Source organism: Mediterraneibacter sp. NSJ-151 (genome assembly GCF_022487435.1).
In the GTDB taxonomy this organism is placed as follows: domain Bacteria; phylum Bacillota; class Clostridia; order Lachnospirales; family Lachnospiraceae; genus Schaedlerella; species Schaedlerella hominis.
Genome location: NZ_JAKVPP010000005.1, coordinates 173,015 through 230,685, shown reverse-complemented (window position 1 = coordinate 230,685; position 57,671 = coordinate 173,015). Strand labels below are relative to the sequence as shown.

The window sequence follows — 57,671 nt, the reverse complement described above, 5'->3', positions numbered from 1 at the left end:
TCCGAGTTCCGGGACAAGAAAATTATACCCGATGCGATACGCTCAAAGGCGATTATACAGAACAAGCCATCAAAGAACGGATTGCCGGTACACGGACAGTAAAACCCCGCCATGCCTTTTCTAAAAAAACGGTTTCCAAAGTTGGATTGCTGGTTGATATTGAAGTTGCAATCCGTTCCGGCAAGGGCCCTGGTTATGAGCGCTGGGCAAAAGTGTTCAACCTAAAGCAGCTTTCTCAGGCAGTGCTCTACTTAAAAGAACATGGCGATATGGGTTATGAGGATCTTCTGGAAAAAGCCAACGCCACTACCACTAATTTCAATACCTTATCCGTTCAGATCAAAGATCTGGAGTCAAAAATGAACGCCAATGCCGAGCTGCAAAAACAGATCGTAAACTATGCGAAAACGCGGGCTGTCTATGTAGAATATCGCAAAGCCGGGTACAGCAAAAAATTCCGAACAGAACATGAAGCTGAAATTCTGCTGCACCAGGCGGCAAAGAATCATTTTGACGAGCTGGGAATCAAAAAGCTCCCCTCTGTCAAATCTCTCCGGGAGGAATACACCGATCTTCTGGAACAAAAACGGAAAGCCTATTCTGCCTATAAGCAGGCCAAAAATGATATGAAAGAACTTCATAATGTTCGGGCCAATGTGGAATACCTATTAGAGATTTCTTCCCCACCACAACCGCAGCGCAGCACAGAAAAATCCCGTCAATAAGGTTTGCTAACTTGAATTCTATAGACCTTGACTTTCCGGGACTTCTTAACTATAATAATACTCAAGCAGGGGGACTACCTTGTAGTTGAGAAGGTTAAAACCTGACCCTTTGAACCTGTTGGCTAATACCAACGCAGGGAGCTAAAGAATACAGATTCGTATTTTTTGGACATTCTCTGTTTTGGGAATGTCCTTTTTAATTGAATAAGATATGATATGTGTTTGCGAGGGAACTGAACAAGTTGAAAAAGGTAAGACCTGACCTCTGGACCTGTCGGCTAATACCGGCGTAGGGAAGCAATTTCTTACGCTCGTATTGCGTCTGAAAGAGCTTCTAATTGTTTTAGAGGCTCTATTTTTTTATTTTAGGAGGAACAAACATGGCATTTATGAAAGACATTTTAACCCGCAACATCCCCATTTGGGAAGAATGTGCAGCTACCCCATTTGTGCAGGAAGTGCAAACTGGAAAGCTACCTCTTGAAAAGTTCAAGAGATATATGATTCAGGATAGTATCTATCTGAAAAACTATGCCCGTATATACGGCAAGGCAATTTTTCATGCTGATACATTAAGAGAAATTCAGCTTTACTATTCCATGCTGAATTTTGTAAATGATACGGAATCAGAAGTGCGTCTGGATTATCTAAAGCAATTTTGCATGACGGATAATGATATTGAACTGATCGCTCCTCTGCCTGAAAATCAAAATTACATTGATTTCATGTTTGAGATTGCGTCACATGGAAAGAATGAAGAAATTTTAATGGCGGTTCTTCCCTGTATGCTAAGTTACAGCTATATATTCCGCAAATTGGCGGCTGTTCCTACAAGCAGACAGTCAAGATATTGGGACTTTATCAAAGATTATGCGGATGAACAATATGCAGAAAGCTGCAAAGAATGGTCTGCTTTTGCAGAGCATAAATGTGCCGGGTTATCAGTAGCAAATAAAAAGTATCTGGCTGATATTTTTGAAAAAGCAAGTTTGTTAGAGCTTGCTTTTTGGAAGATGGCCTATCGGAACGAGAGAATGGAGGAAAATGCAAAATGAAAAAAGTATTGTCCATTGCCGGATCAGATTGCAGCGGAGGTGCAGGTATTCAGGCTGATTTGAAAACTTTTTCTGCTCACGGTGTATTTGGAATGAGTGTTATTGTTTCTGTTGTTGCAGAGAACACCAGCCGTGTTATCGACATCCAAGATATTACCCCGGATATGATTGAAAAACAGATTGACGCCGTATTTGAAGATATTGAAGTGGACGCAGTAAAAATCGGTATGCTTTCTACACCAGAATGTATGAAAGCGGTGGCAAAGAAACTATTACAATATAAGCCCCAAAATGTCGTAATCGACCCGGTTATGTATGCCAAAAATGGCTGCCCATTGATGAATCCTACGGCGGTTTCCACCTTGATAGACACAGTAATTCCACTGGCCGATGTACTTACTCCGAATATTCCAGAGGCAGAGAAAATAGCAGATATGCAGATTTCCACAGTTTCAGATATGGAGGCTGCCGCAAGAAAAATATATGCCATGGGTTGTAAGGCGATTGTTGTCAAGGGTGGACATCATATAGGAAATGCTGTTGATGTCCTATTTAATGGAGAAAATTTCTACCATTTTGAAACATCCCGCATTGATACGAAAAATACTCATGGGACAGGCTGTACCTTTTCTTCTGCAATCGCTTCCCAGCTTGCAAAGGGAAAAAGTGTTCCGCTTGCAGTCGAATCTGCAAAGGCTTATGTCACAATGGCAATCGAACACTCTCTTGCGATTGGAAAAGGCTGTGGCCCAACGCACCATTTCTACGAATTGTATCAGCATGGTTTATCTAAAGAATAGGCAGGTGCAAAATGAACTTTGATTATACACTTTATCTTGTTACTGATCGTCAACTAATGAGCTGCGATAGCCTGACAGAAGCGGTAGAACAGGCAATTTTAGGAGGCTGCACAATGATACAACTCCGAGAAAAAGAATTGTCCTCATTAGAATTTTACAATCAGGCTGTTGCCGTGAAACAGGTTACGGATAAATACCATATTCCCCTTATCATAAACGACCGGATAGATATTGCAATGGCTGTGCAGGCTACGGGGGTACATATTGGACAGCATGATTTACCTGCGGCTGCCGTCCGCAAAGTAATTGGGGAAAATATGCTGTTGGGAGTATCTGCATCTTCCATTGCAGAAGCAATACAGGCACAACAGGATGGTGCAGATTATTTGGGAGTTGGCGCAATGTTCCCTACTGGAACTAAAACCGACGCTGATTCTGTATCAATGGAGGAATTACAGAAAATCCGCACAGCCGTTTCTTTGCCGATCGTTGTTATTGGCGGTATCAATAAAGGAAATACAGGGCGTTTCAAGCCCATGGGAATTGACGGGCTGGCTGTTGTATCTGCCATCATAGCGCAGTCCGATATAAAAGCTGCTGCTGCGGAACTGAAAGATTTATTTTGCGGAAAGGAAAAGAAACATGGATTTTAATGCGGCAATCTTTGATTTAGATGGAACAATTCTGGATTCAATGGATGTATGGGAGCATATAGATATTCAGTTTTTGAAAAAGAGAAATCTTCCTGTCCCGGAAAATTATGTAACTGAAATATGTGCAAGGAGTTTTGAGGAAGCCGCACAATATACCATTGATCTTTTTGGATTGCAGGAAACGGTAGAGGGAATTATTGAGGAATGGAATAATATGGCGGTCGAGGAATACAGTAACCATGTCGGTCTGCTGCCCCATGCCCTTGATTATCTTCTGCGCTTAAAAGAACATGGAATAAAACTTGCAGTTGCTACGGGGTTGCCGGAAAAGCTCTATATTCCATGCTTAAAGAACAATTCTATTTTAGAATTATTTGACGCTCTATGTTCAACAGATGAGGTTCAGCGGGGAAAAGAATATTCGGATGTCTTTGAATTGGCCGCAAGAAAATTAGGGGTTGCACCTGAACACTGTATTGTGTTTGATGATGTGCTTCCAGCAATTAAAAGCGCAAAGGCAGCCCGTATGTTAGCAGGCGGGATTTATGATAAGTATTCCGCAGATCAGCGTACAGAAATAGAAAGGATTGCGGATATTTACTTACTTGATTTTCGGCAAGCACCGATCCCACACAAAGAGGTATGAAAATGGAAAAATGGGATTTATATAATGCAAAACGGGAAAAGTCTGGAATAACAGTGTGCCGTGGAGAAATCATACCCAAAGGGCTGTATCATTTATCTGTGAGTGTATGGATCGTCAACCAGCAGGGGCAGTATCTTTTATCACAGCGGCATCCGAAAAAGCAATACCCTCTTTATTGGGAATGTACGGGTGGTTCTGTACTTTCCGGGGAAACCAGTTTACAAGGAGCAATCCGAGAGGTAAAAGAAGAATTAGGAATACTGCTTACTCCCGGAAGTGAAAAATTGATTTATCAGAGCAGACGGGAAAATGTGCAGGATTTTTACGATGTTTGGCTATTTCATAAGGATATAAAGATTGAAGAAATGCGTTTACAGGAAACAGAAGTTGTGGATGTTCAATGGGTAAATCCAGATAAGTTATTTGAGATGTTTCGCCTGAAACATCTGCACCCTCTAATTACCTATGTAGATCAGCTAATAGGCTGAAAAAGCGCCGGGCGCAGAGGTATCAAAGCCTCTGCATCTGGCGCTTCTTTTTTGTCCTTTTTCCCGCATTTAGAACCCCGTTTTGCGGGGAACAGGATAACTTTATCCACCTGCCTGCCGGCCATGCGGAAAAACCCTTGATTTCCGTGGACTTTTAACGCCCTAAATGCGTAGACAGGAGGTATCTTTTCCGCTGGCGCTCAGCCTTTTAATTCCATGTTGCACATGAGGCGGAAATCTTACTGCACCAGACAGCGAAGAATCATTTTGACGAACTGGGAATCAAAAAGCTCCCCTCTGTCAAATCTCTCCGAGAGGAATACACCGATCTTCTGGAACAAAAACGGAAAGCCTATTCTGCCTATAAGCAGGCCAAAAATGATATGAAAGAACTTCATAATGTTCGGGCCAATGTGGAATATCTATTAGAGATTTCTTCCCCACCACATGGAGGTTGTAGATAACGCAAGTGATGAAAACAACGAAAATACAAGGAGAAAGGCAACTGTTGTACCTATTAAAATAGAATATGTGTGAGAGGACAAGCCTTTCAATAATGTAGACGTTCAGAAATGAGCGTCTATTTTTATACCCAAAATGAAAGGAGCATTAGATTTTATGAAAAAGATGTTAAAACGATTGTGTACGTGCTTCTTAGCTCTTGCAACTGTCGTTACTGCTTTACCGACTACACCCGTCCATGCAGAAAGTAAGCAATACTGGACGGAAAGTGCAGAGCGTGTCGGTATCATTGAAAAAGTAATGAATGACGGTTCTATCGGTTCGACATTCAATGAGGGCTATATGAAAGTCGAGGGCGAAACTGCCTATTGTATCGACATCAATACAGATTTTAAGAATGGTTACAAGACCAGAGCTGACGCAAGCTCACGTATGAGTGCCGACCAGATTTCAGATGTGGCGTTATCCTTAGAGTATGTCAAACAGTATGGCGAAACTCACAAGGAATTGAACTACAAGCAAGTCTATCTGTTGGAACAATGTGTGGTCTGGCAGAGATTGAGCGTACATCTTGGCTGGCAGTGCGACAACGTGCGAGCTTCTTATGATGAAATTCCAAAAGCTACGCAGGACGAAGTTTTCTCTGGTGCAAGAGCCTTTGTCAAAGAGAATAAAGGACGCTATGAATGTGGCGGTTATATCTACTCTGGCGAGGGGCAGGAATTGGGACAATTCTGGGCGAAACTCAATGTTGGAAATGCGAAACTTCAAAAGACTTCCAGTAATACCAGCATTACAGACGGTAACGGGAATTACTCTATCGCTGGTGCGACATACGGTGTCTTTGCTGATAAGGACTGCACGAAACAGCTTGCCACCCTTACGACTGATGAAAACGGAAATACAGATGTCGTAGAGGTAAAGGCTGACACAGTCTATATCAAGGAATTATCCGCACCAGCAGGATATAAGGTTGATACAAATATATATTCCTTAAAGGTTGAAGCTGGAAAGACAGCGACCTTGAACGTATCAGATACACCAAAGGTAACAGACACTTTGATTGAACTCTTCAAGATTGATATGGAAACACAGAAAGACAATCCGCAGGGGAACGCTTCTTTAGCAGGTGCGGAATTTACATGGAAGTATTATACTGGCTTCTACAATAAAGACAATCTCCCTGCCGAAGCTACAAGAACATGGGTTACAAAGACAATCGCCGAAACAGACAGCGACGGTACAATCCATTATGTTACAAAATTAGCGGACACATACAAAGTATCTGGCGACAGTTTCTATATGCAGGACGGCAAGGCAGTTCTTCCACTTGGAACACTAACCGTAGAAGAAACAAAAGCTCCAAACGGTTACTTGCTGGACGGTGCATATATGCAGGCTGGCGATAAGTCCGAACAGATTAAGGGCTTATACCTTACACAAATTACAGAGGACGGCGACCTTGCCGTACTTACTGGAAGTAACCAGTTTTCCGTATCAGACAAGGTTATCCGTGGCGGTGTCAAAATTCAGAAACGAGATTTAGAAACGGGCGATACAAAGCCACAAGGAAGTGCTACTTTGAAAGATACTGCCTTTGACATCATTTCCTTAAATGATAATGCGGTATTGGTTGAGGGCAAGTTATACAAGAAAAATGAAGTGGTAAAGATAATTCGTACCGATATTGAGGGTATCGCTTCTACTTCTGCTGACCTCTTACCTTATGGAAAATTCCGTATGAACAATGAAAAAAGCAGAAACGCAGGAACAGGAATTTTTAGAAGTTTGTTCTTCTTACGACCATGACCTTTTAACTGGAAAAAAAGAAATGACATTGAAAGACTATGAACGAATTACTTATTTAGTTAGTTCTCTTGGGTATAGTCAATATCTTCAATTCCTTATTGGAAAATATATGGACTTAGCACAAGCTGACGAAGAACGAGAAGAAAGAGAACATGAAATATATTTGGAATATCCAGAGTATTATGAGGACGAGGGAATTTTAGAAGAAGAAGAAGAAAAATGGCTGGAAGAATTTTTAAATCAACTTCCAGAGAAGAAAAGAGAATATTTTGAAAAACTTATAAAAGAGAGTTAAAGCTACTAAAAAAGTTACTGTATTCAGATGTTCTGATCACAGTAACTTTTTATCATTATACAAGGGAAAACAAATGCTAATAGACAAAATATTTTTTTCGTAACTTACATTTTCAATTTTACCGTCAATCTTTTTCAGCAATTCCTTTACAATATACAAGCCCAGACCAGAACTTCCTTTGGTGCGTGATTTATCAACAGTATAAAACTTGTTAAATAATAAGTTTACATCAATATCATCAAGGGATTTTGTTGAATTTTTAATTGTGAACACTCCTTTTTGATTGATAGAAACTTCAATGTAATTATCTGAATAACGAAGTGCATTTACAATTAAATTTTCAATAATTCGTTTACAGATAAGGTTATTTCCGTATATCCATACAGGAGTATTTTCTGTTTGAATGGTTGGTTGGATTTCTCCAAATTCATAATACTTTTCAATTAAGCAATCTGTAACAATTCTATTTATGTCAACACGCTCACATTCAACATCAACTTGCTCATTTTCTATCACAGATAAATCATAAAACTCTTGTACTAAATCCGTGAGATAATCTGTTTTTGCCTTAATGATTTTAATGCATTGTCCTTGTTCCTGTTTATCTTCACATTCTTGCAGAAGTGTTAAATAGCCTTGTATAGATGTCAAAGGTGTTCTTAAATCGTGGCTTATATTAGATATAGACTGTTTTAACTGTTCTTCTTCCTGCTTAATTTGAACCTGTAATTTTTTATGTAGATTATCTTTTTGATTGATTGCATAAGCTAATTCTTCAATGTCCCTATTTGATAAAGATACTCGTATTTTCCGTTGTTGCTTTATTTGCTTATTTATGTTGCGAATTGTTCTGATAATAGAGAATAAGGAAAATGCTAATATGAAAATAAAGCAAATCAATAAGAAATATAACATATTCGCATTTCCCCTTTCTGTTATGATTAGCGTATTTCTTGCTTTCTTAGTATCAATGCTGAAACAAGAAATGTAATAATTACAGTTCCCACGAAATAAATCAAAATATTGATTTCTAAATTATTTATCATATTATAAGAACAGGTATTCATCCAGTAATACATAGGATTTATTTTTAAATAGGTTAGAACTCTCCATGATTGAGTTGACATATTATCCCATGTCATCATATAGATAAGCGGTCCGCTAAATGTAAACAATGACATAGCACCTACAACGATTGCCGTATGTTTGAATATTACACATAACATAAGTGTAATTCCGATAAATGCTCCCATAATCATACAATTTAGTCCTGCAATTTTCAGCATTGGAAACAGTTGTATTGGAATATTAAATTTCGCACATTCTATTATAAATGCAATCATAATAAATGAAAAGTATAGAAATATACTGGTAATCGAAATCACAATATATTTCGCAACAAAAAACTTAATTCGGCTTTGTCCGCTTGCGATTGCAATTTTAATTGTTGAATCCGTATATTCTCTTGAAAAGAAAATGACAGAAAATATAAGAACAATCAGCCAGAAAAATACAGTATAAGATGTGGCTGTCCTTATTATTTCTTCAATCAATGGGTGTGCTGTATCGCTATAAGCACGAGCAAGAAATCCAACAGTTTCTCCTATTTTCCATGTTTTGTCTAAACTTGAACTTGATGCCACAAATTGTTGCTGACCGCCTATGGAGAAAATTCCAAAGACTGCTAAAATCAAAGCAAAGGTTAAGTACAATGCCTTTGTATGAAATAACTTATAAAATTCTGCTCTTATTTGATTAAACATTTTTTCGTCCCCCTATTAGATTTTCAAAGTATGTTTCCAAATTTTCTCCTTGCACAGAAATTTCATCAATAATAACTCCATTACTGGATAGTAATTTAGAAATCATTCTTACATTATCTAAGCACTCGTATATCCGAATAGAATTATCGGGGTAAACGGAGTAATTGTTAATATTTCCCTTTTGCTCTAATAAAAGAGTGGTTTTTTGGATATTATCTGTCCTTAAACAAATATGGCGTTTACATTCTTCGTTTAATTCTTCGGTAGAAATTTGTTTCAAAAGTTCTCCTTTATGAAGAAATCCGTAACAGGTAGCAAGCTGATGTAATTCACTTAATATATGGCTGGATATTAAAATCGTTACCTCTCGTTCTTTTACTAATTTTTTAAGAAGTTCTCTTAATTCAATAATTCCTGTTGGGTCAAGTCCGTTGACGGGTTCGTCCAAAATCAAAAATTCTGGCTCGCCTAATAATGCAACGCCTAAAGCAAGCCTTTGTTTCATTCCTAAAGAAAAGTTTGCTACTCTTTTTTTACCAGCATTGGATAAGCCTATCAACTCTAGAGTATCGGTAATACATTTTTTATTTGGAATACCTCGTTGTATTCTTTGTACTTCCAAATTTTGAGAAGCTGTCATATCCTTATATAACGCAGGCATTTCAATCGTGCAACCGATTTTTGACCTTTCATGTTGCAGATTATCCTTATGTCCAAATAGGATAATTTCTCCCTCGCTCTTAAAATTAAGACCTGTTAATAACCTGATTAAAGTCGTTTTTCCTGCCCCATTTTCGCCTACAAGACCGTAGATTTCTCCTTTTGGAATAGTTAAGTTCACATTCTTTAAAGCATAGAAATCTTTATATTTTTTGCTTAGATTTTTTGTTTCGCATATAAATTTTGTCATTCTAAACACTCCTTTCTATGCCACTATATCTAATAAGTCTAAAGAAAATCTAAAGTTATTTAATTTTATAACCGATTCCCCAAATGGTTTGTATATAATCTTCATTTGTAATCGCCTTAATTTTTTTACGAATATGACTGATATGGGTATTTATCGTATCATCATCATAAGCATAAGTTTTATTCCAAATGGATTCATATAAATTTTGCTTTGAAAAAATTTTTTGCGGATATTGCAATAATAGTCTTAAAATCTTTAACTCGGTTGATGTAAAAGATACTAATACCTCTTTGATATAAACTAGAGAGTTATTGATTTCAATATCTCTATATGTCAAAGTATCATTTTGACAGGACGTATTTGAAGTCCTTTTCAAATTTGCTTCAATACGAGCAAGAAGCTCATGCAGGTCAAACGGCTTAGTCATATAATCATCAGCACCTAATTTTAATAAATCTATTTTTGTCTGTACCATTGTTTTGGCGGAAACAACAATGACAGGAGCGTTTGTAAATTTACGCAATCTCTGTAATACATCATTTCCATTTAACTTCGGTAACATAATATCAAGTATTATTAAATCTGGAACAAGCGATTTACATAATTCTATTCCCTCTGCACCATTCAAGGCATAATGAACGATATATTTATTATTTTCTAAGAATTTTGCAATCATATTGCAAATGTCTATATCATCTTCAATAATAGCAATTTTATTCATGTGATTTCATCTCCTTTAATTAGATATTGTATCATAAGGTTTTTATGCTATCCACATCAAACAAAGAAGTCTATGGTACATTTAGAAATTATTTAGAAATATACTTTATGATTTTGGAAAATAATTTTGATGTGTAAATCAAGGAGTATGTTTCATGGAATGTTTTAAAGAAATCTATCGGCTATAAATGGAAAAAGCAATCAATAAAATCGTTAATTAGATATATAAATTCATTCGCTCGTGCAAACAGTCTGTTTTGTGCGGGCTTTTTTCATTCTGGAAAAATTTTGGATTTTTTGAGTTCTCAACTTAACAAATCACACCTGCCGTTCCCTATATGGTGCGGAAAGAGGGAGAACCACTTTTCACGTCATAGCGGAAAGGGGGTGAGATTGATGAAACCGTCTGACTTCCAGAAAACAGTTCAATGCCGTTTTGAAAGTTGTTTGAAGAAAGTTGTCCGTCATGTTGTTAAGGACTACCAGCAGAAATTAAAACGACGACAAGAGAAAGAAACGCTCTTTTGCGAACTCCCAGAAATCGTTGTAGAAAATCTGGCTGTCTGGGACGATTATGAAACGGACTATACGATTTTCAATGTATGCGGTTACGATATTCGTGTTTATGATGATGAATTGGCAGAAGCCTTGCGTAAACTACAATCAGCACAACCGCAGCGCAGCACAGAAAAATCCCGTCAATAAGATTTGTCTGCTTTTGGTTTTCAGCGTTCCAATGGAACGCGCAGCCATTGCCACCGGCAATGATCTCAGGGGTTTGGGGATATGTCACCAACAAGCATTAGCAGGAATTCCGGAAACGGGATTTCTGCTAAATACGCAATCTTACGTAAGATTGCATTGCTTGCCAGTAGTTTTAAGAGTCTTTGGCAGAGAGTCTGTTTACAGTTGCTGCATTGATAATACTTCGATAATTTTTTATAATAAATTTGTTATTCTTCTAAAGTGCATGAAGAAGCGCAAAAAGAAAACAAAAAATAATCTTCTCGTGAGGTTTCTGTGACATTTGGATGATACACTAAGAATGAAGGAGTGTGATACAATGCGAATTTTAGTAGTCGAGGATGACCGACTTTTGAATAATACCTTGTGCTATAACCTGGATGCTGCTGGCTATGTCGTGGACTCTGCATTGACAAAATCAGCAGCCAGCAACTTTTTGACCAAGCAGGACTATGACCTGATTGTGCTGGATGTAAACCTGCCGGATGGGAACGGCTTTGATTTCTGCCGTGAGGTAAAGGAGCGCCGGCCGGATACAGCGGTGATCTTCCTGACCGCAAATGATATGGAAAGTGATATGCTCAAAGGATATGAGCTGGGTGCGGAGGACTATGTGACCAAACCTTTCCCCATGAGCGTCTTTCAAAAAAAGCTGTCCGTGGTGCTGGGGCGGCTGGCAAAACAATCTGGCGGCGATTGCTATGAGGATGGCGCACTATCCATCAATTTCTCGGAAATGACTGCTTCCCTGTCCGGCAAGCCGTTGGTGTTCACTCCGTTGGAATACCGGCTGTTGAAAATACTGACCAAAAATCCGCAGAATGTTTTGACCAGACAGGTGTTGCTTGAAAAGCTGTGGGATGCCGATGGGAACTTTGTGGATGAACACGCCCTGACCTCGGCCATCAGCCGGGTGCGGAATAAAATTGAAACGGATGGACGCCAGTACATCAAGACAGTGTACGGCATGGGCTATATGTGGATCGGAGGGGCATCGAAATGAATATGCGAAAACTCTCCATCAACAAAGCCTGTATCCTTTTGGGGACGCTTTTGCTGCTGGCCGTTGGTACGGTTTCTGCCGCTGTTTATCTGTTGACCCAGAATATAACTGCTGTCCGCTGTGTGTTCCTGTTCAGTCTTTTTGTACTGCTCTGCGTTATCTTCTTTGTGGCTCTGATCCGCCGGAAGCTGGTCCGGTTCTCCGATGCCTTTTGTGGTCAGATGGATGATATGCTCTCCGGGGATATGCAGCCCAAGCAGACGGTTGAGGAAGAAAGCCTGTTCTATAAAATCAACTACCGGCTGGGGCGGCTGTACGAAGTTATGCAGGAAAATAAAAACAGCATCGCAAAGGAACGGGCTGACCTGCAGGAGCTGATCTCTGACATTTCCCATCAGGTCAAGACCCCGATTGCCAACTTGAAGATGATTAACAACACGCTGCTTGAAAACGAGGTTCCTCCGCAGAAGCAAAAGGAATTTCTGACAGCTCAGGCCAGCCAGCTTGATAAGCTGGACTTCCTAATGCAAGCCATGATTAAAACCTCCCGCTTGGAAACCGGAGTCATTTCGCTGGAGCAAAAACAGCAGCCGGTTTATGATACCCTTGCCGCTGCCCTGGGCGGGATTTTGCTCAATGCCGAAAAGAAACAAATAGATGTGCAGGTGGAATGCCCGGAGCATTTGGATGCGTGTCACGATAGAAAATGGACAAGCGAAGCCCTGTTCAACATTCTGGACAACGCAGTGAAGTACACCCCGGCAGGCGGACAGATCCGTGTGTCCGTGGAAGGCTGGGAAATGTATGTGAAGATCGACATTGCCGACACCGGCATCGGCATTTCGGAGCAGCACCAGGGGACGATTTTCAAACGGTTTTACCGGGAAGATGCGGTGCATGATGTGGACGGCATTGGGATTGGCCTGTATCTGGCCCGTGAGATTGTGACCTTGCAGGGCGGCTATATCCGGGTGGCGTCTGAGGTTGGGAAAGGCTCGACCTTTTCTGTTTTCCTGCTCCGAAAGTAGCGCAAGCGCGCCCCAAAAACTGAAATGTCACAGCTTCGTGACATTTGGGGCCGAATTTAGCGGAAATTTTTTGTGGCTCGTGACATTTCTGTGAGGTTTGGTCGTTACAATAGGTTTATCAAAAAGAAAGGATGGTGTTCTTTATGAGCATTTTGCAAACGACTGAACTGAAAAAATATTATGGCGCAGAGCCGAACATTACCAGAGCCTTGGATGGCGTAACCCTCTCCATAGAAAAGGGCGAATTTGTAGCCATCGTGGGAACCTCCGGCAGCGGTAAATCCACGCTGCTGAACATGATTGGCGGATTGGATGTGCCCACCTCCGGCCAGGTGGTCGTGGATGGCAAGGAGTTGTCCAAACTCAAAGACGAGGAACTGACCGTTTTCCGCAGAAGAAAGATCGGCTTTATCTTCCAGAACTACAATCTGGTGCCGGTGCTGAATGTCTTTGAAAACATTGTGCTGCCTGTGGAGCTGGACGGAAACAAGGTAGACAAGAAGTTTATGAACGAAGTAGTGCAGATGCTGGGGCTTGAGGATAAGCTGAACAATATGCCCAATAACCTCTCCGGCGGCCAGCAGCAGCGCGTAGCCATTGCCCGCGCCTTGGTGTCAAAGCCCGCTATTGTTTTGGCTGATGAACCCACCGGCAACCTGGACAGCAAGACCAGCGCCGATGTGCTGGGGCTTCTGAAAACCACAAGCCAGAAATTCCACCAGACCCTTGTGATGATTACCCATAACAGTGAGATTGCCCAGCTTGCTGACCGTATCATTCGGATCGAGGATGGTAAGATTGTTCAGTAAAGGGGGACGCGACTATGAATGACATTCTATTTGGCAATAACAACAAGGCTGTCATCAAAAAGCTGGCAAATCGCAGTTTTCGCAGTAACAAAATGCGGAATGTGATTGCGGTCATTGCGATTGCCCTGACAACCTTTCTCTTTACGGCAGTCCTGACCATTGGCATGGGAGCCAGTGGGACGCTGGAATACAGCATGGCAAAACTGATGGGGTCATCTGCTGATGCTCTGGTACAGGGACTTTCCGAGGAGCAGTTTCAGCAGTTAAAACAAAATGCCATGTTTGAAAAGGTGGGCTGCTGGATACCTATTGATATTATGACCAACACCAACCGGCGTGTTGCAGAGGTCGATTACGCCGATCAGGCCCAGTTGGAGATTCGGATGCTGACGCCGCGTACAGGCTCTGCCCCTCAAAAAGCAAATGAGGTTTTGGTTTCTGCCAATATACTGAAGGATCTGAACATCGAAGAAAAAATCGGGGCGGAAATTCCCATTGAATTAAAGGCTCGCCAAAGCGGTCAGATTTATCATTTTGATATGGTCGTATCCGGTATTTATGACACGCCAAACGAAAAATCCGAATCGGTCATTGTTTCCAAAGCCTTTCTGGAAGAAAACGCAGAAATGATGAGCGATATTGCTCAGGGACGTGTTGGCTGTGGTATTTATACATCCGATGTAGTAATGCGGGATAACTACATGGTGAAGGACCGCATTTCAGAGCTTGTCCGCAATATCGGCGGTAATCCAGACGATGTCAATGCAGCCAACGCGGTTCGCGTTGCCCCTAACCCCATCGTCTCTAATGACAGCGGTCTTATGATGTGGCTGGTAGCCGGTGTTTTCGGTATCCTGTTCATGTTCTGTGGGTATCTGCTGATTTACAATGTATTTGAGATTGCAGTTACCAATGATATTCGGCAGTATGGCTTACTGCGGACCGTGGGAACTACTTCCCAGCAGATCAAGCGTTTGGTCAACCGGCAGGCGCTGTATCTATTCTTAATGGGTACGCCACTCGGTCTGCTTTTTGGCACATTGCTTGGACGCAGTATTCTGCCTGCTGCACTGCGAATATTTGCTGTTGATTACAGCGGCGGAAATATTGAGGTCGGCACACTCCCATATTTGGGGATTATCGCAGGTGCGATTCTGTTCTCAGGGCTTACGGTTTATATCAGCACCAGAAAGTCGGTAAAGAAAGCTTCCCGTGTGTCACCTATCGAGGCTATCCGCTATGTAGAGAAGGATACCGTTTCCATAAAACGAAAAAAGACAGATGCCGGAGCAGTTATTCCCCGTATGGCGAAGGCCAATCTTCAGCGCAATAAGCGCCGGACGGTCTTTATTGTGATTTCTCTGACTTTGAGCATTGTCCTTCTGAATTCGGTGTTCATAGTGAGTGGCAGTTTTGACGAAGATGCCTATATCGAAAACCAGACCCGAAGTGATTTTATAGTATATAGTCCAGGCATTCAAGCGGCGTTTGGAAATGACTTTGGGCATAACAGCACTGTTCCAGAAAAGGCGACAGAAGAAATCAAAGAACAGCCTGGAGTCACAAACAAAGTCTACCTGTACCGGAACACTTTTGAAGATGACCATATCTCCTGTGACTGGGGAACTCCCTATGTGGTTGATAACACATATAAGGAGCAGCGAATGATGCCGGAACATCTCAATTTAGGTGTTTACCAAACAGGAACAGAAAGGGACTATGCCGCTCTAACTGCGGATAACCACCCTCTCGGGAATGTATTTGGCTTTTCGGAAAACTTCTTCAATCGGCTGGACATTATTGAAGGTGAAACTGATTTATCTGTCTTAAAAGACAAACTTTGGAATGGCAACAATGTAATTTTAATGGGCGAATATAACGATCATGGTAACTTTGGTGGGGCGGATGCCGCCGCTTATCGTGGATTATCAGTTGGAGATACCATTCAATTTTATGAAAATGGAACTCCAACCGAGGAGTTTACCATTATCGCTAAAGCCGTAGCTACTCATAGCGATGTGACTGTGACTGGCGGCGGTGCAAATATCTCACAAATAATAGACGGTCCAAAAATCTTTATGGCTGAAAATAAATTCAAGGAGATTTATGAAACCCCAACCTTGTACGGCTTCCTCTTTGATGTAGAGGAACAGTACCAGCAGGAGATGGAAAACCATCTGATGCAGGATACAGATGTTTCCTATACCTCCATTCTGACGATGAAAGGGACTGTTTCCAGTGTAAAAAATGTTGTCTTGCTGATTGGCGGAGTGATCGGCGCTGTGTTTGCCCTGGTGGGCCTGATCAACTTCATCAATCTGGTTATGACCAACATCATTACCCGCCGCCATGAGTTTGCCACCATGCAGAGCATCGGCATGACGAACCGGCAGCTCCGAAAGATGATGATTTCTGAAAGCTTCTCTTATGTGCTACTGGCTGGGATTGTCGGTACACTGGCTGCGGGGGCACTTGGCATGACATTGGTAAGGGCTTTTGTAGAAAACGGTCCAACCAGTATCATGATGACATTCCAGATGACCTTGCTACCTGCACTGATTATGCTGGTTCTCTTTCTGGCACTGGCGTTTATCGTTCCCGTTGTCGCACTCCGACTCCTTAACAATCGGAGTGTCGTAGAGCGGCTTCGGGTAAATGAATAACAGGCGCAGCCATATCAAGTGAATACTTCCTGCGCCGTCGTATGCGGCTGTGGGACACGAAAAACCGGGGGATTTTTCTCCCGGTTTTTCAAATGTCACGAACTTGTGACATTTGGGGCCGAATTTAGTGGAAATTTTTTGTGGCTCGTGACATTTCTGTGAGGTTTGTTCGTTACAATGGGTGTGTGAACCTCTCTGTTGAGCAGGGGGAATTTGTAGCGATTGTTGGAACCTCCGGCAGCGGCAAATCCACGCTGCTAAACATGATCGGCGGACTGGATGTGCCTACCTCCGGCAAGGTTATTGTGGATGGGCGCGACCTCTCTACATTGAAAGATGAGCAGCTTACCATTTTCCGCAGGAGAAAAATCGGCTTCATCTTCCAGAACTACAATCTGGTGCCAGTGCTGAATGTCTTTGAAAACATTGTTCTGCCTGTGGAACTGGACGGAAACAAGGTAGACAAGAAGTTTATGAAAGAAGTGGTGCGGATGCTGGGGCTGGAGGATAAGCTGAACAATATGCCCAGCAATCTCTCCGGCGGTCAGCAGCAGCGTGTAGCCATCGCCCGCGCTCTGGTATCGAAGCCTGCTATCGTTCTGGCGGATGAGCCAACGGGCAATCTGGACAGTATGACCAGCAGCGATGTGTTAAGCCTGCTGAAAGTTACCAGCGTGAAATTCCACCAGACCCTCGTAATGATTACCCATAATAATGAGATTGCCCAGCTTGCCGACCGCATTATTCGGATTGAAGATGGCAAGATTGTACAGTAAGGGGGTGGGACTATGAATGATATTTTATTTGGCAACAATAATTCCAAAGTGATAACCAAGTTATCCAAACGCTATTTCAAGAAGAATAAGGTTCGCAATCTGGCTGCGCTGCTGGCAATCATCCTGACCGCTTTCCTGTTTACCTCTATCACTTCCCTGGCGTTCAATATGGCGTCCTCCATCCAACTCTCTCTGCAAATGCAGAAAGGCAGCAAGGCGGATGGCACTTTGGGGTATATGACGGAGGAACAGTACGAGCAGCTTGTAAACAGCGATTTTGTGGAGCAGGCAGGCCACCGGCGTATCATTGGCTATGCAAGCAATACTTCCAGCCATTCCATTGAGATCAATTACGCGGACAGTGTGCAGCAGGAGCTGACCTTCTGTGTGCCTACCCACGGAACTGCACCGGAGAAAGCGAATGAGATCGCCACCACGGATTTGGCGCTGAAGGCGCTGGGTGTAGAATCTGAGATCGGCGCAGAGGTTCCGTTGGAATTTGAACTGCGGGGGAAAACTTATCATTATGATATGGTGCTTTCCGGCTGGTGGGAAGCAAGCAATGACTCTGTGAGCGTTGCGACTGTTTCAGAGCAGTTTATAAAGGAAAACCCCGATGTGGTCCAGAACACTTATGCGGTAGACCATGAAATATCCGGCGTTACTTTTTCCGATGTTGTGCTGAAGAATAAAGCAAATATTCAGCAGCAGTTGAATGAGTTCGTTTACTCCATTGGCGGCAATCCAGAGAATATGGGCGCAGACAATTTCATTCTCGCCTCTGAAAATCAAATGTCCCAGGGATTGACTTCATCAGAGTCCATCGTGCTTGCTGTTGTATTTATCCTGATGTTTGTCGTGTGCGGATACCTGCTGATTTACAATATCTTTGATATTTCTGTGATGCAGGATGTTCGTCAATACGGCTTGCTGCGGACGATTGGAACTTCCACACGGCAGATCAAGGGCATTGTGAACCGTCAGGCGGTCTGGCTCACGCTGATTGCGCTGCCTATTGGTCTGATCGCCGGTTTCTTTGCCGGTTGGGTGCTGCTTCCTATCGTGACAGAGATTATTAACCTTGAATACTCTATGGTGGGTACATCCGTATCGACCTCGCCTCTGATCTTTGTTATCGCCGCTCTCTTTACAATCTTGACCGTGTTTATCAGCACCCGGAAGCCTGCAAAAAAGGCGGCAAAGATTTCTCCCTTGGAGGCGATCCGCTACACTGAGCAGAACGCCTATAAAAAGAGAAGTGCCAAGCGAACCAATGGGGTAAAGCTGTCCCGTATGGCCTTTTCCAACTTAGGGCGCAACCGCAGGCGTTCAGCGTTTATTATTATTTCCCTGCTTCTGTGCATCGTCCTGTTTAACTCTATCATCATTGTGACGCAAAGCCTTGATGAAGAAAAGTGGGTAAACCGTGTCACCAGAACAGATTTTAATGTCTATAACTCCGCCGCATTTAATGTAATGAAAAGCGTTCAGCACCATGAAGATACGCTCTCACAGCAGGCGGTGGATCTGATTGCCGGACAGCCCGGAGTTGAGGATGAACGCTATCTTTACCGAAATACAAAAGACGATAGAAATGTGCTGGTTGACTATGGGTTTGAAGATTTAAGCGGCATAGAGCTATTCCATGAGGAAGAAGGCGTCGTAAATCAAAGCTATCAGGGATATAGCCTGTACACAAGTTCTGATACCGAAAGGCGCTATTTTGGTAATGTGATGGGAGCCTCCGAAAATTTCTGGGCGGATATGCGTATTTTTGAAGGCGAAAAGGATGCCGAAACCTTAACGCAGAAAATGGCTACCGGAGAATATGTCATTATTGGCTGCCCCATCGACAAACTGACAGAGGAACCAAGGAACACTCCGCTGACCGATCAGTTACAGGTTGGAGAGAGCATTTCCTTCTACAAGGATGGGGAACTGGTCAAAACCAGCACCATCCTTGCAAAAGCAATTCTTGTGGGAACGGAAACCGAAACGCCGACAGGCACCACCGCTCAGGCACACATCGCCGCTGATGCTCCTTTTGTGTATCTGCCGGATACTGTATTTAAGGAAATCTATGACGCTCCCACGCTGCTGACTTATGGATTCAATGTAGAGGAAGCCTTGCAGCCGCAGATGGAAGAATTTTTGAGCAGCTATGTGAGTGAAAATTCTTCGGTTGCCAGTAGTTTTAAGAGTTTTTGGCAGAGGATCTGTTTACAGTTGCCGCATTGATAAACCTTTGATAACTGCCTATAATAGAGTTGTTATTTTGAACTGCTATAACAGAGAAATGCAAAAAATTAAAATTTTTTGTCCGCTGTAACATTTCGCGGACATTTGCCTGTTATACTATCTGCAAAAAGCAAAGGAAGTGAGAATATGAAGCAGATTTTAATTGTCGAGGACGACAGTTTTTTGAATAAGATGTTGGCCTATAACCTGACCGCAGACGGCTACGGCGTGACTTCTGCCCTAAATGCCAGAACCGCAGCCAACGCCATCCGCCAGCGGGAATTTGATTTAGTGCTGCTGGACATCAACCTGCCGGACGGAAACGGCTTTGAGCTATGTAAGCTGATAAAGCCTCAGCACCCGGACACCATTGTGATTTTCCTGACCGCCAACGATCAGGAGAGCGACCAGATACGGGGCTATGAGGTGGGCGCGGTGGACTACATCACAAAGCCCTTTGTGATCGGGGCCTTGCAGCGGAAAATCAAAGCCATGTTCGCCATGCTGGAACACCACAAGCCTGCTAAGGACATTTACGACGACGGGCGGCTGTTTCTGGACTTCTCGGAGCAGACGGCCTCCCTAAATGGTAAGCCCCTGACCCTATCCCCGATGGAGTATAAAATGCTGAACCTGTTCCGCAAAAATCCCCGGCAAGTGCTGACCCGTGGGCAGCTTTTGGAAAAGCTGTGGGATATAGACGAGAAGTATGTGGACGAACACACCCTGACAACCTCCATCAGCCGGATTCGGAGTAAGATCGAATCCGACGGCGGCGCGCCCTACATCAAAACTGTTTACGGCATGGGCTATCAATGGACGGGAGGCGAGGCAAAATGAAGTTTCAAAACCTCTCGGTAAAGCGGCTGTTTGGCCGGGTAGCAATGGGGCTTGTCCTCTTCATGTCCGGGATCACCATAGTCCTGTTTTTTGTGACAAAACAGATTGCGGTGCTGCTGACGGGCGGGGCGCTGCTGCTGTGCGCTCTTGTGGGGATTTTTGTACTGACGCAGGCGTTTGGAAAGCGGCTGTCGCAGTTTACCGCTGACCTGTGCCAGACCTTAGACCACATGATCGCCGGGAATGAAGCGCCTCAGCGCCCGGAGGACAGCGAAACCCAGCTTGCCAGAATTGGACACCGGCTGGCAAGGCTTTATCAGATCATGCAGGAGAACCGCCGCCGGGTGGACGAGGAACGACAGGAGTTACAGACCCTTGTATCAGATATTTCCCATCAGGTAAAAACGCCGGTAAGCAATCTGAAAATGGCGACGGACACCCTGCTGGAAAAGCCTATGACCGAGGCGGAGCGCACCGACTTTATCCGGGGAATCCGCAGCCAGACGGATAAGCTGGACTTTCTCTTTCAGGCTCTTGTGAAAACCTCCCGGCTGGAAACGGGCGTAATCCAGTTGGATAAGAAACCGGGCCGCCTTTTTGATACCGTGGCACAGGCCATGAGTGGAATCGTGTATGCAGCGGAGAAAAAGGAAATCGCCGTGTCCGTGGACTGCCCGGAGGATTTGACTGTTTCCCATGACAGCAAGTGGACATCCGAAGCCCTCTTTAACCTGCTGGACAATGCGGTGAAGTACACCCCGGCGGGCGGGAAAATCGCTGTGTCGGTGGTGCTGTGGGAAATGTATGTGGAGATCAAAGTGACCGACACTGGCAAGGGCATTTCCGAAAGCAATCAGGCCGCCATCTTCCGGCGCTTCTATCGTGAGGAAGAAGTACACGAACAGCAAGGTGTGGGTATTGGACTGTATCTGGCCCGCGAGATCGTAACGCGGCAGGGCGGCTATATCAAAGTGGTTTCGGAGCCGGGCAAGGGTTCGGAATTTTCCATTATGCTGCCTACAAAATAGAACGCGGCGGACGGCCATTTCCGGCTGCCCGCCGTAAATTTTTTTGAAATGTCCGAGCATTGTAACATTTTACCCCGATTTTCAATGAAATTTTTTGGCCGCTGTAACATTTCGCGGACATTTGGGTTTTACAATACCCTTATCAAATATGGAGGTGATACAACTATGACATGGCCTTTTGAGAACGATACAAGTGCCATTACAAAAAAGTTGGCAAAACGAAACTTAAAAGCAGATAAAAGTAGAAACATCCTCATTATCATTACGATTGCCTTAGCTACCTGCTTGATAATGACAACGACCTTGTATTTTTTTGCTTCGCAGCGAAAATCATTAAATGATGCGGCTGGGCGTTATCAAGCAATTATCAATGAAGTCGATAATGATACCATTACGAAATTAGTAAATGACGATAGGGTTCAAGTAGGTGTAAGTCATTTATTGGGTTTAGTATCTTATGGGGACTACAAATTAACCGTTCGTTCAATGGATGAAACACTAATGAAATTAGCAAAATATCCTGATTTAGAGGGAGAATTGCCCAAATCTACAAATGAAATTGCTATCACAAAGGCGTTTCTTGATAGAGCTGGATTGTCCAAATCCATAGGCGATACTATATCGTTAAATCTGGGAGATGGAGAAAAAGATTATACCTTATGTGGTATTTTGCCTGTCGAAAATTCAAATTATTCCGTATTCGTGTCGCAGTCTTATATTGAAAACAAGATCAGCGAACCGGCATCCTCCGCTTATATCCGTTTGAATGAATCTGATGGTTGGTCTAAGGCTGCTATACAAGCTGAATTATCAACATTGTGCAGAGAATTGGAAATACAGCCGGAGCAAATGCAGTTTTCAACATATTATTTTTCTCTCATTGAACAGAGAAGCAGTCAATATATCACTGTAATAGCATTTATCAGTCTTATTATCGCTTTGGCTTGTACTCTTGTTATTTACAGCCTGTTTTATGTGTCCATAGCCAGAAAAACAAAAGAATATGGAAAACTGCGGACAATAGGGGCAACTGGAAAACAAATGAAAAGAATCGTTTTTAGAGAGGGATTTCATCTTTCCAGAATTGGTATTCCGATTGGAATATTAGCCGGTGCAATAGCGGGATATGTCCTTGTCCCGCAAGGCTGGAACACTTTAATGGTATTTGTAATTGCCGCTGTCACAGCTCTGTTTGTGTATCTATGTGTTATGATTGCTGTAATTAAGCCAGCCAAAATTGCTGCTCATGTTACGCCTATTGAAGCAGTCCGTTATATGGCGGGCAATAATGATGTAATGTCCAACAGTACAAAAGTGTTACATCGTTCTCTATCCGCGAAAAATTTAGCATTCCTTAATTTTGCGAGGAACAGAAAGAAAACCGCTTTAACGATCCTGTCGTTAGGGGTATGTGGAATTTTGCTGATGGCAAGCTCTGCATATTTTAATTCCATTGATCCTTTAGCGATGGCGCGTAGGAGTTTTCCTTACGGAGAAATTCGCCTTGAATTAGGCGATTACGGGCCGCAGGCACATAACAGCGAACAATATTCAGAACTCCAAAAATCGAATCTGCTTACAGAAGATTTTAGAGAATCCATTTTGGACATAGATGGTGTGGAAGAAATAAAAGAATACCAAGGCACCGTTTTGAATGTTCGTATGCCAACGGGGGATATTGAACCGATTGTTTCAGACGCATATACGCCAAGCTCTCAAAAATTGCTTGAAGAATACTTGATTGATGGTACAGCAGATTTACAGGAACTAATCAATAATAATGGCATTATTATTGAAAATGGCCCACAGTGGAAAGAAACTTTTGGGTGGGATGCAGCGATTGGGGACGAACTTCTGATTGAAGTTGGCGGACAAACATTGGAAGTAAAAGTAATGGGAATTGTGGACACTAATATTCCGTATGGCGGATATGATACGCTATTTATTCCTTTAGAAATGCTGTCAAAGATCGTTCCTATTGAAAACCTCAATTATCAATTTATTGTAGATACAGATGACAGTAAATGGGCAGCCGCAAAGGATGAAATCCAAAAGATAATTCCACCGACTTCCAGCCTCTATGTTAGTACCTTGAATGATTGGGTAGAGGCATACAACGAAAAACTATTGAACTATCGTATGCCAGTCTACATTTTTGTGATGTTTATCGGGGTTTTTGGCATTATCAATCTGCTAAATACACTGATAACAAACATCTTGACACGGAAGCGAGAATTGGGTGTTTTGCAAGCGGTTGGTTTGAGCAGTAAACAGCTTTCAAAAATGTTATTGATAGAGGGCTTGTTCTATACATTAGGGGTGCTGCTTCTTTCCATATCATGCGGAACTCTTATCGGGTATCTTCTCTGCACTGTCTTTAGTGCAATGAGTATTTTTGGAAAAGTAAGCTATCATTTTCCGACAGTTGAAATGTTCAGTTATTTTATACTGATGCTTGCCATCCAAATGCTTTTCTCGTATTTGGCAATTCGGCAGATAAAAAAACAATCTCTGGTAGATCAAATACGGGAATCGTCATAAAAATTTTTGAAATGTCCGAGCGTTGTAACATTTCACCCCGATTTTCAATGAAATTTTTTGGCCGCTGTAACATTTCGCGGACATTTGGGTTTTACAATGACCTTATCAACAAAAGTGAGGAGGCGACGCAATGGAACTGACCCCGACATTGATTTTGAATCTGGCGCTGCTGATCGTCCTACCCGTTGCCCTTGTGCTGGTGTTCCGGCAATGGCTGGCTCGGCACATCCGCTGGGCGGTTGCCTTGACTGCTCTCTATGATGTTCTCCTATTTTGGGATGAACTGTTCTACTATGAGAGCTTCGGCCTGTTCGCTGTGCTGATTCTGGTGCAGTTGGCGGCCACCGGCGCAGCAGCGTTCCACATTTACAACAAACAAAGAAAGGATTGAATTTTATGAGCATTTTACAGACTATCGACCTGAAAAAGTATTACGGCACAGAGCCGAACATCACCCGCGCCCTTGATGGCGTGAACTTCTCCGTGGAGGACGGCGAATTTGTGGCCGTTGTGGGAACCTCCGGCAGCGGCAAGTCTACCCTGCTTCACATGATGGGCGGGCTGGACACCCCTACTTCCGGCAATGTGATTGTCCGGGACAAAGAGCTGTCAAAAATGAACGACGAACAGCTTACCATCTTTCGCCGCCGCAACATCGGCTTTATCTTCCAGAACTATAACCTTGTTCCCATCCTGAATGTGTATGAGAACATCGTCCTGCCGGTGGAGCTGGACGGGGACACGGTGGATCAGAAGTTTTTGGACGAGATCGTTCGCCTGCTGGGGCTGGAAGATAAACTGAAAAATATGCCGAACAATCTTTCCGGCGGCCAGCAGCAGCGTGTGGCGATTGCCCGCGCCCTGATTACCAAACCGGCTATTGTGCTGGCCGACGAGCCGACCGGCAACCTTGACAGCAAGACCAGCGCCGAGGTGCTGGGGCTTATCAAGCGCACCAGTGCGGAGTTCCGGCAAACTGTCGTGATGATTACCCACAACAACGACATTGCCCGCCTTGCAGATCGGATTGTCCGCATTGAGGACGGAAAGATTGTGGAGTAAGGAGGTGGCAAGCTATGACATGGCCTTTTGAAAATGATACCAGCGCCATTACAAAGAAGCTGGCAAAGAAAAGTTTACAAAGTGAAAAGCGCCGGAATCTGATGGTGGTGATCGCCGTTGCGCTGGCGGCGTTTCTAATCTGCTTTACGGGAATTGTATCTACTTCCCTGACACAAATGCAGCGCAATCAGGTTGTCGATACTTATGAGGCGGTCTGGCTGGGCGTAGAGGAAAACGACATTGAAACCCTGAAAGGGGTGCCGGAGTTTGAGCGCGTAGGCGGCTACTATATGCTCGGTGAGGAACTTTCGGAACAGGGCTATCATGCGTCTTATGTGTATTGCGACGCGCAAATGATGGAGATTACCAAGGCGCAAATGAATCTGTTAGAGGGCCGGGTTCCTGAAAAAGCAAATGAAGTTGTCGTAAGCGAATACTTTCTTTCCACCTATGGAAACAATGCCAAGATCGGGGACACTGTGACCTTAGATACCGAGAGCTTTCATGGTGATTATGTTGTTACCGGCATTATGGACAGCGTAAATGAAAAAGAAGCGAATACCTGCGCGATCATCCTTTCCAAAGCTGCCCTGACAGAATGGAATGGGTTTGACCCGGCTGGCTATCGCGCCTATGTCCATTTCAAAAACAGCGACCAGTTGGGTGAAGAACTGATAACCTCTTATTGCAGGGAGATTGCAGAGGAATATGAACTTCCTACCCCCAGCATGAACAACAGGTATTTCACTTATGCCTCCAAACAACCCTTTGACGACTTTACCTTGATGGCAGGTGTGATTGCCCTTGTTCTGATCGGCGGCTATATCGTAATTCAAAGTATTTTCCGTATCTCCATCAATGACAAAATCAGGAGCTACGGGCAGCTTCGGACGATTGGCGCGACCCCAAAGCAAATCAAGCGGATTGTAAAGAACGAGGGACGCAAACTCGGCAGTATCGGGATTCTGATTGGCACAGTGCTGGGCATATGCGGCGGTTTTCTTCTGTTTTCCAAGGGCTTTAACGCTGTTTCCTATGTGGCAACGGTTATTTTGACGCTTATAAGCAGTTGGCTCATGGTATCTATTTCCATCCGTAAGCCGGTGAAGATTGCGGCAGGGATTTCCCCCATTGAAGCCGTCCGTTTTACCCCGGCGCAAAAGGCCATCCGCAGCCGGAAAAAGAACATCAAACTCAATCCTGTTTCAATGGGAATTGCGAATTTTAAGCGTGACCGAAAAAAGACAATTAGTATAGTTGCATCTTTGAGTATCGGCGGAATTTTGCTGATGGTGGTATCCTCCATTGTTTTAGTACGCTCACCAGAACAAATTGCAAGACTATATTTTCCAGACAGTGATTACAAAATCTATCTCCAAGATCTATCGGAAGAAATGTTGGTAAAAGGTAATCCGCTGAATGAGGAACTAAAACAGGAAGTTTTATCTATTGATGGTGTCACGGATATAATCGTAGCTAGACAGTCTCTCTATACCAGCATTAAAACAGATGCTAACCAAAATTCGGGAATATGTGATACGCTGACCGACCAGAATTATGCTATGGTTGAGGCTGCATTGACAGCGGGAACGATGCCGACAGATTCTCATAGTATTGTAATTCACGACAAGATTGCAGCTCATTTTGAAGATATGGGCGTCGGTTCCACCGTTGAATTTTCTTCTGTGGATGGTAAGCAATCCATTCCTGTTACAATATCGGGAATGTTTTCCGCTTCAAAAATGCCTGTGATTTTCGGACATGGACGCTCTCATACAGATGGTTCGGTTTTCTTTGCTCCAAAAGATTTATTCTGCGAACTGCACCCAGAAATTACTACTTTTGATTACTCATGGAGCATTGTAAGCGATCCGAAAAAAGACGAAACTGTAAAAGCTGAACTGAAAAATATTGTAGCCGAACATAGTAACCTTGCTTTAGACGAAATAGATACAGCGATTGCGGCTGAAAAATCACAAAATTCTGTGGCGTTTGGTAGTATGCAGGTTCTTTCATGGCTGGTATTCCTCTTTGGTGTTATCAACCTGATTAACACGACCCTCTCTAATCAGATGTCCAGAAAACAGGAAAACAGTGTTTTGCGTTCCATTGGCCTGACCCAAAAACAGCTATGCAAAATGAATATCTGCGAGGGCCTATGCTATGCGTTCTTTGCAACATTGGCAATCCTGATTGTCGGACTTCCTATTTCTGTCGTCGTAAGCAGAGAAATGGGCAGCGCTACCCTACACGGAAAAGTAGTGCCATATCAATTCCCGGTTTTGGAAATGGGGCTGTTCATTCTGGTATTGTTCGGAATGGAACTGATCTTGTCTGTTTGGACAATCCGCAGACAGAAAAAACAATCCCTGATTGAACAAATGCGGGCGATGGAATAACCGTATGGGATCGGCGGGGCGGCGTGTGCTGCCCCGCTTTTTTCGCCATTTCTCAAAAAATTTTGAAATGTCCGAGCGTTGTAACAATTCAGCCTGTTTTTTTGTCGAAATCGAAGGCACCTCGGACATTTGTGTAACATTTGTAGTTTATGCTTGTGGTAAATCAATATTGGGGGTGAGGACACATGAAAAAGATACTGCTGATTGACGACAGCGACACCTATACATGGTGTCTGCAAAAATACTTACAGCACCGGGGCTACCCTGTGAAAACGGCTTCCACTCTGAAAGAAGCGCGGGCCGCCATCCAAGAGGAAATGCCGCTGGTGGTCTGCTGTGATCTCGACCTGCCGGACGGTTCCGGCATGGACTTTCTGGACGAGGTGCGGGCCGCAGATAAGGAGCTGCCTTTTATTCTGGCGTCCTGCCATGACAAGGACGACTACGAACAAGAGGCTATGCGCCGGGGCGCGACGCTGTGCATGGACAAAATGAAAGGGCTGCTGCTGCAAGATAAGCTGGTGGAATACGCCTACCGGCAGTTATCCGGCGAAAAGGCCCCGACTTTTCACAAGCTGCTCTTTGTCTATGCAGAAGATACCAGCGCCGAAGTGCTGCGGGCTGCTATGCTGCAAAAGGGCTTTGACCTGATTTTGATTCCCTCGATTGGGGAGGCCAAGCGCCGGATTTTTGAGGATAAGGAAATAGAACTGATCTTGTGTGATCTGGAACTGCCGGACGGCACAGCAATGGAGCTGTTTCATACGCTGCGGCGGGTGGCGGGGATGTTCCAAATGAAGAATCCCCCTGTCCGGCTTCTGCCGTTCTTTATCCTCACCGAGAACAACGACCTTGCCACGGAATATGAATACCAGCATGAGGGCGTGAACGACTATATCACCGCCCCGGTAAATATCCCGGAGCTGATCCGGCGGGTTTTGTTCTTTGTGGAATGAAAATTTTACGGAGGTGATGATATAATGGGACATTAGCTGTTTTTGATATAGAAGAATCCGGAAAGCAGATCGGAGAAAAGTTATTTCTGCTTCTTAACGAGGAACAAAAAAATGCTCTAATGCAATATATTTTGGAACAAGGAGTCTGTCATGGAACGGTATTCAATTCCTGTCACACTTCCTCCGCAGCAAAGAAGAATCCTCTAACAGAAATACAGGAAGGCGAGCTTTATCTATGCCTGGAGCACCGCACTGTCAGGGTTCGTGAACAGATTATCAACCTGACAAGTAAAGAGTTTGATATACTGGCATTGCTCATTGCCAATCCCAAACGTGTTTTTACTTACGAACTAATTACCGATTTGGTTTGGAAAGAGGATTGTGATTTCTATTCGAGAAAAGCCATTCATAATCATATAAGTAAGTTGCGTAAGAAATTGCGTTTTGAACCGGATCTTCCAAACTATATTGAGAGTGTCGCCGGGATTGGCTATAAATTTGAACACTTGTAAGCTAAAGCCATGAGATTTTTTATCTTGTGGCTTTAGTTTTTAATATTTATTTCCAAACACTTAATATGGGATGTTGTATTCTTCGAGCAAAAGAAATATAATAATCCATATTGGAGGGACACTATATGGACTACATGACTCTAAAAGAGACAAGCGAGAAATGGGGTATCTCTCCCCGAATGATTAACTACTATTGCACCGAGGGTCGCATCCCCGGCGCTGTGAAGATGGCCGGTGTTTGGCTGATACCAAAAGAGGCAGAAAGACCGGTTGATCGACGATATAAGAAAAAGTGAAAGGAGGCCCCTCTCTATGGCAAATATTTTAATCGTGGAAGATGAAAAAAATATGCAGAGCATTATTGCCGAGTATATGCAGCGAGGCGGCCACACCTGCTTTACGGCTGACGATGGCGTGGACGCACTAATGATCTTGAAAAACAATCCTATGGACTTAATGATACTGGATGTGATGATGCCCCACCTTGACGGTTTTTCCGTCTGCAAGATGGCAAGAGAAATGAGCAACCTCCCTATTATCATGCTAACTGCGAAAAGTGAGGAAGAAGATAAACTGAAAGGCTATGAGCTGGGAGCTGATGACTATATTACCAAACCATTCAGCCCAAAAGTGTTACTGGCAAAGGTGGGCGCTTTGCTGCGCCGTTCCTCTATCACACCTACCGATTCTGTGAACGCCGGAAAAATTACGATCATCCCCACATCTCATAAGGTCTTTGTAGATGGACAGGAAATCAATTTAACCCACAAGGAATATGAACTGCTGTATTTCTTCATGGGCAATCCCGGCCAGATATTCAGCAGAGAACAGCTTCTTAACCGGATTTGGGGCTACGACTTTGAGGGAACAACACGGACGGTCGATACCCATATCAAAACCTTGCGGCAGAAATTGGGCGATGAGGGCAAGCATATTGTCACCCTGATCCGTTCCGGCTACAAATTCGAGGTGAGCGTATGAAAATCAAGGAAAACATGAACATCTTTACCATACGGAAGAAGATCCTGCTGGCCTCCAAACTGATCGGCGTTGTCCTGATTATTTCTTATGTACTGTCCACCAAACTGCCGATGGACACAGATATTTCCTTTGTGATCTGGCTGGCTTTTGTGGTGGTTCTGGTCTGTGCCATTGACCTACTAATGGCTCGCTTTATCACAAAGCCGGTTTCGGAACTGAATGAAGCTGCCCGGAACATGGCAGAGCTTAATTTTTCCCATCCCTGCCATGTGGAAAGCCATGATGAATTTGGAGAACTTGCGGAGAGCCTGAACAAGATGGCTGAAAATCTGCAACAGGCGTTTTCTTCTCTGGAAGGTGCCAACCGGAAATTAGAGCAGGATGTTGAGCAGAAAAAAAGACTGCTTGCCGAGCGTAAAGAACTGGTGGACAACCTCTCCCATGAAATGAAAACTCCGCTGGGCGTGATCCGGGCCTATGCCGAGGGATTGCAAGACGAAACGGACGAAGCAAAACGGCAAAAGTATTCCGAGGTCATCATAACGGAAACAGAACGCATGAGCCGCTTAATCACTACGCTGCTTGATCTGTCTGCATTGGAAAATGGGGCTACCCAGCTCCGCCCGGAGCGGTTCGACTTTGTAGACTTTTTGGAAACGGTGGCAGGACGGCTGCTGATCGACACCCCGGACGCAGATTTTGTTTTGGAATATGAACTGCCGGAGCATCCTGTCTATGTCAATACAGACAAAGGGCGGATGGAACAGGTCTTGAATAATCTGATCGTCAATGCCAAACGAAATAACAGGCCGGGCGGGATTTTGAGATTGTCCCTGCTTGAAAAAGACGGCCTTTTGAACTTCTCTATCTTCAATCAGGGGGCGCCTATCCCGGAAGAAAGCCTGTCAAAGATATGGTCGAAATTTTATCGTGATAAAAATTCCAAATACAGCGGTTCCGGGCTGGGCCTTGCCATTGTTGCACAGGTCTTGTCCATGCAGCACCTACACTATGGCGCAGAAAATCAGCCGGGGGGCGTGGCCTTTTATTTCTCCCTCCCCACAGTAAAATAACAAATTCATATTCTCTCATAGGCTCTGGTTTCCAAATGGAGATCAGGGCCTTTTCTTCTGCCGGTAAGATTTCACACCAACTTCACAGCGACCTCACACCGACTTCAACGCATTTTCGTACCTTTATCCCACAAGGAGGGAATGACCCTCCAGATAAAGGAGGTAGCGATTATGTTTTTAGGTATGGAATGGTACTGGTGGCTTTTGATTGTTGTGGCGCTGGTGATCTGCATCCCGTTCAAGGTAAAGTTTATGAAATGGTGGAGCAAACGGGAACAGGAGAAGAAAAAGAACCAGATCGGAAAATGGGGTGATGAAGATGATCGAGGTTAAAAACCTGACTTTTTCCTACGGAAAGGATAAGCAGGCGTTACATGTCTTGAATTTTTCTGTGGCAGATGGGGAGATTTTCGGATTTTTGGGGCCGAATGGTTCCGGGAAGTCCACCACCCAAAAGATATTGACCGGCATCTTAAAAGGGCATGGCGGCGAGGTTTCCCTATTCGGAAAGGATTTGAGAACCGTGCAGACGCAGGAGTTTTTTCAGCAGATCGGCGTCCTGTTTGAGTTTCCTTATCTGTACGCTAATTTAAGCGCAGTGGATAATCTGAACTATTTTGCGTCCTTTTATCCCAAAGAACAACTGCGGGATGTAAAAGAACTGCTGGAAGAACTGGAATTTAAGAAAGACTTTCTCAATAAGCCGGTGTCCTCCTACTCCAAAGGGATGCGGCAGCGTGTAAGCATGGCGAGAGCTTTGATCAGCAATCCGAAACTTTTATTTCTGGACGAACCCACCAGCGGCCTTGATCCCGCCGGCGCTGTCCTTTTTAGAAAAATCATCGAGGAAGAACGGCAAAAAGGCACAACGGTATTTCTCACAACACACAATATGCTGGACGCTGACCTACTCTGTGACCGTGTAGCGTTTATCACGAATGGAAATATCGTTGCGCTGGACACGCCCCAAAATCTGAAAGAGAAAAACAGCAATCACCGCATTGTGGTTTCCTATCTTTATCAGGGCAAGCGAAAGGAGCAGACCATAGAAGCGCCTGAACTGAAAGCCGGTATTCCTTTCGCCTATGATGAAATCATCAGCATCCATTCGCAGGAGCCGACACTGGAAGATGTCTTTATCCAGTACACGGGAAGGGGGCTGTCTTAATGTGGAAAAGCCTTTGTTCTCTGTTCAAAAAAGACTGCCGGATGATGATGTCCGGGAAATTCTTTCTGGTGGCGCTGGGTTCCCTTGTTTTATACACGCTGTTCATCAATTTCGGCTATGTGAAATTCATGGACGCCCAGCTCTACAATGTGTATCTGTATGATCCGGCTGGGATGCAGACAGAGGTTTCCTCCCTCGTTCGGCCCGTGTCCTCTTTGGAAGAACTGAATAATGCCCTTGCCAGTGATACGAACGGTGTCGGGATTGACGCCAGCGGAAAGACACCCCATGTTCTGTTCTATGCGGCCACCGAAAAAGCAGACAGACACAGAACAGACTATGCGTTGTCCCTGCTTTCCCCAGATGGGAATGATACAGCAAAAACCGTCGGCAGCAACAGCCCTGAAATGAAGCAGCGCCGGGAGATCACCTGTGAACTTCTCTTTATTGAGATTGTAGCCGTTGGATTTTTGGGGATTGCTTCGGTGCTGTTTAAGGAAAAGCAGATGGGAGTGATCCGCGTCCATGCCATTATGCCGCTGCATAAGAGCCTGTTTGTATGCTCCAAAATCATGCTCTTTCTGATTACCGATCTGGTTTTTGCGGCCTTAATGGTTCTGTTCAATGTGGGGTTGGACGGGATGTCGGTTTTGCCTGCGGTGCTGGTGCAGACCGCTATCCTCTCCTTGATTATGGCACTGGCAGGCTTCGGCTGTACCATGCTTCTGCGGGACTTTAAGCAATTTTCACTGGCGTATCTGGTAATTGCGCTCTTTGCGGCTACGCCGGTATTTCTGGCGGCAAATACTTCCGTAAAGATGGCGTGGATCGATTACCACCCGTTTTACCATGTATATATGGGACTGAAAAACGCCTTTTTCGGTGTCCCGACTACAAACCCGGTCTACTATGCCGGTGCGATAGGCGCAATCATTTTACTCTTTCTCCTTGTAGAAGCTGCGTTCCGCAAGGAAATGGGAAAGGAGGGCTGACCATGAAAGGACTGCTCTATCAACTGAAAAGTGTCCGAAAAGACAAGTTCTGTATCATGTCATTTCTCCTGCCTATCGTGGTCGCTGTGGCATTGAATTTTGTCGGCTCCATTGACCTTTCTTCATTGGGGGAATTTCATTTTGGAGTAACGGCAAAGGCCACCACTTCGGAAGTCAACACATGGCTGGAACGATATGGTACTGTCACAGTTTATCCCACACAGGAAGAACTGATTGAGGCCATCAATGAACCGTCAACAAACCTGATTGGTGTGGAAATGTCTAACGGCAGCATCCAGACAATCCTTTCCGGCGATGAACTGGATATGTTTCAGCAGACAGCCAACACGCTCCCGGCTCTTTACGAGCAGAGGGAATGGGCGGCACAGGCCAGTGTGCAGGTATTGGAGCGCCCGGATATGATGGCGGGTTATCAGAATATCTTTATTGCCATTACGCTGATCGTGGCAATGTTCATGGGCTGTACCTTTAATGCCATGAACATTATTTCCGAAAAAGAGGATGGCGTTGCGCTGATCAATGAAATCCTGCCTATGACGCACAGGCAGTACATGATGCAGAAAATCTTTGTGGGTTTTGTATTCGGCTGCCTGTCCGCTATTCTTACGGCGGCCATCTGCTTCCGGCTCTCTTTCACAGGGGCGGCGGTCATGCTGGCATTGATCGTCCTTTCCGCATTTGTGTCGGCTCTGATCGGTTTGTTTGTAGGCAAACTCTCCGATGGCATGATGGTAGGCGTGGTCTATATTAAAATCGTGATGATCGTATTTATGGCAGTTCCAATCCTGAATTATCTGGTCGGTGCAGGAAACAAAGTCCTTTCCTACATTTGCTATCTGATTCCGTCCAGCGCCACCTTTGAGGGCATTATGGATTTGGCAAATGGAACTGCATCAACAGCGGTTAAGGACATCGTTATTCTCACTCTCCATTGTGTTCTTTGGTTCTTGTTTTATCTGCTTGTATCTAAGCGACAGAAAAAACATATTTAACAAAACTATTATTCTTGGGTATATTAGCACTTCTATGTAACGTTAAGATACAAATGGTTTAAGGATGGTGATGTGATGGGACATTAGCTGTTTTGGATATAGAAGAATCTGGAAAGCAGATTGGAGAAAAGTTATTCTTACTTCTTGACGAGGAACAAAAGAATGCTCTGATGCAATATATTTTAGAACAAGAAGTCTGTCATGGATCGGCACTCATTTCCTGTCACACTTCTTCCATAATAGAGAAAAATCCTCTGACAGAAATACAAGAAGGCGAGCTTTATCTATGCCTGGAACATCGTACTGTTAGGGTTCGTGAACGGATTATCAACCTGACAAGTAAAGAGTTTGATATACTGGCATTGCTCATTGCCAATCCCAAACGTGTTTTTACTTACGAACTGATTACCGATTTGGTTTGGAAAGAGGATTGTGATTTCTATTCGAGAAAAGCGATTCATAATCATATAAGTAAGCTGCGTAAGAAGTTGCGCTTTGAACCAGATCTTCCAAACTATATTGAGAGTGTCGCCGGAATCGGCTATAAATTTGAACATTTGTAAGCTAAAGCCACGAGATTTTCTTGTGGCTTTAATTAACATCCACTTCCGAACGCTTAATATTGAAGGTTGTATTATTCGAGCTAAAGAACTATAATAGATTCTATGGAGGTGCGATATGGAATATATGACATTAAAAGAGGCCGCCGAGAAGTGGGGCGTGACACCTCGTAGAGTAAATTATTATTGTGCTGGTGAACGTATTTCTGGAGCAGTAAAGATGGCCGGTATTTGGCTGATTCCCAAAACTGCAGAAAAGCCGATTGATGGTCGGACAAAACAAGGGAGAGAATTGCGCCATGAATAAAATTTTGATTATAGATGATGACAGAGAACTGTGCGCTTTGATTAAACACAGCGTACAATCAGAACATATAGAAGCCGATTTTTGTAATACCGGAAAAGAGGGCTTGCAGAAATTAAAAGAGCAAGAATACCAGCTTGTGGTGCTAGATGTGATGATGCCCGGTATGGATGGCTTTGAAACGCTGGAAGAAATCCGCAAAGAGAACAGCCTGCCGATTTTGATGTTCACATCCAAAAATGACAGCGCTTCTAAAGTGCGGGGCTTACGGGCCGGAGCGGACGATTATCTAACAAAGCCGTTTGATATGGACGAACTGATTGCCCGTATTGCGTCCCTCATTCGCCGCTACACCCGCTTTAATCAGCAAACGGGAACTATGCAAAAACTGGATTTTGATGGGTTGCAAATTGACCTTGAAAATCGTTCTGTTACGACGGAAACCGGCACTTTTGAACTTCCACCAAAGGAATTTGATCTGCTCCTGTACTGTGCAAAACATCAAGGAAAAATTTTGACAAAACAGCAGATTTATGAGGAAGTTTGGGGCGAAGAATATTTCTATGATGACAGCAACATTATGGCGATCATCAGCCGGCTTCGTAAAAAATTAGAAGTCAATCCTTCCAGTCCAAAGTATATTCAAACGGTCAAAGGGATTGGCTACCGCTTTAATAAGGAGGTATAGCTGGTATGAAGATCATCGTTTTCCTGTCCGTTGTGATTGCTATTGTAGCTGTGCTAACCTCCATCCTTCTCATTCGTCGCGTAAAAAAGCAAATAGCAGAAATGACCGATGCGCTGGTTGATGTGAAAAATGGAAATGGCAATCGGCGTATTTTGTCTGCAACAAATGAACTGATAGCACCTCTTGCCTATGAAATCAATGAGATCGTTGTGTCCTATGAAAGCAGACTTTCGATTGTCCGGCAGGCAGAGGAAACCAACCGCCAGCTTATGACGAGCCTTTCCCACGATGTTCGGACACCCCTTACAACCCTCATCGGCTATCTTGACGCTGCACATAAAGGGCTTGTTACAGGGAAAGACCGGGATGATTATATCGAAATCGCCCGCCGGAAAGCCCATGATTTGAAAGAATATATTGATGTACTCTTTGACTGGTTCAAGTTAAATTCCAACGAGTTTGCTTTGGAAATCCATCCTATTGAGGCCGCAGAGCTGACAAGAAATATCCTGATCGACTGGATACCGATTTTTGAAGATAAGCAGGTCGATTATGACATTGATATTCTCGAACAGCCTGTCCGGGTAAGATTGGATACGGACAGCTATATGAGGATTATCAATAATCTCATTCAAAATGTAATCGCTCACAGCCATGCGGACAAAATTAAAATTGCCCTGTCAAAGCAGGGAAATAACATGAGGCTGCTGCTGGCGGATAATGGTGTAGGAATTGAGAAAGAAGATTTGAAACACATTTTTGAACGGCTTTATAAGTGTGATAAAGGTCGGTCTGAAAAAGGCAGCGGTCTTGGTCTTTCTATTGTCCATCAGCTTGTAGAAAAGATGGGTGGAAGCATAACAGTTGAAAGTTTGCCGGGAAAAGGAACTGAATTTATGTTGTTTTTTCCTTTGGAAATTTAAGTGGGTTCCCGTCTTTATGGCGGGAACCTTTGTCATTTTGCCGGATTTCAAATTGCAAGGTTAATGCAAGGTTGCGGCAAGGTTAATGCAAGGTTGGCGTGATAGAATACTTTACAGAACAGGAGGTTTTGAATATGGACACAAATTACATCATTGAAACGAAAAATCTGACGAAGCAATACGGTTCACAAAAGAGTGTGGCTGACTTAAATATCCATGTGATGCGTGGGAGAATTTATGGTCTGCTGGGCAGAAACGGAGCCGGAAAAACCACAACCATGAAAATGCTGTTGGGGCTAACGAAGCCGACTTCCGGTGAGGTCAAAATCTGGGGAAAGTCTTTGCAGGGAAATGAAAAGAAATTGCTGCCCCGCATTGGAAGTTTGATTGAGTCCCCTGGTTTTTATCCCAATCTGACCGGTACGGAGAATCTGCGTATCTTTGCTACCCTGCGTGGAGTACCAAACAACCATGCCATCAAAGACGCTCTGGATTTAGTCGGACTTCCTTACAAGGATAAAAAGCTGTTTTCGCAATACTCTCTTGGTATGAAGCAGCGGTTGGCGATTGCCCTTGCAGTCATGCACGATCCGGAACTTTTAATTTTGGATGAGCCGATCAACGGTCTTGATCCCATCGGTATTGCGGAGGTACGCTCCTTTATTCGGGAGCTTTGCGACGCAAAGGGAAAAACGATTTTGATTTCCAGTCACATTCTTTCGGAGATTTCCTTGCTGGCTGACGATATTGGAATTATCGACCACGGTGCATTGCTGGAAGAAGAAAGTCTTGCTGAGCTGGAGCAAAAAAGCAGTAAGCATATCCGGTTTACGCTCTCTGATACTGCACAGGCGGCAAGAATTTTGGAACGCAATTTCCGTGAAAACCATTTCTCTATACAGGATGACCACAATCTGCGCCTGCACAACCTTGATCTACCTGTGGGGAAAATTGTAACTGCTTTTGTAGAAAACGGATTGGAGGTATCAGAAGCACATACCTGTGAAGAAAGTCTTGAAGATTACTTCAAGCGTGTGACAGGGGGCGAAGGAATTGCTTAAACTAATCAAATGCGAATTTTTGAAATTGAAACGGAAGAAATTTATTCCGCTGATTATTCTGGCTGCGTTCCTGTTTCCAATCCCGCTGACTTATCTGATGATAACGCCCTCTATGATGGAGCGATATACGGATCGGGCAGATGCTTTCGATGGACTATTTAACATGGTGTTGGGATATGGTATCCAGTTTTTACTGCCCTGCATTATCGGAGTGATTGCCGCCATCCTGTTTTTTATGGAACGCGACAACGATACATTCAAAAATTTGCGTACAATTCCAGTAACCAGCACGCAAATGGTACTTGCAAAGATCATTGTCCTTTTTATCTTTGGAATTGTTTTTTGCGTGGCTTCTACTATTGCAACAATTCTTTGCGGAATTGGAACATTAGAAGTTTATGGAATTGGTTATAAGCTGTTTTTGGCGGTTGAAACGGGGATCTTCATTACAGCAGGAACACTCCCGTTGATTGTCCTTGTTGTCTTTTTCAGTAAGACCTATGTTTTTTCCATTTTGCTGTGTGTCTTTTACAGCGTTCTGAACATGAGTGCTACGGCATTGTTTGACACACTGCCTAAAACCATGTTATGGCTTCTGCCCACGCCACTGACTACATTTTGGAGTGCGGGAGATATGGCGGCTCATGGAATAAAAATGGACTTGGAGCAAATGACAGGGCTAATTCCTTCAACATTTCAAGTTGTATTCATTCTTGGAATCATGGCATTCGTTTCGTTCTTACTGATTGACAGATTATATAAGCAGAGGGGGGAATAAACATGGTTCGCATTGTAAAAACAGAATTTTATAAATTGAAAAGGTATCATATCCTTTGGGCGGGCGTTGCACTCATGCTCCTATCCGTCCTGCTGACCTTGTTTACCTCTATGGCGAATGATGGTTCCGTTTGGGATTTCGCCTATCTTACAGAACAGGTCATCAAAAACAATATGTCCATGATTTTTCCGATGTGTATCAGCCTAATTGCTGGATATATGATTTCTCGTGAGCAGACGGATGACACACTGAAAAATATTCTGACTGTGCCGATTTCTTTTAAGAAGCTGCTGACCGGAAAATTGATTGTGTGCGGCGTATTGTCTATTACTTTCGGGCTGATATGCAGCTTGTTTACAATCATAGCGGAAATGATTGTGGGATTTCCAGGCTTTGAGATTTCCTTAGCTCTAAAAGCAGCCTTGCAGATTACTGCGGTTAATTTCTTTTTATATCTTGCGGTTCTGCCGATTATCGCTCTTACTTGTCGGAGGACAGGTAGCTTTTTAGTCGGTGTAATCATTGCTTTTGTCTATGGATATGGAGGGATGTTTGCCGCAGGAAATATGACATTAGCAAACCTTTATCCGATTACCGCAAGTCTTGGAATGGTAGGCTACCGCAGCTATGATACTGCAGTCAACTGGAATATCGGAAGCTGTTCTTGCAGTCTTGTGCTTGCTGTCGTTATTTCTGCCATCTTGATTTTGTGCATGAAAGAGCGAGAAGCAACCCAAACAAAGAAAAAGGCCAAAAAGGTAGCACCAAAGAAAGGCTGGTGATGATTTTATTAAGAAAATAGTTTTAGCATTGGCATTTGTCCTTTTGGGAAGTTTTATGATTTCTGGCTGTTCAAAAGATGAAATTCTCAATCATTATAATAATATCGTTCAGTCGGCTGGAGTCATAGAGCTTACAGGAAAGTTATCTTTGGAAGGAACAAAAGAAAAAGGGATTGATGATTATACGGGAACTTATACGGCTGATTATGAGAATTTTTCAGATTCAGAGTATTTGTTTGGAGGAACTTCTATAAAGCGAGAAGCTGGTAAGGATTTGTCTATTGATTGCACTTTGGAGGTTGCGGAGGGAACTGCAAAAGTATTTTGGATTTCTGGAGCTGATGAAGTAGTCACTTTGCTTGAAACAACCGGAACTTATAGTGACACAATTACGCTTCCTGATGGTGGAAATTATGTCGGCATTGAGTGTGAGGAATTTACTGGAAACATTGAATTGAATATTGAATAATCTTTAGCTGTGTGATGGTAAAAGAAAAATGTCACAGTACGGCAGATTTGTTTTAGTTAAAAGTTTATGCATAAAAAATAAAGTAGGTGATTACATGGGAAAATGTTAATACTGACATTTGAAGATAGTGAGGAAGAAATCCTGAATCATATAATATCCTGTGTCAATACGGGAGCAAGAGCATTTCAAGTAATTGAAAATGCAAAAACAAATTTGAGTTTTAATGGATTAGAAATAGATAATATAAATCGTTTGGCAAGAAAGCAGAAACAGGAAATAGATTTGACATTTACAGAATTTGAAATCCTCTATCTGTTAGCCAACAATCTAGGTAGAGTGTTTAGCAAGGAGCAGATTTATGATATTGTCTGGAAGGAATCCTATTCCGGCGATTATAACATCGTCATGAGCCATATCCGTAATCTACGTGAGAAAATAGAAGATAACCCAAGTAAACCGATTTACATACAAACAGTATGGGGAGTTGGGTATCGCTTTAACAAAAATTTAAGCAGTGGTCTGTGAAAATATTCCAGATCACTGCTTATTTTTCCTTTTTAACACCCAAGAGATATTCACAAGATACATGAAAAAATTCTGCAAGAGCAACGACTTCATAATCCGGTACAAAACGTGTTCCTTGTTCGATACGAAGTACGGTAAGGTCACTGAATTCATATCCGGCCAGTTGTAGTTGTTCGGCTAATGCTTTTTGCGACATATGTTTTTCGATTCGTAGGGCTTTTACACGTTGTCCGATAAGGTTCTTGGAATTACTTTCCTGATTCCAGTAAATCTTCATTCAAACACCAACTTTCTAAAGATGAAGTGTTACATGATTGATTTTACGGAATATTATTGATAATATACTTCTAAAGATGAAGTATAAGAGAATAAAGTTGTTGAAAATAATGCAAGGACTGATAATACTGCCTGCAAAATGCAATACTTATATGGAAAGGTGGATACAAAAATGAACGAAGTATTTGAAATGGTGGCAGAGGTATTGGAGGAGCTTCGTAGCGAAGCAGGAGAGCGTGAGTATTCCGTTTGTACGAAAGAAGCGAAAAATGCAGCTAAAGAATTAAAAAAGGCAAATCAGGAATATGAGAAGTTGCTGGCAGAGATTTCAGGAGAACAGAGGGAGCTTTTGGAAAAATATATGGATATTGTGGATCATGCCCATTTTCAAGAAGAACAAAGAGCGTATTATCAGGGAATGATAGATACGATACAGATATTTGAAGGATTGGGAATTTTGAAAAAAAGAAATAAAGTAAAAGAACTGCTTATGCATACTGAAAAATAGTTCAAACGGGGTGGAAGGCTTACAGACAAGCTGACCACCCTGTTTTATCCAGAATTATTCAGAAATAATCCAGAAAAAATAGAAATCTTTCTGCTATTCTGTTTCATGGGTTTTATATGTACGAAGATAGGCTTCCACAAGTGCAAGGATGGTGGTTATCTGATCGGGAGTACATTCTGAAAGATAGATCAACAGCCTTTGGTAATCCAGATTATCGTTCAGAGCCGCTGGATAAAAAAATGGATCGGCAGAGATGTGTAAAGCACGAATGAGCTGTCCGAGTTTTTCAAGACTTGGAACATTGCCATGATTTTCAATCTCTTTAATATATCTTGATGAAACACCGGATTTTTCGGATAGCTCATCATAAGTCAGCTTTTGGTCTAATCTGGCTTTCTTCAGGCGAAAACCCATGTCTTTATCAATTTTCTTAGATTTAGCCATATCATACACCTCCATGTATAGTGTATATTTCACTTTAGAGAAAGAAAATGCACTAATAAATCACTATATTAGAGGGGTATCATGCACTTTTAGAAAAGGTAAGAAACTTTGGATATTGCATATAAAAAAACGCAATGTTCAAAGGCTTTTTTTCGTGTTTTTATCCTTTGAACATGTTTGGGAGAGCTATGTATTCTGAACTGTTGAAAGGATTTTTTGGTGCTAATCAAAGCCAATCCTGCGTAATGCGTGGAAAGGCAGATAAATAAGTTGCATTTTAAGTAATGTAAATAGTTATGCAGTTGAGAGTGCATTATACCCACTCGAGACATGTGGGGAAAATTTAATATCAGATATAAACAACGTCCTATGGGTATCGGCCTGTAAGGGCGTTTTTTATATAAAAAAATATTTTTTAAAAACAGTGTCGGGTGTTCGACGCTGGATATATATCCATTCGTGCTATGGAGTGAAAGGGAGATATTTCACTCTGCTTCAGGTGGTTACGGAAGGAGGTGATCTCTTATGAAGAAATCTTCTTCCGAACAGCAGTCAAGAATAAGGAAACAGTTTGACAGTTTCTGCAAAACCCTGTTGAAGAATGAAATGATAGATTATGAGAGAGAAAGAAATTATCGTTTAAAATATGAAATTTCTTTTTCGGAATTAACGCAGAAGGAACTACGACAACTGGAAATCATGGATGATTACATAGTTGAATCAGAAATGTTCCATGTCTTTGATTATGACATAGAAGTAAAAGATGAGTTGATTGGTGAAGCATTAAAGTCTTTGCCGGAAAAGAAGCGAAATGTAATTTTATTATCTTTTTTTCTGGATATGACAGATACAGAAATTGCAAAATATATGAATCTTGTAAGAAGTACCATTCATCATCATCGTACAAGTTCCCTTATAGCTTTAAAAAAGATTATGGAGGAGATCAGGACTGGAAAAAAGAAATAATACAAAGTTACTACCGTATCATATTATTGTGTCGGCAGCGTCCGGAGATGTGGAAGCAATTAACAGGATTTTGAAACATTATGAAGGTTATATTGCAGTGTTATCAACCAGAAAATTATATGATGAATACGGAAATTTACATTATTGTGTGGATGAAACATTGAGACGCAGACTTGAAACAAAATTGATTACTAAAATACTGAAATTTAAGATTGCATAATTTTTATCTGAACGACTCCCTTTCGTAAATTGATATAAAAAGAGCAATCATTGTACCTTGAAAATTTCATATTTATCCTGCAGGACGAATGAAACAGAGGAGCTATACAGTAGATACGCCAGGACTGTCTGCATTATTGCTTTGCGACATCGTGACGCAAAGTGGAAATGGTATCAAAATGATATGGAAGCAAAGGCATGAGCGATAAATATTTGACTGTGATCAGAAAGTGGGATTTTTGTAGCGAAGATACTGTTTTTGTTAATGATACTTCCGGGAAAGCTGCCCGGTCTGAGAAGATGGTGAAATACCAATGAGGCTGTTACCCGGCAGCTACTGCAGGATTTTTGAATAAAAGTAGATGAGAAAGAATAGAGAGGGAAAATGAATAGTGCAAAATTGTTGAGATACAGTATGCAGCTGTCAATGTTGAAACAATTACGCTCGTTAAAACTTATAAGTGAAGCAGAGTATCAGCTGGTAGAGAAAAAGTTAAAAAAAGATTATGGTGTTATTTCTAATATTACCGCTTGACTATCGGAGTGTTGCGTTGTAAGATTATATCAACACTACGGTAGGAACACAAAAAAAAGGGGCGGTGAAATGGAAGTTGAAATCATTAAGGCGAAGGGTGCTGGTGAGGATACTTCTACGGGAAGAAAGATTGATAGATTAAGAGTTGCCGCATATTGTCGTGTTAGTACTGATGATGAAGATCAGATTAAAAGTTATAATTCAATGGTCAGATATTACACGGACTTGATAAAGAGTAATAAGCAATGGGTTTTTGCAGGAGTTTTTGCTGATAAAGCAATTACAGGCACGAAAACAGATAAAAGAGAAGAATTCCAATTACTGATTCAGGAATGCCTTTCTGGTAATATTGATTTAGTGATTGCCAAAAGTATTCCTAGATTTGCACGAAATACATTAGATACATTAAAATATGTAAGAATGTTAAGAGAGAGAAATATAGCGGTATATTTTGAAGTCGAAAAAATTAATACCTTAAAAGATGGAGAATTTTTACTGACTATTTTAAGTTCTGTTGCACAGCAGGAAGTGGAAAATACATCTGCATATGTAAAAAAAGGTTTGAAAATGAAGATGAAACGTGGAGAACTTGTTGGTTTTCAGGGATGCCTTGGATATGATTACGATGTAGTAACAAAGTCGCTGTCTATTAACGAAGAAGGTGCGGAAACGGTCAGATACATATTTGACAGATATGTTGCAGGTGCTGGAAGTACGATGATTGCAAGGGAACTGAATGAACAGGGGATTCCAACTATTAAAGGGAATCCGTGGACTTCTTCCAGTGTAATGGGAATTATTAATAATGAAAAATACAAAGGTGATATTTTATTAGGAAAAACCTTTACCGTAGATCCGATATCAAAAAGAAGGCTGGAAAATCTTGGAGAAGAAGATCGGTTTTATATCAAAAATCATCATGAACCGATTATATCAGAAGAAAAATTTGCAAGAGCTCAGGAGATACGGGAACGCCGTAATGGAGGACGCAAAAAGGGAGTAGCACCTGGAAAACGAGAAAAATTCAGTAGACAATATGCTTTTAGTTGTATGCTTGAATGTGGATTTTGCGGTGCGAATTTATCAAGGAGAAGGTGGCATAGCAGTTCGAAATATACAAAAACTATTTGGCAATGTGTAGAATCAACAAAACATGGTAAAAGGTTTTGTCCAGATAGTAAAGGAATTCCAGAGCAGGTTATAGAAGATGCTTTTATTGAATCTTACCGTATGTTATGTACAGATCATAAAGATGTGTTGGAAGAATTTATTAAGAGAGTCGAGAAAACTTTATCAGAGGACTCGATAGAAGATAAAATTGAAAAACTCAATAGAAGTGTTTATAATATTCAATATAAGAGAAAAAAGTTGCTGGAAAACTATTTAGAGGGTGTTGTGGCTAAAGACATTTATGAGGAAACAGATGTGGGGTATGAAAAGAAATTGTCTGAAGCAAAAACACAGTTAAGTATGTTGGAACAACAATATGACAATGAAGGCAGCTTGCAAAGAAGACTGGCAGATTTTAGAAAAGCATTGTCAAAAAATCAGATTTTAGAAGAATTTGACAGAGGAATATTTGAAAGTATCATCGAAAAAGTTATTGTCGGTGGTTACGATGAAAATGGAGAGAAAGATCCCTATAAAATCATTTTCGTATATAAAACAGGATTCAAAAATGAAATTGGAAACGCAAAAGAACGATTTGGGAAGAAATCAAAAGCAGTAGAAAAAGCGAAAGAAATGTGTTCCCATATCGTAGACGAGGTAAAGGATGTGTGTTCCTATGTTAGTGACAACACATGTTGAGACGGTTGTTCTTTTGTCCCAACAAAAAACCGGATGATTACATTAATGTCAGGATTGAACTTGATGATATGGATATAACATCTGCAGAGACTAAGGCTACATATGATGAGATAAAGAAAGTGCAATTGTGGAGGCATTGAAGCATTTTAAGATGAATAGTTAATAAAGAGAGGTGCATATGCTATGCCAGGTATACTCGTGGTTGAAGATGATGAAAATTTAAATCGTGGAATTACATTCTCACTGAAAAAATCCGGATATGAGGTTTTTTCAGCAGAATCAGTGAAAAAAGCGAAAAGAATTGCAAGTGATAATAATGTGGATGTTACCATTTGTGATGTGAATCTTCCGGATGGGAATGGACTGGAATTTGTAAGGTGGATGAGATGCAATTATAATACATACATTATTTGTCTTACAGCACTAGATCAGGAGATGGATCAGGTCATGGGATATGAAGCAGGGGCAGATGATTATATTACAAAGCCGTTTAGTCTTTCGGTACTTCTTTTGAAAATAGAAGCACATTTCCGCCGCAGACAGGAGAAAACGGAAACCGGAAAGATGATTTCGGGAGACATCATATTTATCGCAGGAGAAATGAAAGTCCTGATAAAGAGTCGTGAAATCAGTCTGACAAAAACGGAGTTGAAAATGCTGACTTTTTTTCTTCAGAATCCGAAACAGATTCTTTCAAAAACACAAATATTGGAAAATGTGTTTGATCTGGAAGGGGATTTTGTGGATGAAAATACAATCGCTGTCAATATCAGAAGACTTCGTGAGAAAATCGAGGACAATCCGGCTGCACCGGTCTATATAAAGAATATCAGAGGTCTTGGGTATATATGGAATCAGGAGGTAAGGCAGTGACAAAGAGATATCGCAAGAAGATTACAGTAGTGCTCTCCTTGGTATTACCTGTCATATTATTGTTTGCAATATTAAATTGCTTTACCACGTATGTGTTTTATGAAGATTATAAATATAAAATGAATCTTATGACAGAGATTGCTGCAAAGGAAGAATTTTCCGGGCTGGATGTTGTTTCGGAATTGCTTAAGGATAAGGATATTGAAACGAACGAACAGGGAAGGCAATTATTGGAGCAATATGGATACTGGGGGAATAAAGGGAATGCATTTTATTCGCAATTCCGGCATCAGGTTATGGTGACCGGTGCTGTAAGCACTGTGATATGTGTGCTTCTCTTGACTTTTTTATTTTATTGGAAGAAAAAAGAAGATGCGTGTCATCAGAAAATTTTAGACCAGTTGGAAGAAATTCTGATCAGATTCCGTGAAAACAAATTTGATGATTTACTGAAAACGGAAAATCATGCAGAACTGGAAAAATTGAATGACCAGCTTGAAGCAATCGGACATCATATTCAGTTGCTAAAGGAAGAAGCACGGGCAGAAAAAGAGAGCACGAAAGAAATGGTTTCTGATATCTCTCACCAGTTAAAGACACCGGTTGCAGCTTTGGATACATGTTTTAGTGTGTTGATACAAAATGACTTAAGTGCCACAGAACAGGAGGAGTTTCGTATCCGTTGTCGGAGTGCTCTGGATGGACTGGAGACATTATTGCAGTCGCTTCTTGAAATATCCAAGATGGAAACCGGACTGATTCAGATTAATAAGAAAAAACTTCCGCTTATGGATACTGTCATAGCTGCTGTGAACCGTACTTATCCCAAAGCGGATGAGAAAGAAATTGAATTCATTTTTGACTATGAAAAAGAGCTGGAAACATGCACGATTATGCAGGACAAAAGGTGGCTTGGTGAAGCTGTGATCAACGTTCTGGATAATGCAATCAAGTACAGTCCGTGTGGTTCAAAAATATTTATCCGGTTACAAAAAAGAAACGATCTTGTAAGAATGGAAATTGAGGATCAGGGAATTGGTATTCCGCAGAATGAGTATCACAAAATTTTTCAACGATTTTACAGAGGAAGTTCCAAGGAGGTCATGGAAAAGAGTGGTACAGGAATCGGATTTTTTCTATCGAGAGAAATTATCGAAAAACACGCAGGTACGATTACGGTAACCTCCGGCAAAAAGAAAAAAGGAAGCACGTTTGTGATTCAATTACCATATGTTGGTTAAATTTTAAGTGGGCAGAAATCTTACAATTCTGTAAGACTTCTGCTCGTTTTTTGAAAGTGAAATGAAAGACTATCCTGATACAATTTGGATGTAGGTTGAAAAGGTACACTTTACAGAATTAAAAAGGAGGCAACACATGAGTGTGATATTAGAAACCAAGCAGCTTTGTAAATTTTATGGCGCGGGTGAGAATCAGGTCAAAGCGGTCAATCAGGTGGACATTCAGATTGAGCAGGGAGAATTTGTCGCAATTGTTGGAAAGTCAGGTTCCGGTAAAAGTACATTACTTCATATGCTTGGAGGGCTAGACACCCCGACAAAAGGCAGTGTTACTTTAGCAGGGAAAGATTTATACAGGATGAAGGAAGATGCCCTTGCTGTTTTCCGCAGAAGAAAAATCGGATTTGTTTTTCAGGCATTTAATCTGGTTTCATCTGTTAATGTCTGGGAAAATATTGTACTGCCACTGGGGCTGGATGGAAGAAAAGTGGATGAAGCGTATGTAAATGATATCATTGCAACTCTGGGGATTGAAAAGAGGATTTACAATCTGCCAAATCAATTATCCGGAGGACAGCAGCAGAGAGTAGCAATTGCAAGAGCACTGGTGAATCGTCCGGAAATTATATTTGCAGATGAGCCGACAGGAAATCTTGATTCCAAGACCAGTGATGAGGTAATCGCCCTGCTTAAGATGACAGCAAAAAAATATGGACAGACAATTGTAATGATTACCCATGATGACGAAATTGCACAGGTCGCTGATCGTATTCTGGTAATTGAGGATGGACAGGTGGTGGATTTCAGATGAAGACAATAAGCAGGATTGCATATAGCAATGACAAAAAGAACAAGACAAGAAGTATACTGATTATGATGTCCATATGTCTGACTACGATGCTGCTTGTGATTATCAGTACTGTGGGAAATGGAATGATCCGTTTACAGAAAAGTCAGGCGACAGGCTCATATGGAAGCAATTATGGTCTGTTTGTCGCAGCAGATGCCTCGCAGTTAAAGGAAGTAAGCCGCCGTGCAGAAATAGATGCAATAGGAATTATGTGTACAGAAGGCATCATAAAAGGCAATGAAAAAGGCGGGTTTGTCTGCATGGATGAGACTGCAAGAAAAATGCTTCCTTATAATAAAGAATATGAGTTGAAGGAAGGAAAGTATCCGGAAAAAATGCAGGAAATTGCCGCCGGAAGAGCGTTTTTTCGTGCAATGGGATATGATGATGTAAAGGTCGGAGATACGGTTACACTGGATTACCGTGCAGGGATGCGGTCAGAATATAAGCCGGAAGAGTTTGTTGTCAGCGGAATCCTATATGACCGGGATGAGTATACCATCGAGGCATCTTATGTTGCTTTTGGGTCACAGGAGTTTTATGATGAGCACGTCGCAGAGAATGACAGACAGTATAATATTTATTTTATTTTAAATGATTCTGCAAATGTATCTATGAATAATATTGAACCGGTTATAAAGCAGATTGCAGCATCTTGTGGAATCGAAGAAAAAAATGTTATAATCAATGATTTCTATCTGCAATGGGTCTTGCAGCCGAGTTATGAAACGATTGCGGTATGTGGAATTCTGATTCTTGCAATTGTACTTTTCTCTGTTGTGGTCATTTATAATATTTTTCAGGTCGGTATTGTCAACAAGATACAGGAGTATGGAAAAATCAAGGCTCTGGGAGCGACAAAAAAGCAGATGAAACAACTGATCTTCAGAGAGGGCATTTTTTTGACATTTTTTTCAATACCGGTTGGATTGCTTCTTGGTTTTCTGATTGCAAAATGCGGTTTTAACTGGCTGGTAGAACAGGGAAACCTTGTATCAACCCAAACTGGTTCTATGGGAGTCCAAAATCAGCAGGTGCCACTGTTTTCCCTGCCTGTTATACTTCTATGTATTTTCGTATCATTTCTTACCGTTGCTTTGGCACTGCGTAAACCAATGAAAATTGTTTCACGGATTTCACCTATCGAAGCAACACGGTATATAGAAAATGCAGAAACACACAAAAAAAGAAAACGAAATGGCAGAAAAAATGTCACCGTGTTTTCTATGGCAATGGCAAATATAACGGGTAATCCAAAAAGAACCATTGGTACCATCCTCACACTGGGGCTTTCCTGCGCATTGTTTGTGATTATCTCTAATTATGTGGGAAATATTGACACGGAGCATGAAGCACGTCGTTACATAAATCATGGACAATTTGAACTGCAGCTTGACTATTCTGCTGAGTATGATGAAAAATATCCGGAGAATAATCTGGATACGATTCTGACGGATGATCCATTGAATGATTCGCTGATTGAAGAAATCAAAAGCATTCCGGGAGTAACAGATGTCATGCCGAGAGAGATTGTCTCTGTAAATCTGAACGGAACAAGATTTCCGGCTACTATTGTGAGTAAAAAGGATTTTGATTTTATGCGCCAAGAAGGGGATATTGGCTCTATGGACTATGATCAGGCGGTAAAGAATGGTGATATTTTCTTTGGCTGGTCAACGTGGATGGAACAAGATGGATATGCTCTGGGTGAATCCATTGCATTTGACTTTGAGAATGGAAGTGGAACCTATACCTATCAGGGAAAGATTGCAGGATCTTTTGTAAGTGCGGACACTTATCTTGTCATTCCGGAAGGTGTATATCGTTCCATGAATCCGAGGGGAACAGCCTATGGCTATCTGTGGGTGGACTGTGATAAAAAAGATGTGGCATCTGTAGAACAAAGTCTGAATACTTTGATTTCTAATACTTCGCATATAAAAATGGATACTTATCATGCGCGGTTACAATCTGCAGAATTCTCAGCTCGCATAATGAAGCTTGGCTGTTATCTGTTTATGGCGGTTGTAGGACTCATCGGTTTTATGAATATGGCAAACACCATGATTATGAATATTACGACAAAAAAGCAGGAATATGGTGTATTGCAGGCTGTGGGTATGACAAATAAACAATTAAATTTATGCCTGCAGTTACAGGGACTGATTTTTACGGTTGGCACCATATGCGTAGCTTTGATCATTGGTCTGCCGCTCGGCTATACACTTTTTTCCTATGCAAAACATAATGGAATATTTGGAATGAATATCTATCATGTTCCAATCGTACCAATTTTTATTATGATTTTTTTGGTCGGTCTGTTGCAGATTGTACTTTCCTGCGTTTTAAGCAGTAATCTGAAAAAGGAAACACTGGTTGAAAGAATAAGGTATCAGGGATAGCAAGTAATATGTAATGAACTAGGTCTTAACGAAGAGGAGAAATAGATAATTTTCATTTTGTATGTATGATAAATCTAAACTGTATTTTAGCAACATTTCCTGCGTAAACTAAGGTGGTAAAACATCTTCTTGATAATGTGGGCACTATGTATGATTTTAGAAAGTACGGTTTATATAAGCATATGAAGTTCAGAGATATTGATGAAGCTATATTAGATGGTGTAAAAGAAAAACTTCTTGAAGGATTCAGAAATGAGGAAGAATTCGGCTACATGGCAGGATATGAACCATGGGAGAAATTAATTTTTGACAGGTTTTGTTATTACTTAGGCGGAGTAAAACAGCTTCTGGACGAAAAGGCTGCGTAGGCAACCGGCATCCTGCAGATAATATGCTGTAGGATGTATACATATATCAGGAGGCTTCATTCATGGTGAGTGAAGTCTCTTTTATTTTGCATTGTATAATGGAACAGGTGTTGGTTGAACAGAGGTTGGAATGATGATAAGATTTGGTTGGGACAATAGTGAACACATGTGTTCACATTTCATAACTAAGAAGTAATGGATTGGAGAGGTGCTTATGGCAGATAAAATTGGAACCGATGAATATGGGGAAATACTTATATATCAGACTGGTGATGGGCAGACAAATATAGAAGTTAAAATAGAAGATGATACAGTGTGGCTGACACAACAGCAGCTTACTGAATTATATCAATGCAGTAAATCAAATATAAGTGAACATATAAAGCATATATTCGAAGAAGGAGAATTGGATAAGGATTCAGTTGTTCGGAAATTCCGAACAACTGCAGATGATGGAAAAACATATAATGTTACTTATTACAATTTAGATATGATTATCTCTCTTGGATACCGTATTAAATCAGTGATTGCAACAAGATTCAGGCAGTGGGCAACAAAGCGGTTAAAAGAATATATGATTAAGGGATTTACGATAGATGACGAGCGACTGAAAGGTAATGGTGGAGGAAATTACTGGAAAGAATTACTGGATAGAATCAGGGATATAAGATCTTCAGAAAAGGTCTTGTATCGTCAGGTTCTTGATTTGTATGCTACGAGTGTAGATTACAATCCTCATAGCGAAGAGTCTGTTAGATTCTTTAAAATTGTTCAGAATAAACTTCACTATGCAGCACATGGTCATACTGCGGCAGAGGTTATATATCAGCGGGCAGATGCAGAAAAGCCATTTATGGGACTTACTTCATTTTCAGGTGAATTACCAGCATTAAAGGATATAGGAATTGCAAAGAATTATCTTGAAGAAAATGAACTCAAAGTATTAAACAATCTTGTTTCTGGTTATTTTGATCTTGCTGAAATTAATGCAATTGAGCATAAGCCAATGTATATGGATGATTATGTAAAGCAGCTGGATAGTGTTTTGTCATCAGGAAACAGAAAGCTTTTAACTGGTTCCGGTTCTGTAAGTCATAAACAGGCATTGGAGAAAGCAAAGTCAGAATACAGAAAATATCAGGAGATTACTTTGACACCAGTCGAAAAAGCATATCTTGAAAGCATTAAAGAGGTTTCCAAGGAAGTAAAAAGGAGATAACATCTGATGAAAAAACAGCAGAAATGTTACATATATACAAGAGTTTCCACTTCCATGCAGGAACGTCTGGACAAGCTGTATGAGGAAATACATTCGGACAGAATTAACATTTTTTATTCAATAGCATAGAGAAAAGTCAAAAGGACGCTTGTTTTCAGAACTTCTGGAAGATGAGTGTCCTTTTCTTTTATCTCAAGGCAAAGGAGCAGATAAAAAATGGCAAGGAAGAAAGAGATGTGTTCATCAGAGAATCACGAGTCGGGTGCAGGTATTGTACTAATGAAATTGGAAGAGCTGCATAGCTTTGAAGGACACCCGTTTAAAGTAGAGAGAAATCAGAAACTGTTTGAACTGCGATGCAGTATTGAGAAGGAAGGCGTATTAGTTCCACTTCTGGTGAGAAAAAATCCACATGGTGATGGATATGAAATTATAGCCGGACACAGACGAAAAGAAGCTGCACTATGGGCAGGACTTACGGAAGTGCCGGTTATTATCCGGGAACTGGATGATGATCAGTCGGTTATAGCGATGGTGGACAGTAACCTCCAAAGAGAGAAGATACTGCCAAGCCAAAAAGCGTTTGCCTATAAAATGCGTCTGGAAGCAATGAAGCACCAGGGAAGAGCAGAAGCAGATGCTTCGTAAGGCAAATCCCGATATGGAGGAAACAGCCATTCCGGTTGAACTTTTGACCTGTTCCGGCAGCGGACTTGATCCGCATATCTCCTCTGCGGCGGCTAAATATCAGGTAACAAGAATTGCAAAAGCAAATAATATGAGTGAAGAAAAAGTCAGATCTACTATTGAAAAATGCACCGACAGTAGATTTTTAGGTGTTTTTGGAGAGAAAACAGTAAATGTTCTGAAAGTCAATTTGATGTTGGACGGTATCCTGTAACGAGTGTTCTCAAAAGATGAGCAAAAGATTTCAGACTTCTGCTCATCTTTATACAATCTTAATTTCAAAACAAACTTACTTACGCCCATTTAATACAAATAAAGATAGAGTAAAGGAAATATAAAAAAGAAATTAAGATTATGGGGACATAGTTATGCAACAGACAAACAGATCAAGACATCGACATATGACATCATTTCAAGTGATTAGTTTAGGGTTTTTATCCGTGATTCTCTTAGGCAGCCTGCTTTTGATGCTGCCGATTGCTACAAAAAGCGGTCAGTGTACCTCCTTTTTGGAGGCTTTGTTTACCGCAACTTCTGCGGTTTGTGTGACGGGACTGGTTATTAATGATACGGCAACCTACTGGTCTTTATATGGACAAGGAATTATTTTACTGCTGATTCAAATCGGAGGTATGGGAATTGTTACGATTGCTATTGCGATTGCTGTTGTATCCGGACGCAAAATCGGGTTGATGCAGCGAAGTACCATGCAGGAGGCAATTTCAGCTCCAACGGTGGGCGGCATTGTACGGAGAACGCAATTTATTATCCGGACTACTATTCTTATCGAAATCATTGGTGCGGCTCTTTTAGCTCCTGTTTTTTGTAGGGACTTTGGGTTTTGGAAAGGAATATGGTATTCGCTGTTCCATTCTATTTCTGCTTTTTGCAATGCAGGATTTGATCTAATCGGTATAAGAACTCCTTTTTCCTCGTTGACCTCTTATTCTGTACAGCCGATTGTAAATCTTGTAATTATGGCGCTGATTGTTGCAGGAGGTATTGGATTCCTTACATGGGAGGATATAAAGAATCATAAATGGCATTTCAAAAAATACCGGATGCAAAGCAAGGTGATTTTTATGGTAACAGGACTATTGATATTCTTACCGACTCTTTACTTTTTTTATTTTGAATTTTCAAATGTGCCTCTTACGGAAAGAGTATGGGTTTCCTTGTTTCAATCCGTTACACCGAGAACTGCAGGATTTAATACGGCAGATTTGACTTTACTCAGTGAAGTTGGGCAAATGCTTATCATTATTCTGATGCTTATCGGTGGCTCTCCCGGTTCCACTGCAGGTGGTATGAAAACGACAACTCTTGCAGTTCTCGTTTCATCGGCATTATCTGTATTTAGGAAAAAGGAACACACCCATTTTTTCGGCAGACAAATTCCGGATGGCACTATCAGAAATGCAGCTACAATTTTTTTGATGTATATCGTTTTATTTCTTGTCGGAGGAATGGTAATTAGCAGCACAGAAGATATTCCACTTATGACCGCTTTGTTTGAGACGGCGTCGGCAATCGGAACAGTAGGGTTATCGCTGGGAATAACTCCTGATCTGGGGCTTGTTTCCCATATAATCTTGATTTGCCTGATGTTTTTTGGCAGAGTGGGAGGATTGACCTTGATTTTTGCCACCATTTCTGAAAAAAAGCCTAACGGTTCAAGATATCCTCAGGAAAAAATTACAGTAGGTTAAGGAGAATAAAAAAATGAAATCAATATTACTTATCGGTCTGGGAAGATTCGGACGGCATATTGCCATAAAATTAGATGAATTGCATCATCAGGTGATGGCGGTAGATAAAGAAGATACTCGAGTTGATGCTGTACTTCCCTTTGTAACTAACGCTCAGATTGGGGATGCGACGAATGAAGATTTTTTAAGTTCGCTTGGTGTTGGGAATTTTGATGTTTGTATTGTGGCTATCGGAGATAACTTTCAGAATTCATTGGAAGTAACGTCCCTTTTGAAGGAACTCGGTGCGAGAATGGTGGTGTCTCGTGCCGCTCGTGATGTTCATGCAAAATTTCTTTTACGGAATGGCGCAGATGAAATTGTTTATCCCGAAAGGCAGCTTGCCGATTGGGTTGCGATCCGTTATAGTGCTGATCATATTTTCGATTACATAGAACTAGATGAAGAACATGCAATTTTTGAAATATCTATACCGAGAGAATGGATAGGAAAAACAATCGGTCAGTTGGATATACGAAAAAAATATAACATCAATATTATGGCGCTGAAAACAAATGATATTATGAATTTGAAAATAAGTTCCGATACGCAGTTGTTAAAGGACAGTACCATGCTTGTTCTAGGGGAGACGAAACATATTCAAAAATGTTTTCATATTTAATTTTTGAAAGAAGTTGGTGATATGAAAGACTTTGTTTTACTTATAGTGGTATTGGCAGCATTTATTTATGGTTATTTTCTTATGGAAAAGCTGGATAAATTTCTCGAGGAAAATCAATCCCAAAAAACTTATTTGTCGAAAAATTGAGTGATTTTTCGGAGCGTTTTCTGCTTTCGACTACACGCCCGAATGGAAAAAAAGAAGAAAAGGTGGTATAATCTTTATGCGATTTTAATGTCAGTGTTAAAATACTTTTCTGAAATTTACTTATTATTCTATATAACGTTTTTGTACAAGGAGATGACCGTATGGGTGAAAGCAGACACAATCCGGATCAGTTATTAAAGGCAACCCAAGCTGATGAAGAAAACCGTAATAAAGGACATTTGAAAATCTTTTTCGGATACGCAGCTGGTGTTGGTAAAACCTACGCCATGTTAGAAGCGGCTCATATGGAAAAACAGCAGGGAATTGACGTGGTAGCCGGTTATGTAGAACCCCACGCATGCCCCAAGACAGCAGCTCTTTTGAATGGCTTAGAAGTTCTTCCTACAAGCGAAGTTCTCTATAATGGTATGATACTGAACGAATTCGACATTGACATGGCACTGAAAAGAAAACCACAGCTTATCCTTGTAGATGAACTTGCGCATACGAATGCCGAAGGGTGCCGTCATGCAAAACGGTATCAGGATATTAAGGAACTTTTGAATGCAGGGATCGATGTCTATACGACTGTCAATGTTCAGCATATTGAAAGCCTTTGTGATACAGTTGCATCCATTACGGAAATTGTTGTACGGGAACGCATCCCGGATTCTATTTTTGATAATGCAGATCAGGTTGAATTAATAGATATTGAACCACAGGATTTGATCAACCGTTTGAATACAGAAAATGTATACAGACAAACACAGGAAAAACAGGCAGTAGAAAATTTTTTTACAATAGAAAATTTGACAGCTCTCCGGGAGATTTCACTGCGGCGATGTGCGGACCGGGTGAATATCCTCACAGAAAATACCCGCATAAAAAATCATGGAGATTATCACACAGGCGAACATATTCTTGTATGTCTATCTTCTTCTCCATCCAATGCGAAAATTATCCGTACCGCCGCAAAAATGGCTTCTGCTTTTAAAGGGGAGTTTACGGCTCTATTTGTAGAAACCCCAGATTTTTCGGTGATGAGCGAGGAAAATGTAAAACGCCTGCGTTCAAATATTTGTCTTGCTGAGCAGCTTGGGGCAAAAATAGAAACAGTTTACGGAGAAGATGTTCCGTTTCAGATTGCGGAATTTACTCGTTTGTCCGGTGTGTCAAAGATTGTGATCGGACGTAGTTCTGCTACAAAACGGCATTTGCTCAGCAAACCGACCCTGACAGAAAAATTGATTGATTATGCCCCTAACCTGGATGTGCATATTATTCCGGATACGGTTTCTAATGCGGCAGTGTATCAGTTAAAAGAGGGAAGGAAAAAGAACCATATCCTATTCTCTGTCACTGATACATTAAAATCTACTGCGATTTTGATTTTATCCAGTTTAGTCGGAATGATTTTCCAGAAATTTGGATTTGACGAAGCAAATATCATTACTGTTTTTGTTTTAGGCGTTCTTATCACCGCTGTCATCACGAAACATCAGATATACAGCCTAATTTCCTCAATTGTAAGTGTTTTGGTCTTTAATTTCCTGTTTACGGAACCTCAATTTACCTTGCAGGCGTATGATCAGGGTTATCCTGTTACTTTTATTATCATGTTTTTGGCGGCATTTTTAACCGGTTCTCTTGCTATACGGATTAAAAACCAGGCAAAACAGGCGGCACAATCTGCTTATCGTACCAAAGTGTTATTTGATACAAACCAGCTATTGCAACAGGCAAAAGATAAAAATGAAATTGTATCTGCAACTTCAAATCAGCTCATTAAACTCTTGGGAAAAGATATCGTTTTTTATTTAGCTGATGGAGAAGTGTTGGATACGCCGCATATTTTTTCTGTGACGGAGGAAAATTTGGAATCGTGTATTTCCGAAAATGAAAAGGCCGTTGCCGGCTGGGTATTGAAAAACAATAAACGTGCCGGAGCTACAACAGGAACGCTTTCCAATGCAAAATGCCTGTACCTTGCTGTTCGCAGCAATAGTATGGTATATGGAGTTGTTGGAATCGTGATGGGGGAAATACCTCTTGATCCATTTGAAAACAGTATTCTACTGTCCATTCTCGGAGAATGTGCCCTGGCTTTGGAAAATGAGAAAAATGCCCGTGAGAAACAGGAGGCGGCTATCCTTGCAAAAAATGAACAGTTGCGAGCGAACCTGCTGCGTGCTATTTCACATGATTTGAGGACACCGCTGACATCCATTTCCGGTAATGCCAGCAACCTTTTGTCCAATGGCGATTCCTTTGATAATGATACAAAAAAGCAGCTGTACATGGATATTTATGATGATTCCATGTGGCTGATTAACCTTGTAGAAAACCTACTGGCTGTAACCCGAATTGAAGAAGGACGGTTAAATCTCCGTATAACGGAAGATTTGATGGATGACGTGATCACAGAAGCGTTACATCATATTAACCGAAAGAGTGAAGAACATCATATTTCCGTTGAAAGCAAAGAAGAATTTCTTCTTGCAAAAATGGATGCAAA

60 protein-coding genes, 2 pseudogenes and 1 riboswitch (2 of these 63 running past the window's edge) are annotated in these 57,671 nt (G+C 41.8%); of the genes and pseudogenes, 56 read left to right on the top strand and 6 right to left on the bottom strand.

The window, feature by feature from the left end:
• The 8 genes and pseudogenes from LQE94_RS07265 to LQE94_RS07230 all read left to right on the top strand — a co-directional run.
• Positions 1–725 carry the 3' portion of a relaxase/mobilization nuclease domain-containing protein gene (locus LQE94_RS07265; RefSeq protein WP_117657329.1) on the top strand. Its footprint begins 685 nt before the window's first position, so only the last 725 of its 1,410 coding nucleotides appear in the window; its start codon lies off the left edge, out of view; it ends in the stop codon at positions 723–725.
• A 57-nt stretch (positions 726–782) separates the two neighbouring features.
• A riboswitch (TPP riboswitch) is annotated at positions 783–882 on the top strand.
• Positions 883–1,105: 223 nt separating this feature from the next.
• Positions 1,106–1,780, top strand: coding sequence for a TenA family protein (locus tag LQE94_RS07260; RefSeq protein WP_055200141.1), 675 nt, complete (start codon positions 1,106–1,108; stop codon positions 1,778–1,780).
• Entirely contained in the window at positions 1,777–2,580 is an 804-nt protein-coding gene (thiD, locus tag LQE94_RS07255; protein ID WP_055200142.1) for a bifunctional hydroxymethylpyrimidine kinase/phosphomethylpyrimidine kinase, read from the top strand. The genes LQE94_RS07260 and thiD overlap by 4 nt, the downstream gene beginning before the upstream one ends.
• Before the next feature lie 11 nt (positions 2,581–2,591).
• Positions 2,592–3,233 carry a thiamine phosphate synthase gene (thiE, locus tag LQE94_RS07250; RefSeq protein WP_055200143.1) on the top strand — a complete coding sequence of 214 codons (642 nt, stop codon included), beginning with the start codon at positions 2,592–2,594 and terminating at the stop codon, positions 3,231–3,233.
• Positions 3,223–3,879 carry an HAD family hydrolase gene (locus LQE94_RS07245; protein ID WP_005361145.1) on the top strand — a complete coding sequence of 219 codons (657 nt, stop codon included), beginning with the start codon at positions 3,223–3,225 and terminating at the stop codon, positions 3,877–3,879. The genes thiE and LQE94_RS07245 overlap by 11 nt, the downstream gene beginning before the upstream one ends.
• Positions 3,880–3,881: 2 nt before the next feature.
• Positions 3,882–4,367, top strand: coding sequence for an NUDIX hydrolase (locus LQE94_RS07240; protein ID WP_223385983.1), 486 nt, complete (start codon positions 3,882–3,884; stop codon positions 4,365–4,367).
• Between the two features lie 618 nt (positions 4,368–4,985).
• Positions 4,986–6,572, top strand: a pseudogene (locus LQE94_RS07235) (SrtB-anchored collagen-binding adhesin); the annotation flags it as partial.
• A gap of 4 nt (positions 6,573–6,576) precedes the next feature.
• Positions 6,577–6,933 (top strand): stathmin-1-A, encoded by a 357-nt coding sequence (locus LQE94_RS07230; protein ID WP_240577323.1) that lies wholly within the window; start codon positions 6,577–6,579, stop codon positions 6,931–6,933.
• A gap of 36 nt (positions 6,934–6,969) precedes the next feature.
• Here LQE94_RS07230 and LQE94_RS07225 read toward each other — a convergent pair whose 3' ends face one another.
• Genes LQE94_RS07225 through LQE94_RS07210 form a run of 4 tightly spaced genes read right to left on the bottom strand, consistent with a single transcriptional unit; the run spans position 6,970 to position 10,327 of the window.
• Positions 6,970–7,848, bottom strand: a complete 879-nt coding sequence (locus LQE94_RS07225; RefSeq protein ID WP_004611592.1) for a sensor histidine kinase — start codon at positions 7,846–7,848, stop codon at positions 6,970–6,972.
• A gap of 26 nt (positions 7,849–7,874) precedes the next feature.
• A complete protein-coding gene (locus LQE94_RS07220) occupies positions 7,875–8,696 on the bottom strand; it encodes an ABC transporter permease (protein ID WP_117552654.1) in 822 nt (273 codons plus the stop codon).
• Positions 8,689–9,606, bottom strand: a complete 918-nt coding sequence (locus tag LQE94_RS07215; RefSeq protein ID WP_004611594.1) for an ABC transporter ATP-binding protein — start codon at positions 9,604–9,606, stop codon at positions 8,689–8,691. Before LQE94_RS07215 ends, LQE94_RS07220 begins: the two co-directional genes overlap by 8 nt.
• 55 nt (positions 9,607–9,661) lie before the next feature.
• Positions 9,662–10,327, bottom strand: coding sequence for a response regulator transcription factor (locus tag LQE94_RS07210; protein ID WP_077326101.1), 666 nt, complete (start codon positions 10,325–10,327; stop codon positions 9,662–9,664).
• Between the two features lie 386 nt (positions 10,328–10,713).
• Here LQE94_RS07210 and LQE94_RS07205 point away from each other — a divergent pair.
• From LQE94_RS07205 to LQE94_RS07055, 31 genes and pseudogenes are all read left to right on the top strand, one after another.
• Positions 10,714–10,986: pseudogene (locus LQE94_RS07205) on the top strand (sigma-70 family RNA polymerase sigma factor); the annotation flags it as partial.
• A 403-nt stretch (positions 10,987–11,389) separates the two neighbouring features.
• A complete protein-coding gene (locus tag LQE94_RS07200) occupies positions 11,390–12,073 on the top strand; it encodes a response regulator transcription factor (RefSeq protein ID WP_118306380.1) in 684 nt (227 codons plus the stop codon).
• A complete protein-coding gene (locus tag LQE94_RS07195; protein WP_118306379.1) occupies positions 12,070–13,101 on the top strand; it encodes a sensor histidine kinase in 1,032 nt (343 codons plus the stop codon). The genes LQE94_RS07200 and LQE94_RS07195 overlap by 4 nt, the downstream gene beginning before the upstream one ends.
• A 143-nt stretch (positions 13,102–13,244) precedes the next feature.
• Positions 13,245–13,910 (top strand): ABC transporter ATP-binding protein, encoded by a 666-nt coding sequence (locus LQE94_RS07190; protein ID WP_040342337.1) that lies wholly within the window; start codon positions 13,245–13,247, stop codon positions 13,908–13,910.
• Positions 13,911–13,924: 14 nt separating this feature from the next.
• Entirely contained in the window at positions 13,925–16,573 is a 2,649-nt protein-coding gene (locus LQE94_RS07185) for an ABC transporter permease (protein ID WP_118306378.1), read from the top strand.
• A 140-nt stretch (positions 16,574–16,713) separates the two neighbouring features.
• Complete coding sequence (locus LQE94_RS07180; RefSeq protein ID WP_199596372.1) at positions 16,714–17,349, top strand: ABC transporter ATP-binding protein; 636 nt, start codon at positions 16,714–16,716, stop codon at positions 17,347–17,349.
• Between the two features lie 12 nt (positions 17,350–17,361).
• Complete coding sequence (locus LQE94_RS07175) at positions 17,362–19,587, top strand: ABC transporter permease (protein ID WP_199596371.1); 2,226 nt, start codon at positions 17,362–17,364, stop codon at positions 19,585–19,587.
• Between the two features lie 147 nt (positions 19,588–19,734).
• Positions 19,735–20,427 carry a response regulator transcription factor gene (locus LQE94_RS07170; RefSeq protein ID WP_117440197.1) on the top strand — a complete coding sequence of 231 codons (693 nt, stop codon included), beginning with the start codon at positions 19,735–19,737 and terminating at the stop codon, positions 20,425–20,427.
• The gene (locus tag LQE94_RS07165) at positions 20,424–21,455 is read left to right on the top strand and encodes a sensor histidine kinase (RefSeq protein WP_117440198.1); all 1,032 of its coding nucleotides are present in this window, start codon (positions 20,424–20,426) and stop codon (positions 21,453–21,455) included. Before LQE94_RS07170 ends, LQE94_RS07165 begins: the two co-directional genes overlap by 4 nt.
• A gap of 165 nt (positions 21,456–21,620) precedes the next feature.
• Positions 21,621–23,996, top strand: coding sequence for an ABC transporter permease (locus tag LQE94_RS07160; RefSeq protein WP_158570310.1), 2,376 nt, complete (start codon positions 21,621–21,623; stop codon positions 23,994–23,996).
• A 130-nt stretch (positions 23,997–24,126) separates the two neighbouring features.
• Complete coding sequence (locus LQE94_RS07155; protein ID WP_117440200.1) at positions 24,127–24,387, top strand: hypothetical protein; 261 nt, start codon at positions 24,127–24,129, stop codon at positions 24,385–24,387.
• Positions 24,388–24,392: 5 nt separating this feature from the next.
• Positions 24,393–25,058 carry an ABC transporter ATP-binding protein gene (locus LQE94_RS07150; RefSeq protein ID WP_117440201.1) on the top strand — a complete coding sequence of 222 codons (666 nt, stop codon included), beginning with the start codon at positions 24,393–24,395 and terminating at the stop codon, positions 25,056–25,058.
• Positions 25,059–25,072: 14 nt separating this feature from the next.
• Complete coding sequence (locus LQE94_RS07145; RefSeq protein WP_117440202.1) at positions 25,073–27,457, top strand: ABC transporter permease; 2,385 nt, start codon at positions 25,073–25,075, stop codon at positions 27,455–27,457.
• A 185-nt stretch (positions 27,458–27,642) separates the two neighbouring features.
• Entirely contained in the window at positions 27,643–28,413 is a 771-nt protein-coding gene (locus LQE94_RS07140; RefSeq protein ID WP_118306377.1) for a response regulator, read from the top strand.
• Positions 28,414–28,532: 119 nt separating this feature from the next.
• Positions 28,533–28,925, top strand: coding sequence for a winged helix-turn-helix domain-containing protein (locus LQE94_RS07135; protein WP_118306376.1), 393 nt, complete (start codon positions 28,533–28,535; stop codon positions 28,923–28,925).
• Between the two features lie 125 nt (positions 28,926–29,050).
• Positions 29,051–29,221 carry a helix-turn-helix domain-containing protein gene (locus LQE94_RS07130; RefSeq protein ID WP_033143706.1) on the top strand — a complete coding sequence of 57 codons (171 nt, stop codon included), beginning with the start codon at positions 29,051–29,053 and terminating at the stop codon, positions 29,219–29,221.
• A gap of 16 nt (positions 29,222–29,237) precedes the next feature.
• A complete protein-coding gene (locus tag LQE94_RS07125; RefSeq protein WP_118306375.1) occupies positions 29,238–29,906 on the top strand; it encodes a response regulator transcription factor in 669 nt (222 codons plus the stop codon).
• The gene (locus tag LQE94_RS07120; protein ID WP_033143708.1) at positions 29,903–30,979 is read left to right on the top strand and encodes a sensor histidine kinase; all 1,077 of its coding nucleotides are present in this window, start codon (positions 29,903–29,905) and stop codon (positions 30,977–30,979) included. The genes LQE94_RS07125 and LQE94_RS07120 overlap by 4 nt, the downstream gene beginning before the upstream one ends.
• Positions 30,980–31,150: 171 nt before the next feature.
• Positions 31,151–31,312 (top strand): hypothetical protein, encoded by a 162-nt coding sequence (locus tag LQE94_RS07115; RefSeq protein ID WP_191835411.1) that lies wholly within the window; start codon positions 31,151–31,153, stop codon positions 31,310–31,312.
• Positions 31,299–32,147: an ABC transporter ATP-binding protein gene (locus LQE94_RS07110; protein ID WP_240577329.1), complete on the top strand. Its 849-nt coding sequence runs from the start codon at positions 31,299–31,301 to the stop codon at positions 32,145–32,147. The genes LQE94_RS07115 and LQE94_RS07110 overlap by 14 nt, the downstream gene beginning before the upstream one ends.
• Positions 32,147–33,139, top strand: a complete 993-nt coding sequence (locus LQE94_RS07105) for an ABC transporter permease (protein WP_033143709.1) — start codon at positions 32,147–32,149, stop codon at positions 33,137–33,139. Before LQE94_RS07110 ends, LQE94_RS07105 begins: the two co-directional genes overlap by 1 nt.
• Before the next feature lie 2 nt (positions 33,140–33,141).
• Positions 33,142–34,152, top strand: coding sequence for an ABC transporter permease (locus tag LQE94_RS07100; RefSeq protein WP_118306374.1), 1,011 nt, complete (start codon positions 33,142–33,144; stop codon positions 34,150–34,152).
• A 92-nt stretch (positions 34,153–34,244) separates the two neighbouring features.
• Complete coding sequence (locus tag LQE94_RS07095; protein WP_233546305.1) at positions 34,245–34,715, top strand: winged helix-turn-helix domain-containing protein; 471 nt, start codon at positions 34,245–34,247, stop codon at positions 34,713–34,715.
• 115 nt (positions 34,716–34,830) lie between these two features.
• On the top strand, positions 34,831–35,019 hold the full coding sequence (locus LQE94_RS07090) for a helix-turn-helix domain-containing protein (RefSeq protein WP_055221059.1): 189 nt from the start codon (positions 34,831–34,833) through the stop codon (positions 35,017–35,019).
• The gene (locus tag LQE94_RS07085; RefSeq protein WP_117538748.1) at positions 35,012–35,704 is read left to right on the top strand and encodes a response regulator transcription factor; all 693 of its coding nucleotides are present in this window, start codon (positions 35,012–35,014) and stop codon (positions 35,702–35,704) included. The genes LQE94_RS07090 and LQE94_RS07085 overlap by 8 nt, the downstream gene beginning before the upstream one ends.
• Before the next feature lie 5 nt (positions 35,705–35,709).
• Positions 35,710–36,627 (top strand): sensor histidine kinase, encoded by a 918-nt coding sequence (locus LQE94_RS07080; RefSeq protein ID WP_117538749.1) that lies wholly within the window; start codon positions 35,710–35,712, stop codon positions 36,625–36,627.
• A 134-nt stretch (positions 36,628–36,761) separates the two neighbouring features.
• Positions 36,762–37,688 carry an ABC transporter ATP-binding protein gene (locus LQE94_RS07075; RefSeq protein WP_240577322.1) on the top strand — a complete coding sequence of 309 codons (927 nt, stop codon included), beginning with the start codon at positions 36,762–36,764 and terminating at the stop codon, positions 37,686–37,688.
• Entirely contained in the window at positions 37,681–38,466 is a 786-nt protein-coding gene (locus LQE94_RS07070; protein ID WP_117844631.1) for an ABC transporter permease, read from the top strand. Before LQE94_RS07075 ends, LQE94_RS07070 begins: the two co-directional genes overlap by 8 nt.
• 2 nt (positions 38,467–38,468) lie before the next feature.
• Entirely contained in the window at positions 38,469–39,248 is a 780-nt protein-coding gene (locus tag LQE94_RS07065; protein ID WP_117844629.1) for an ABC transporter permease, read from the top strand.
• 7 nt (positions 39,249–39,255) lie between these two features.
• Positions 39,256–39,717 carry a hypothetical protein gene (locus LQE94_RS07060; RefSeq protein WP_110102444.1) on the top strand — a complete coding sequence of 154 codons (462 nt, stop codon included), beginning with the start codon at positions 39,256–39,258 and terminating at the stop codon, positions 39,715–39,717.
• Positions 39,718–39,819: 102 nt separating this feature from the next.
• Complete coding sequence (locus LQE94_RS07055; protein WP_118699252.1) at positions 39,820–40,242, top strand: winged helix-turn-helix domain-containing protein; 423 nt, start codon at positions 39,820–39,822, stop codon at positions 40,240–40,242.
• 19 nt (positions 40,243–40,261) lie between these two features.
• On the opposite strand, the gene LQE94_RS07050 is transcribed toward LQE94_RS07055, so the two are convergent.
• Entirely contained in the window at positions 40,262–40,519 is a 258-nt protein-coding gene (locus LQE94_RS07050) for a helix-turn-helix domain-containing protein (RefSeq protein WP_038292687.1), read from the bottom strand.
• A gap of 171 nt (positions 40,520–40,690) precedes the next feature.
• Between LQE94_RS07050 and LQE94_RS07045 the strand changes: the two genes are divergently transcribed.
• On the top strand, positions 40,691–41,026 hold the full coding sequence (locus LQE94_RS07045) for a hypothetical protein (RefSeq protein ID WP_002594764.1): 336 nt from the start codon (positions 40,691–40,693) through the stop codon (positions 41,024–41,026).
• A 93-nt stretch (positions 41,027–41,119) separates the two neighbouring features.
• Here LQE94_RS07045 and LQE94_RS07040 read toward each other — a convergent pair whose 3' ends face one another.
• Entirely contained in the window at positions 41,120–41,470 is a 351-nt protein-coding gene (locus LQE94_RS07040; RefSeq protein WP_002594763.1) for a helix-turn-helix domain-containing protein, read from the bottom strand.
• Between the two features lie 525 nt (positions 41,471–41,995).
• Between LQE94_RS07040 and LQE94_RS07035 the strand changes: the two genes are divergently transcribed.
• From LQE94_RS07035 to LQE94_RS06960, 16 genes are all read left to right on the top strand, one after another.
• Entirely contained in the window at positions 41,996–42,436 is a 441-nt protein-coding gene (locus LQE94_RS07035; protein ID WP_002594762.1) for a sigma factor-like helix-turn-helix DNA-binding protein, read from the top strand.
• Positions 42,420–42,656, top strand: a complete 237-nt coding sequence (locus LQE94_RS07030; RefSeq protein ID WP_038292684.1) for a helix-turn-helix domain-containing protein — start codon at positions 42,420–42,422, stop codon at positions 42,654–42,656. The genes LQE94_RS07035 and LQE94_RS07030 overlap by 17 nt, the downstream gene beginning before the upstream one ends.
• 384 nt (positions 42,657–43,040) lie before the next feature.
• Positions 43,041–43,190 (top strand): SHOCT domain-containing protein, encoded by a 150-nt coding sequence (locus LQE94_RS07025; protein ID WP_004613393.1) that lies wholly within the window; start codon positions 43,041–43,043, stop codon positions 43,188–43,190.
• Between the two features lie 69 nt (positions 43,191–43,259).
• The gene (locus LQE94_RS07020) at positions 43,260–44,999 is read left to right on the top strand and encodes a recombinase family protein (protein ID WP_119242570.1); all 1,740 of its coding nucleotides are present in this window, start codon (positions 43,260–43,262) and stop codon (positions 44,997–44,999) included.
• Positions 45,000–45,182: 183 nt separating this feature from the next.
• Positions 45,183–45,872: a response regulator transcription factor gene (locus LQE94_RS07010; RefSeq protein WP_240577321.1), complete on the top strand. Its 690-nt coding sequence runs from the start codon at positions 45,183–45,185 to the stop codon at positions 45,870–45,872.
• Complete coding sequence (locus LQE94_RS07005) at positions 45,848–47,113, top strand: sensor histidine kinase (RefSeq protein WP_240577320.1); 1,266 nt, start codon at positions 45,848–45,850, stop codon at positions 47,111–47,113. The genes LQE94_RS07010 and LQE94_RS07005 overlap by 25 nt, the downstream gene beginning before the upstream one ends.
• A gap of 136 nt (positions 47,114–47,249) precedes the next feature.
• A complete protein-coding gene (locus LQE94_RS07000) occupies positions 47,250–47,924 on the top strand; it encodes an ABC transporter ATP-binding protein (RefSeq protein ID WP_015520995.1) in 675 nt (224 codons plus the stop codon).
• On the top strand, positions 47,921–50,365 hold the full coding sequence (locus LQE94_RS06995) for an ABC transporter permease (RefSeq protein WP_240577319.1): 2,445 nt from the start codon (positions 47,921–47,923) through the stop codon (positions 50,363–50,365). The genes LQE94_RS07000 and LQE94_RS06995 overlap by 4 nt, the downstream gene beginning before the upstream one ends.
• A gap of 146 nt (positions 50,366–50,511) precedes the next feature.
• Complete coding sequence (locus LQE94_RS06990) at positions 50,512–50,733, top strand: hypothetical protein (protein WP_240577318.1); 222 nt, start codon at positions 50,512–50,514, stop codon at positions 50,731–50,733.
• Between the two features lie 214 nt (positions 50,734–50,947).
• On the top strand, positions 50,948–51,952 hold the full coding sequence (locus tag LQE94_RS06985; RefSeq protein ID WP_240577317.1) for a virulence RhuM family protein: 1,005 nt from the start codon (positions 50,948–50,950) through the stop codon (positions 51,950–51,952).
• 6 nt (positions 51,953–51,958) lie between these two features.
• A complete protein-coding gene (locus tag LQE94_RS16205) occupies positions 51,959–52,081 on the top strand; it encodes a hypothetical protein (RefSeq protein WP_276312710.1) in 123 nt (40 codons plus the stop codon).
• A gap of 87 nt (positions 52,082–52,168) precedes the next feature.
• Positions 52,169–52,600 carry a ParB/RepB/Spo0J family partition protein gene (locus LQE94_RS06980; protein ID WP_330638901.1) on the top strand — a complete coding sequence of 144 codons (432 nt, stop codon included), beginning with the start codon at positions 52,169–52,171 and terminating at the stop codon, positions 52,598–52,600.
• Complete coding sequence (locus tag LQE94_RS06975) at positions 52,590–52,853, top strand: potassium-transporting ATPase subunit C (protein WP_330638900.1); 264 nt, start codon at positions 52,590–52,592, stop codon at positions 52,851–52,853. Before LQE94_RS06980 ends, LQE94_RS06975 begins: the two co-directional genes overlap by 11 nt.
• Before the next feature lie 154 nt (positions 52,854–53,007).
• The gene (locus LQE94_RS06970) at positions 53,008–54,348 is read left to right on the top strand and encodes a TrkH family potassium uptake protein (RefSeq protein ID WP_240577316.1); all 1,341 of its coding nucleotides are present in this window, start codon (positions 53,008–53,010) and stop codon (positions 54,346–54,348) included.
• A gap of 13 nt (positions 54,349–54,361) precedes the next feature.
• Positions 54,362–55,009 carry a potassium channel family protein gene (locus LQE94_RS06965; protein WP_118738370.1) on the top strand — a complete coding sequence of 216 codons (648 nt, stop codon included), beginning with the start codon at positions 54,362–54,364 and terminating at the stop codon, positions 55,007–55,009.
• A gap of 308 nt (positions 55,010–55,317) precedes the next feature.
• A protein-coding gene (locus LQE94_RS06960) for a sensor histidine kinase (protein ID WP_240577315.1) crosses the window boundary here: on the top strand, positions 55,318–57,671 show its 5' portion. Its footprint extends 346 nt past the window's final position; only the first 2,354 of its 2,700 coding nucleotides appear in the window; its start codon is at positions 55,318–55,320; its stop codon lies off the right edge, out of view.

Bases quoted from the DNA above. Each gene is read 5' to 3' on its own strand.
- LQE94_RS07260 (WP_055200141.1), top strand. From the start codon at position 1,106: ATGGCATTTATGAAAGACATTTTAACCCGCAACATCCCCATTTGGGAA.
- thiD (WP_055200142.1), top strand. From the start codon at position 1,777: ATGAAAAAAGTATTGTCCATTGCCGGATCAGATTGCAGCGGAGGTGCA.
- thiE (WP_055200143.1), top strand. From the start codon at position 2,592: ATGAACTTTGATTATACACTTTATCTTGTTACTGATCGTCAACTAATG.
- LQE94_RS07245 (WP_005361145.1), top strand. From the start codon at position 3,223: ATGGATTTTAATGCGGCAATCTTTGATTTAGATGGAACAATTCTGGAT.
- LQE94_RS07240 (WP_223385983.1), top strand. From the start codon at position 3,882: ATGGAAAAATGGGATTTATATAATGCAAAACGGGAAAAGTCTGGAATA.
- LQE94_RS07230 (WP_240577323.1), top strand. From the start codon at position 6,577: ATGAAAAAAGCAGAAACGCAGGAACAGGAATTTTTAGAAGTTTGTTCT.
- LQE94_RS07225 (WP_004611592.1), bottom strand. From the start codon at position 7,848: ATGTTATATTTCTTATTGATTTGCTTTATTTTCATATTAGCATTTTCC.
- LQE94_RS07220 (WP_117552654.1), bottom strand. From the start codon at position 8,696: ATGTTTAATCAAATAAGAGCAGAATTTTATAAGTTATTTCATACAAAG.
- LQE94_RS07215 (WP_004611594.1), bottom strand. From the start codon at position 9,606: ATGACAAAATTTATATGCGAAACAAAAAATCTAAGCAAAAAATATAAA.
- LQE94_RS07210 (WP_077326101.1), bottom strand. From the start codon at position 10,327: ATGAATAAAATTGCTATTATTGAAGATGATATAGACATTTGCAATATG.
- LQE94_RS07200 (WP_118306380.1), top strand. From the start codon at position 11,390: ATGCGAATTTTAGTAGTCGAGGATGACCGACTTTTGAATAATACCTTG.
- LQE94_RS07195 (WP_118306379.1), top strand. From the start codon at position 12,070: ATGAATATGCGAAAACTCTCCATCAACAAAGCCTGTATCCTTTTGGGG.
- LQE94_RS07190 (WP_040342337.1), top strand. From the start codon at position 13,245: ATGAGCATTTTGCAAACGACTGAACTGAAAAAATATTATGGCGCAGAG.
- LQE94_RS07185 (WP_118306378.1), top strand. From the start codon at position 13,925: ATGAATGACATTCTATTTGGCAATAACAACAAGGCTGTCATCAAAAAG.
- LQE94_RS07175 (WP_199596371.1), top strand. From the start codon at position 17,362: ATGAATGATATTTTATTTGGCAACAATAATTCCAAAGTGATAACCAAG.
- LQE94_RS07170 (WP_117440197.1), top strand. From the start codon at position 19,735: ATGAAGCAGATTTTAATTGTCGAGGACGACAGTTTTTTGAATAAGATG.
- LQE94_RS07165 (WP_117440198.1), top strand. From the start codon at position 20,424: ATGAAGTTTCAAAACCTCTCGGTAAAGCGGCTGTTTGGCCGGGTAGCA.
- LQE94_RS07160 (WP_158570310.1), top strand. From the start codon at position 21,621: ATGACATGGCCTTTTGAGAACGATACAAGTGCCATTACAAAAAAGTTG.
- LQE94_RS07155 (WP_117440200.1), top strand. From the start codon at position 24,127: ATGGAACTGACCCCGACATTGATTTTGAATCTGGCGCTGCTGATCGTC.
- LQE94_RS07150 (WP_117440201.1), top strand. From the start codon at position 24,393: ATGAGCATTTTACAGACTATCGACCTGAAAAAGTATTACGGCACAGAG.
- LQE94_RS07145 (WP_117440202.1), top strand. From the start codon at position 25,073: ATGACATGGCCTTTTGAAAATGATACCAGCGCCATTACAAAGAAGCTG.
- LQE94_RS07140 (WP_118306377.1), top strand. From the start codon at position 27,643: ATGAAAAAGATACTGCTGATTGACGACAGCGACACCTATACATGGTGT.
- LQE94_RS07135 (WP_118306376.1), top strand. From the start codon at position 28,533: ATGCAATATATTTTGGAACAAGGAGTCTGTCATGGAACGGTATTCAAT.
- LQE94_RS07130 (WP_033143706.1), top strand. From the start codon at position 29,051: ATGGACTACATGACTCTAAAAGAGACAAGCGAGAAATGGGGTATCTCT.
- LQE94_RS07125 (WP_118306375.1), top strand. From the start codon at position 29,238: ATGGCAAATATTTTAATCGTGGAAGATGAAAAAAATATGCAGAGCATT.
- LQE94_RS07120 (WP_033143708.1), top strand. From the start codon at position 29,903: ATGAAAATCAAGGAAAACATGAACATCTTTACCATACGGAAGAAGATC.
- LQE94_RS07115 (WP_191835411.1), top strand. From the start codon at position 31,151: ATGTTTTTAGGTATGGAATGGTACTGGTGGCTTTTGATTGTTGTGGCG.
- LQE94_RS07110 (WP_240577329.1), top strand. From the start codon at position 31,299: ATGATCGAGGTTAAAAACCTGACTTTTTCCTACGGAAAGGATAAGCAG.
- LQE94_RS07105 (WP_033143709.1), top strand. From the start codon at position 32,147: ATGTGGAAAAGCCTTTGTTCTCTGTTCAAAAAAGACTGCCGGATGATG.
- LQE94_RS07100 (WP_118306374.1), top strand. From the start codon at position 33,142: ATGAAAGGACTGCTCTATCAACTGAAAAGTGTCCGAAAAGACAAGTTC.
- LQE94_RS07090 (WP_055221059.1), top strand. From the start codon at position 34,831: ATGGAATATATGACATTAAAAGAGGCCGCCGAGAAGTGGGGCGTGACA.
- LQE94_RS07085 (WP_117538748.1), top strand. From the start codon at position 35,012: ATGAATAAAATTTTGATTATAGATGATGACAGAGAACTGTGCGCTTTG.
- LQE94_RS07080 (WP_117538749.1), top strand. From the start codon at position 35,710: ATGAAGATCATCGTTTTCCTGTCCGTTGTGATTGCTATTGTAGCTGTG.
- LQE94_RS07075 (WP_240577322.1), top strand. From the start codon at position 36,762: ATGGACACAAATTACATCATTGAAACGAAAAATCTGACGAAGCAATAC.
- LQE94_RS07065 (WP_117844629.1), top strand. From the start codon at position 38,469: ATGGTTCGCATTGTAAAAACAGAATTTTATAAATTGAAAAGGTATCAT.
- LQE94_RS07055 (WP_118699252.1), top strand. From the start codon at position 39,820: ATGTTAATACTGACATTTGAAGATAGTGAGGAAGAAATCCTGAATCAT.
- LQE94_RS07050 (WP_038292687.1), bottom strand. From the start codon at position 40,519: ATGAAGATTTACTGGAATCAGGAAAGTAATTCCAAGAACCTTATCGGA.
- LQE94_RS07045 (WP_002594764.1), top strand. From the start codon at position 40,691: ATGAACGAAGTATTTGAAATGGTGGCAGAGGTATTGGAGGAGCTTCGT.
- LQE94_RS07040 (WP_002594763.1), bottom strand. From the start codon at position 41,470: ATGGCTAAATCTAAGAAAATTGATAAAGACATGGGTTTTCGCCTGAAG.
- LQE94_RS07035 (WP_002594762.1), top strand. From the start codon at position 41,996: ATGAAGAAATCTTCTTCCGAACAGCAGTCAAGAATAAGGAAACAGTTT.
- LQE94_RS07025 (WP_004613393.1), top strand. From the start codon at position 43,041: ATGAATAGTGCAAAATTGTTGAGATACAGTATGCAGCTGTCAATGTTG.
- LQE94_RS07020 (WP_119242570.1), top strand. From the start codon at position 43,260: ATGGAAGTTGAAATCATTAAGGCGAAGGGTGCTGGTGAGGATACTTCT.
- LQE94_RS07010 (WP_240577321.1), top strand. From the start codon at position 45,183: ATGCCAGGTATACTCGTGGTTGAAGATGATGAAAATTTAAATCGTGGA.
- LQE94_RS07005 (WP_240577320.1), top strand. From the start codon at position 45,848: ATGGAATCAGGAGGTAAGGCAGTGACAAAGAGATATCGCAAGAAGATT.
- LQE94_RS07000 (WP_015520995.1), top strand. From the start codon at position 47,250: ATGAGTGTGATATTAGAAACCAAGCAGCTTTGTAAATTTTATGGCGCG.
- LQE94_RS06995 (WP_240577319.1), top strand. From the start codon at position 47,921: ATGAAGACAATAAGCAGGATTGCATATAGCAATGACAAAAAGAACAAG.
- LQE94_RS06990 (WP_240577318.1), top strand. From the start codon at position 50,512: ATGTATGATTTTAGAAAGTACGGTTTATATAAGCATATGAAGTTCAGA.
- LQE94_RS06985 (WP_240577317.1), top strand. From the start codon at position 50,948: ATGGCAGATAAAATTGGAACCGATGAATATGGGGAAATACTTATATAT.
- LQE94_RS16205 (WP_276312710.1), top strand. From the start codon at position 51,959: ATGAAAAAACAGCAGAAATGTTACATATATACAAGAGTTTCCACTTCC.
- LQE94_RS06980 (WP_330638901.1), top strand. From the start codon at position 52,169: ATGGCAAGGAAGAAAGAGATGTGTTCATCAGAGAATCACGAGTCGGGT.
- LQE94_RS06975 (WP_330638900.1), top strand. From the start codon at position 52,590: ATGCTTCGTAAGGCAAATCCCGATATGGAGGAAACAGCCATTCCGGTT.
- LQE94_RS06970 (WP_240577316.1), top strand. From the start codon at position 53,008: ATGCAACAGACAAACAGATCAAGACATCGACATATGACATCATTTCAA.
- LQE94_RS06965 (WP_118738370.1), top strand. From the start codon at position 54,362: ATGAAATCAATATTACTTATCGGTCTGGGAAGATTCGGACGGCATATT.